This window comes from Corynebacterium sp. HMSC072A04 (assembly GCF_001809235.1).
Taxonomy (GTDB): domain Bacteria; phylum Actinomycetota; class Actinomycetes; order Mycobacteriales; family Mycobacteriaceae; genus Corynebacterium; species Corynebacterium hiratae.
Window position 1 is genome coordinate 1 of the sequence record NZ_KV796749.1, and the last position, 55,947, is coordinate 55,947.

The window sequence follows — 55,947 nt, forward strand, 5'->3', positions numbered from 1 at the left end:
CGCAAATCCACACGAAATGTCCCTTAAGCCGTTATTTTGGGACCACGGCTGGCGGCAAAAGGTTTGATATCGCGAGAGTCAGTCACGGTGATTCTCCAATTCTTCAGCGTTCAGTGCCGCCAATTTTACCCCCGAAAATTGGAAACGACGCGGTGCCCCTACAGCAGCCGCGTCGCCCCTATTCCCTATCACTCACAACGGATTGGAGAAACCGTTTGCCTACCCCCTAAGTAGGCTTTGTGAGCGATTCTCACTCTAGCACTATTTTCCCTCGCAACGGTAGATAAATCTTCAAAAACTCTGTAACGCTTCTACCGGCTCAGTCGATGCTTCACACGCAGGCCTTTGAGCTAGGCTTTTCCATTTTCTTCGTGCCTAGCGGGTGCCCCCACGAGAACGAAAGCCGCGATCGAAATTACCCCCAAAATAGCCAGCGCGGTCCACAGCTGTGGGGACTGTCCCCCATTGCCTGCCACGGTGATGGCGGAGGTTGCCCACTGCATGGGAAAGAGGTGCACGAGCGCACTCATCGCGGCGTTGAGATCGGTTCCCGTCGAGGCCGCTTTCCACGCCCATCCCACGACGCCCACCTGGGCTACGCCGAGCACGCTGCCCAGGCCCCAACCAGCGAGCCCCAGTCCGCGCACGAGTGCGTACACAATGCTTGCCGACGCCACCCCGGCCCCCGCCGCCGCGAGCCCCGCCCACGCCACGGCCGCGGCGGTTCCACCGGTAGCAAGAAGTGCCACGAGCAGGCCCACCACAACTCCGATCAGCACCGCGCCGCCCAGCAGCGCGAGGATACGACGCTCCACGCGCGTCAGCAGCGCTCCGATAACCCCGCCGCCCAAGACGGCGATAGCCGCGAGGAGCATGGCCACGATGGGGCTCAGTAGCTGGGAAGGCGCGTTATCGCCCTCTGCAGGTCCGGCTACGGTGGGCAGCGCACGCTGCGCGCCCTGCACCTTGGACCGGTTCTGCTGCGCCATGCCGTCGACCTTCTCTGCGCCGGCAACGAGCTTGTCCACACCTTGCAGGGCCTCATCGACCTTGGAGTTGAGCTCACCAATACCGGCATTGAGCTGCTTTGCGCCCTCCGTGGCTTGGTAGACGCCATCGTGGTAGGCGTAGCCGCTCACGGCCAGCTGGTTGGAGAGCTCGCGCGAGCCATCCTTCAGCTGCGTCAGTTGATCCTGAACGGACTGGTCAAATTGGAAGTTCTCCACTTGGCTGCGCAGATCACCGAGCTGCGAGCGGATGTTCTTCGCCTCCGCCGAGTTGTTTCCTTCCAAGTCCTTGAGGGTGCCGTCGATGGCCTGCAGGATCTGTCCGCGGACCACGCCTAGGCCGATGACTTGGTCGACGGCGCCGCCGACGCCGTCGGCCAGCTCGGTAGCACCGTTGCCCAGCTGGGCGGTGCCGGATTGCAACTGGACGAGACCGTCGTACAGCTCCTGCGAGCCGCCGGCCAGCTTGTCCACACCGCCACCCAGTTCGCCGGCTCCATCCTTCAGCTCACCGGTGCCGTCGGCAAGCTGCTGCGCGCCGTTCGCCAGGAATCCCGCCTGGGCATTGGCTTCGCTGAGGGCCCGGGCGACGTCGTAAAGCTCAGCGGGATCGATGGTGCCATCGCTGGGCGCACCCGCCTGCTCCTGGGACCAGGCTTCGGCTGGCTGCCACTCGGACACGGTGGCAACGACCGCGCCGATAACGAGCGGCACGATGAGCACGAGGGCGAGAAGGAGTGCGCGGGTGCCAACCTTCCGGTTAGCGTCAGCAGGAGTAGCTAGGCGTGAGGTCATGTAAAAGAAACTATCGCCCACGCTGGGCAAAAGCGGTCAGGCGCGCGGAAAAGCCCCGTCCGGAATGAACCCGGCGGGGCTTCTAAGGTGACGGATTAACTCATGTGGGTGACGGATTAACGCCCCTGCGTTAATCCCTACTTCTTCTCAGCGAAGAGCTCGCGCACGCGCTTGCCCAGTTGCGGGGAGACTGCATCCCAGTAGGCGTAGACGCGCTCCTCGGTCTCCGGGGACACGCCTGCCATGGCGTTGGTGATGTTGTCCGCCAGGCGCTCCTTGGCGCCATCGTCGTAGACATTCTCGTACAGGTCGGTGGCCTGGACGGTGTCATTGTCCTCAGCGTGGTGGATATAAGGCGCACGCACCAGGTCGATGCCTGCCGGGTCCGGGTTCACGTAGAGATCCGGAGCGGTGGTGGTCTCCTGCTCCTTGAAGCGCAGGTTCTCATCGCCATCCAGGTAGCCGCCGCCCTTGGCGTGGCAGTTCGGGGAGTAGACCGGATCCTCCGGGGCGTTGAACAGGTACTGCATCGGACCCTCGTGCTCGTAGGTGTTGACCTGGTTGAGCGGCTGGTTCACCGGCAGCTGCTTGTAGTTCGGTCCGATACGGTAGCGCTGCTGGTCGGAGTACGCGAAGACGCGTGCCTGCAGCATCTTGTCCGGAGACAGCCCAATGCCCGGGACAATGTTGGACGGATCCAGGGCAACCTGCTCAATCTGCGCGAAGAAGTTGCGCGGGTTGCGGTTGAGTACGAAGTATCCGACATCGACCAGCGGGTAATCCTTCTTGGACCAGGTCTTGGTGAGGTCGAAGGGGTTGAAGCGGTACTCTTCAGCCTCCGCCACCGGCATGATCTGAACCTTGACGTCCCAGACCGGGAAGTTGCCTTCCTCGATGGCGTTGTAGAGGTCCTCGCGGTGGTAGTCCGCGTTCTTGCCAGCCATCTCCGTGGCTTCGGCGTCGGTGAAGTTCTCCACGCCCTGGCGGGTCTTGAAGGGGTACTTCACCCAGAAGGCATCGCCGGACTCGTTGACCCACTGGAAGGTGTGGGAGCCGTAGCCGTTCTGGTGGCGGGTGGTCTTCGGGGTACCGCGATCACCCATAAGGTAGGTCACCTGGTGGGTGGTCTCCGGGTTGCGGGTCCAGAAATCCCACTGCATGTCAGCATCACGCAGGCCGTTGGCACCCAGACGCTTCTGGGAGTGGATAAAGTCCGGGAACTTAATGCCGTCACGAATGAAGAAGACCGGGGTGTTATTACCCACGATGTCGTAGTTACCGTCCTCGGTGTAGAAGCGCAGCGCGAAGCCGTGGACGTCACGCCAGGTATCCGGGGAGCCCTGCTCGCCGGCAACAGTGGAGAAACGGCCCATCATCGGGGTCACGGTGCCCTTCTGGAAGAGCTTGGCCTTGGTGTAAGCAGAGACGTCCTCGGTAACGTGCAGCTCACCAAAGGCGCCGTGGCCCTTAGCGTGCGGGGTGCGCTCCGGCACGCGCTCGCGGTTGAAGTGCGCCAGCTTCTCAATCAGGTGGATGTCATTGAGCACTACCGGGCCGTTCTGGCCAACGGTGATGCTGGTGTTTTCAGTAGCAATTGGCTGACCGGAGGGGCGGGTTGTGTTCGGGCCGCCCGGGGCGCGCTGGCCCTTGTCGAGAACCTTGTCTGCCGCGGACTCATTCGAAGCGTTAGTCATGGGGTTAATGCCTCCTAGATCGGTTGATAATTTGCTTTACATTATCAATCACGGACCTTTCATAGCCTACCCATAAAAAATGACCTGCGCAACAGTTTTTGACGTTGCCAGAGTTCACGGCCTTAAGCCCGAGACACCCAAGTCCTGCCTCCCCCGACTGGTAAGTTATGGGAGGTGAAACGACACTCCGAGCGCGACGATGCGCGCGTCACCGACCTCGCCCTCAAGGCAGGCCGTGGCGATCGCGCAGCCCTCACGGAGTTCATTAAGTCCACCCAAGATGATGTCTGGCGCCTACTCGCCCACCTCGGTGGCCCCGATATCGCGGACGATCTCACCCAGGAGACCTACCTGCGCGTCATCGGCGCACTCCCCCGCTTCGCCGCCCGCTCCTCAGCGCGCACGTGGCTACTTTCGCTTGCGCGCCGCGTGTGGGTAGATAACATCCGCCACGACATGGCCCGCCCGCGCAAGTCCGCCACCGAGTACGAGGATGCCGCCGCCCTCGCAGCAACTCCCGAAAACGCCGGCACGTGGAGCGAGTGGATCGACGCCCGCGCGCTTATCGACGCCCTCCCAGAAGACCGCCGCGAAGCCCTCATCCTGACTCAAGTGCTGGGCTATACCTACGAGGAGGCCGCGAAGATCGCCGGGGTTCGTGTTGGCACTATCCGCTCCCGCGTGGCCCGGGCCCGCAAGGACTTAATCAACCAACGCGGATAATCGTTATCGAGCCGTTACAAATCGGCTTGGCCGGCCATAGAACCTGCATCTACATGCGCCAAACGGCAAATTCTGACACCCCCGCCACTGCCTATCCTTAAGGAAACCGCAGCCCCAGCTGGAAAACACCGATAGACGGCGCCTAATCTTTTCCGAGGCACACGTGATAAATCGATAGTCGAACCGGGCCCGCGAGGCTTTCCCAATTGCCCGCACCACACCTTGGGTAGTGATGGCATTCCCCCGGCGCGTGTGAGATTGAGAGACCTCTTTACCTTATGTGGAAACGCGCAGTGACCATTTCCATGGCCTTCATCGGCGTCGTCGTCGGCGCCGGCTTTGCCTCTGGCCAGGAAGCACTCCAGTACTTCGTGGCTTTCGGAAACATGGGCCTGTGGGGCGTACTCCTCGCCTCCGCCCTCATGATTATTACTGGTGTAGCAATTCTGCAGCTTGGCTCCTACTTCCAGGCCGATGAGCACACGGCAGTGTACGACAACATTAGTGGGCCCATCGTCTCCCGGATCCTGGACTGGGGCACACTGGCCACGTTGTTCTCCATCGGCTTCGTCATGTTCGCCGGTGGTGGCTCCACCATCAGCCAGCAGTTCGAGGGTGTGCCCATCTGGGTGGGCGGCGCTATTATGCTCGTGCTCGTCCTGCTGGTAGGCCTCCTCGACGTGGATAAGGTCAGTAACGTCATCGGCGCGATTACGCCCTTCATCATTATCTTCGTGGTCCTGGCCACCGGCTACACCATCATCGTGACCGACGTGGATTGGTCCCAAGCCAATGAGTTTGCTGTCAACAACGTCGAGAGTCCGCTCAGCAACTGGTGGCTGGCTGCGCTGAACTACACCGGCCTCAACGTCATGTGCGCGGTCTCGATGTCCATCGTCATCGGCGGCAACATCCTGGATAACCGTGCCGTCGGTGTTGGCGGCCTCATCGGTGGCTTCTTCTACCTGCTTCTGCTTGCCCTCCTCGTGGTTTCCCTCTACATGGTGGCGCCGGAAGTCTACAAGCAGGACCTGCCGGTGCTGACGCTGATCAACCACGTGAACCCGGCTCTGGGTTACTTCATGACCTTCATCATCTACGGCATGGTCTTCAACACCGCTATCGGCATGTTCTACGCCATGGGCAAGCGCCTGACCCGCAAGAAGCCGAAGCTCTTCTACCCCGTCTACGCGGGCGCCTGTGTTGTCGGCTTCATCCTCTCCTTCATCGGCTTCAAGCAGCTGGTCTCCAGCGTCTACCCGATTCTGGGTTGGATTGGCCTGCTCATGATTGCCGTCATGGTCATCACCTGGATTACCCAGCGCGACAAGATCACCTCCGAGTCTGACCGCCGCGTGCGCGCCCGCACCTTGGTTAAGCGCCGCCTTGACCCGCGCGAGCACTTCACCAAGAAGAACGAGCGCGAGCTGCGCAAGCTGGCAGCGGCCTCCAACATGGAAACTGAAGAGTTCGTCTCGACCGTTGCCGATGAGATCCACGAGGAGCTCGAGGCCGACGATGAGATTGAATACGACCGCGAGGACCCGGAACCCTCTGTGACCTTCGTGGAGCACACGAAGCCCGAGGTGCCGAAGGACTAGCCCTTCCGCACACCCCCTTTCCCATTACTCACAAAAAGTCCGCCCCCAGATATCACTCTGGGGGCGGACTTTTCTTATTTATGCGGGTTCTAAAACTCGCTGCAGCTTTGCTTTAGACCAGCAGCTCCGCAATCTGAATGGTGTTGAGCGCGGCGCCCTTGCGCAGGTTATCGCCGGAGACTACGAAGACAAGGCCCTTGTTGTCCTCGACCGTCTGGTCTTGGCGGATGCGACCGACCAAGGAGAGGTCGATGCCGGCTGCCGCCAGCGGGGTCGGCACATCGACGACCTTGACGCCCGGTGCGGACGACAGCACCTCGCGGGCCTGTTCCGGGGTAATCGGCTTCTCAAACTCCGCGTGCACCACCATGGTGTGGCCGGTGAACACCGGGATGCGCACGCACGTACCGGAGACCTTGAGCTCCGGGATGCCCAGGATCTTGCGGGACTCGTTGCGCAGCTTCTGCTCCTCGTCGGTTTCTTCCGTGCCATCATCGACGAGGTTGCCTGCCAGCGGCAGCGCGTTGTACGCAATCGGGGCGACGTAGGGGCCCAGATCCTCCTCGGAGACCTCGAGCGCCGAGCCATCGTGGACGAGCTCAACGTTGCGGTCGCCGATGGACGCTACTTGCTTAACCAGGGTTTCCACGCCTGCCAGGCCTGAGCCGGAAACGGCCTGGTAGGAGGCGACGCGCATGGTGGTGAGACCGGCGGCGTCGTGAAGCGCCTTCGTGACCGGCATGATCGCCATGGTCGTGCAGTTCGGGTTCGCGATGATGCCCTTCGGGGTGTTGCTCTTCTCCTCCGGGTTTACCTCCGAGACGATGAGCGGCACGTCCGGGTCCTTGCGCCATGCAGAGGAGTTATCCACCACGATGGCGCCGGCCTCGGCGAAGAGCGGCGCATACTGCTTGGAGGTGGAACCGCCGGCGGAGAAGACGGCGACGTCGATCCCAGCGAGGCTTTCTACGGTCTGCTCTGCCAGGTCTTCCACGACGATCTTCTCCTCGCGGAAGGTGAGCTCCTGGCCCGCCGAGCGCGCGGAGGCGAAGAAACGGACCGTCTCGGCCGGGAAGTTGCGCTCCTCCAAGAGGGTGCGCATCACGCGGCCGACCTGGCCGGTGGCGCCTACTACTGCAACAGTGGTCATGACCTTTACTCCTTAAGTTTTAGCGTCCGGTACCAGCATAAACGGTGGCCTCTTCCTCGCCACCCAGCTGAAACTTCTCGTGTAAAGCAATGGCTGCCTTGTCCAGGTCGGCCTCGCGGGTCAGCACGGAAATGCGGATCTCAGAGGTGGAGATGAGCTCCATGTTGACCCCTGCGTCACGCAATGCCTCCGTGAAGTCCGCGGTGACACCGGGGTGGGACTTCATGCCGGCACCGACCAGGGAAACCTTGCCCACTTGGTCGTCGTAAAGCACGTTGCTCCAGTGGCCGTCTTCCTTGAGCTTGGCCAGAATCTCCATTGCCTTCGGCCCATCCGAGCGCGGGCAGGTGAAGGTGATGTCGGTCGTGCCGGACTCCAGGGAGGAGACGTTCTGAAGGACCATGTCGATGTTGATCTCGGCATCTGCAATAGCGCGGAACACCTTGGCGGCCTCACCCGGGCGGTCCGGGATTCCCAGGACGGTGACCTTGGCCTCGGAGCGGTCGGTTGCGATGCCGGTTAGTACTGCTTCTTCCACGGGGATATCCTCCATTGAACCGGCGATGAGCGTGCCGGGGTCGTTTGAATAAGACGAGCGAACTCGAAGGGGAACGTTGAACGCGCGGGCGTATTCGACGCTGCGCAGGACCAGAATCTTAGAGCCCACGGCGGCCAACTCGAGCATCTCCTCGAAGGAGAGCTGCTCGAGCTTCTGGGCGTTGTGAACGATGCGGGGATCAGCGGTGTAGACGCCGTCGACATCGGAGTAAATCTCACACACATCGGCCTTGAGCGCTGCCGCCAGCGCCACCGCGGTGGTGTCCGATCCGCCACGGCCGAGGGTGGTGACGTCGCGCGATTCCTTGTTGACGCCTTGGAAACCCGCGACGATGCAGATTTTGCCTGCATCCAGCGCCTCGGTCAGGCGGCCCGGGGTGACGTCGACAATGCGGGCGTTACCATGACGCTCAGTGGTGAGCACACCAGCTTGGGAGCCGGTGAAGGATTGAGCCTGCGCACCGAGGGACTCCACTGCCATGGCAACGAGCGCATTGGAGATGCGCTCGCCAGCGGTCAGCAGCATGTCCATCTCGCGCTGCGGCGGGACGGGGTTGACCTGGGCGGCGAGGTCTAGGAGCTCATCGGTGGTATCCCCCATGGCGGAGCACACGACAACCACGTCGTTGCCCTGTTTCTTCGTCGCCACAATGCGCTCCGCCACCGCGCGAATGCGCTCTGCGCTTTCGAGGGAGGATCCCCCGTATTTCTGTACGACTAGGGCCACTGACGGTCCCACCTTTCCTGTTTGTGAGGGCCATTACCTGTTCACCGCCCAATACCTATAGACCGGCAGTCAACTCCTTTAGACTACCGCCCTTTGGCTACCATCGAAACACGTGCTGGATATTAATTCCAGGTAAGGTGGAAACGATGCTTTCAAACCTGGTTGCCGTTGCTTTCGCACTGGCCTCGGCACTAGTCGTGGCCTGGGGCACTGTCATACGCCACCGCATCGTGTTGGACGCCAGCTCCAGGACCGTCATGCGGACCGCAATTCGCACTCCCCTGTGGTGGATTGGCACCGGAGCCGCCGTCGTTGCCTATGCCTTGCAGCTCATCGCACTCCACTTCGGCACGCTGCTCATCGTGCAGCCCATCCTCGTCCTGTCCCTGATGTTCACGCTGCCGCTCGCCGCGTGGTATTCCCGGCGGCCGATGCCGGCGCGGGAGGTCTTCTGGTGCCTGGCACTGACCGTCGCAGTGGGCATCATGGTGGTCTATGGGCGCCCCACCGCAGGCTTGACGACGCCCAGCTGGTCCCAGTGGTGGCCCGCCTTCGCCCTCGGCGCGCTGACACTCGCCGCACTCTTTGTGGCGGCCTATAACCGGCCGGAGGAATCTGCACTCGCGCTCGGCAGCGCCTGCGGCATCCTCTACGGCTACGTGGCGCTCGTAGCGAAAGCGGTGGTTGACGTCCTCTCCCACCAAGGCATCGCAGCATTGCTAGCGAGCTGGGAGCTGTACGTGCTCATAGGGCTGGCGGCTGCCGGCACGGTGATCCAGCAGTATTCCTTCCACGCCGGCGCTCTTGCGCATTCCCTTCCCGCGATGACCATCATGGAACCCATCGTGGCTTTCGGCCTGGGTTACTGGGTCCTGGGCGAGAAATTCCAGGTCGAGAGCATCGCGGGCTGGTGCGTGATGGGGGCTTCGCTCATCATCATGATCGCCGCCACGATCGTCCTGTCACGCATTCCGGTCAACCCGGGAAGCACGCGGCTCGCGGAACAAAGCCCGCACTAGATCGCCCACTCAAAGACCACCAGCATGTAGGCGGAGAACCACGCCGACCACAGGACCCATGCGCCACAGGCAGCCCACAGCATGCGTGGACGCCACGCTGTGGCGGCGCGCACAACCCACGGCAGCACCAGAATGATCGCGGGCAGGAGAAGTCGCGGGCGCGAGTGCATGATGCCGTCGGAAAGCAGCACATTCGCACATAACGCAGCGCTAAACCACCAGGCGACCGGGTTAACCTTCCCCCAGGCCGCGATGAGCAACACGGGGGCACCGAGGATCACCAGCACGGTGAGCAAGTAGCCCACATCGTTGTTCTCCGTCAAGGTTTCCCACACGAACCGCACGGTGGCAACTCCCCCGTCGAAGGTGGAGTTCCAGTGTTCGGTTTGGATGCCGAAGTAGCCGCCAGCCTCCGCCAGGTAGCGCTGCGTCCACAGCAAGTAGCCCGGCAGCGGGAGCGACGCCACGATCAGGCTGAGCCACGCCTGCCAGGAACGCCGCCCGTAAAGGAGCACCCACAGGCCAAAAACTGCAAGGAAGTCCACGGAGGTCAGCCGGACAAAGGACAAGGCAATACCGAAAGCCGCGGCGCTCCACCAATCGCGTTCATCCAGCGCCACGAGTCCCCACACCACAAGGGCCCCGAAGAGGGCTTCCGTATAGGGCATGGAAAACACAATGGACATCGGAGCGCTGCTGACCACGATGGCCGCGGCGCATTGCCCACGGCGCCCTGCCCCCAGGCGCTGCGCTAGGACCATGACTCCAGCAGCCATCACCGCGGTAAAAAGAGTATTCACAAGGAGGGCAGCTACCTCAAGGCTGATCCCGGTCCACCCCAGAACCCGCAACAGTATGGGGAAACCCGGAAAGAAAGCCATAGTGATTTCATGGACCGGCCCATCCGTATGGATGTCCGCATCGAAATAACCGACGCGCGCAATCTCCAGGTAGTACTTAGAGTCCCAGGCCGTGAGCTGATCCCACAGCTCCTGCTCGTTGACGGCTGCGATGCCGCTCAGCACAGCGATGCGCACTGCAGTGCCCACTACCGCGACCAGCACGGCCATGGGCAGCAGCGAAAGTACCCCTAGCACACCTTCAGGGGTCGGGGCGGCATCCGGTTCCTTGCCCGGCGCAGTCTTCTTCCCAGGTTCCGGAGCAGTCGTCATGGTGTTTTCTTCAGGCACGCAACACATCCTAGCCACCCGCGACCCCATCCCAGTATGTGAAACCAGTTGCCGCAGAGTGGGAAGCGTTGTATTGTGGCTCACATGACTTTGCGGCACACTCTTCTCCTTAGTAGCCGCGGCGGGATTTAGGTTTGTAACTCTACGGCCAGCGCCCCGTCGCGGAGCGTGGTGATGCCAACACACACCACAGCTGGCCGTCCCCACAATTCACTACATCGTTGCTCATCACAGCAACGCAGCGAAACAAACGCCTCAGGCCACACACAAGGAAGAGAACAAACACCATGTCCCCCAACGATTCTTTCATCTCCGCTCCCCGCGAAATCACCACCCCGGCCGGCCCGCGCAACGAGAACCAGCCCGCCTGGAATAAGCAGCGCGGCTCCTCGATGCCGGTCCACCGCTACCAGAGCTTCGCCCAGGAGGTCGAGCCCGTCACGCTGCCGGACCGCACGTGGCCGGATAAGAAGATTACTGTGGCCCCGCAGTGGTGTGCGGTGGATCTGCGCGATGGTAACCAGGCCCTGATTGATCCGATGTCCCCGCAGCGCAAGCACCGCATGTTCGACCTGCTGGTAGCCATGGGTTACAAGGAGATCGAAGTGGGCTTCCCCTCTGCCTCCCAAACGGACTTCGACTTTGTCCGCGAGATTATTGAGGGCAATAAGATCCCCGAAGACGTCACCATTCAGGTTTTGGTGCAGGCCCGCGAGCACCTGATTCGGCGCACCTTCGAGGCGTGCCAGGGCGCGAAGAACGTCATCGTGCACTTCTACAACTCCACCTCGAAACTGCAGCGCCGCGTGGTATTCCGCAAGGACCGCCCGGCCATCAAGAAGCTGGCCACGGATGCCGCAGAGCTCATCAAGAGCATTGCCAAGGATTACCCGGACACCAACTGGCGCTGGGAGTACTCGCCGGAATCCTTCACGGGAACCGAGCTGGACTTCGCCGTCGAGGTCTGCGATGCCGTCGTCGACATCATGGAGGCTACCCCGGATAACCCCATGATCATCAACCTGCCGTCCACGGTGGAGATGATTAGCCCGAACGTGTACGCCGACCAGATCGAGTGGATGCACCGCAACTTTGCCAAGCGCGACTCCATCATTCTGTCACTGCACCCCCATAACGATCGCGGCGAAGGCATTGCCGCCGCCGAGCTGGGTTACATGGCCGGCGCAGATCGCATCGAGGGCTGCCTGTTTGGCAACGGTGAGCGAACCGGCAACGTAGACATCGTCACGCTGGGTCTGAATATGCTCACCCAGGGCGTGGACCCGCAGATCGATTTCTCCGATCTGCCCAAGATCCGCGAGACGGTGGAGTACTGCAACCAGCTGCGCGTACCGGAGCGCCACCCCTACGGCGGCGAGCTGGTGTTCACGGCCTTCTCCGGCTCCCACCAGGATGCCATCAACAAGGGCCTGGATGCCCTGGCCCAGGAGGTACGCCCCGGCGCCAACAACACCGAGGTGTCGTGGGAGGAACTGCAGGAAACCACCTGGGAAGTTCCCTACCTGCCCATCGACCCGAAGGATGTCGGCCGCGATTACCAGGCGGTCATCCGCGTCAACTCGCAGTCCGGCAAGGGCGGCGTAGCCTACATCATGAAGACCGACCATGGCATCAACATGCCGCGCGCCATGCAGGCGGAGTTCTCCTCCGTCGTGCAGGCGGTGACCGACGCCGAAGGTGGCGAGGTCAACTCCAAGAACATGTGGGACATCTTCGCCAACGAATTCCTGGAGCGCACCTCCCCGCTAGAGCTGGTTTCCTTCCAGGTGGACAACTCCACCACAGAGGGCGAGGACGCCAAGGTAACCGCGACCATCGTCTTCAACGGTGAGAAGCGCGTTGTCTCCGGCATCGGCAATGGCCCCATCGCCGCATACGCCAATGCGCTGGAGGACGTCGGAATTGATTTCGAGGTCATCGACTACTCCCAGCAATCCCGTACTGCTGGCGACGACGCCGAGGCCGCCTGCTACATCGCCGCCGAGGTTAACGGCGCCCAGGTATGGGGCGCGGGCATCGCTGGCTCGACGACGCGCGCATCCATCAACGCGATTACGTCCGCAGTCAACCGCGCAGACTAAGCCAGGCAAAGCCAGACTTAACAACAGTGCAGCTAGGGAGGGAGGAGCACGTTCCTCCCTAGCTTCCAGCATCCGAGCTTTAAGCTATGCGCAAAAATTCCTCGTCACCATATCCCGCTGAATGCGCTTTCTTGTAGGCCAGAACTCAGAGCGATATAGTTAAGCAGCATAACTGCACTGCAATAAAGATTTTTCAAACATTTCGTGCGGCTAGTCAGCGCTTCAGTCTGGGCTTCGGCATTCCCAATGCTCACGGCAGACCCGCCCAGCCGCATGCATCCGACGTGGTCCACTCAGCGAAGGCGAGCAATATGACGGTCACTAACTATGTGGTTCCCCACCACGGGTTTGGCACACCGCGTCGCCTGACGGTTGACACCGTAAACCCGGAGATGTTCCTGCAGCTGTTATCGCTAGCTGAAAGCAGTCATCTCCCCGTCACTTTGAGTGGACACTCAAGTACTGGATTCCGCGTCCAACACGACGAAGACATCGTGGGCGTGATCCCCGCCTCCCAAGCCGCTGATTACACGGAGCTGGACTGGATCATCGGTGCGGGGCTGAACCCACAAGCCACCGCAGAGATCACACTCCGCGAGGATGCGGCGGAAGAAACCATTCCTGCTTTCGAGGTCCTACTCCCAGAGCCTGGCCTGTGCGTGCCGCTCAATATTCCCCCGGCTCAGCGGTGGGGCATGCTCAGTGGCCAGCGCGCCTTGCACATCACCGAGTTTGCAGTCCCATCCAGTTCCCTGCCGACGCACCCTGCGCACCTCCTTGTGCGCTTGACCAACAACCGACACTTTTTCCGTCGCTCCATCGAGGTCCACCTTGATGACGAACTCGTCGCCACTATTCCGCGGAAGCGGGCTCCATGGTTGAGCGACACCATCGCGGGATTCAATCACGAGGGACTCATCGCAGTCGCCCGTGCATATTTCATATCGGATGGACAACCAGCCCTCACCATCTATTCCGAGGAAGGCACACCGGAAAGCCACTTCGCCGTGGGGACCGCCGGTATCATCGCTGCCGCCGCGAGCGCAGCGGCCGTGAAGGTCGCCAACACTGGCAAGGCCCACGCAGCCAGCCTTCCAGCCGGCGGATTTGAGGCGACCGGCGCAGCGAAGACCGCCGGTACTGCTGCCACGCAGAGTGCACAAGCCCTGTCCCTCAACTCTGCCGGGGCGGTTGCCGTGACCGGAACAAAGATCGCTGCGGCTAGCACTGGGCTCAAGCTAGCTTGTGCTGCCGGCGTTGCCGTCGTAGTCGGCGGGGCTGCGAACTTCGTACCTTCCGGGAATTCTTCAGGTTCTTCCCACGATCACCGCGCTGAATCGGCTTTTGAGGAAAACCCCCTCGTTGTGTCCACTTCACACTCTGCCGATGCTGACGCCACTGAGGACAAGGCCTCCGACGTCGCGGACACTGCGGACATTGTGGCTGCAGACGCCCACCTCCCCGAGGAGCGGACTGATACAGACGTTGCGCAAGCGCTTAGCTCGACTGATTTTTCCGAGTCCACAGAGCCTACAGAACCAGCAGAACCCACGGAGCCCGCTGAACCCACGGAACGTACACCACTGCCCGCTGCCAAGGAGACTTCTACGCCACCGCACGCGGATCACCTGCCGCATACAGCACCGACATCAATACCTCGGACCACCGCTCCCACAGCGGAGGAGCTCGACGCTCCGGAGGATCGCCACACCGAGGCGTCCCCCGCTCCCAGTTCCAGCCCTAGGAGCACCGAAAACAGCACAGAATCAACCACTTCACATGAGGCCAGTCGCTCCGCAGAGCCGCCAACCACCACGCACCCGCTGAGCACTACTCCGCGGCCGCGCACGACGCCGCCGATCCACGTGCCCCGCCCCACCCCACAAACTCAGGCGACCCCGTCGCCGACTGTGGTGACGACTACGCCGAAGACACCGGCTGAACCCACGCCCTCCACGTCAAAGGCTGCTCCCACCACCACTCCGGTGGGCGCGGAGCGAACCGCGCCTCACGACGAACCAACTGGCCCGAGCACGCCGCCGGCCACCACCAAGCCGAAGCCAACTAGCAAGCCCAAGCCCACCACTCAGCCTCAGCCCACCAGAAAGCCCGAGCCGACTAAAGAGCCCGAGCCCAGCCGCGAGCCTGACCCCACTCCCGAGCAATCCGACCGCGGCGGCTGGGTCATCATCATCGACTTTGGCTAGTCCGCAGCGTGCTTACCTTCACCGCGACTCAGTGGATACAACCCCCCTCTCGTGTGCCCTTTCCAGCTTCCTCGCAGTTGGGTACTAAACTGTGAACAATGACTACGCCCCCCGGCCCCACCGAGCCTGCAGCGCAGCTCAGCGCTGCAGAGACGCCGGCCGCGGCGTCACCACACACCGGCGCCCCTAAGCCGGGCCCGCGCCCCCACCAGGCAGATAAGAAGCAGACCGATAGGGAGCACAAGGCCTCTGCCCGCGAGGAAGCTCTCGCCGCCTTTCCCTACGTGGCGCTGACCATCCAAACCACCGGAATCCACCCTTCGACCGGCCGCCTGCTCACCGTGGATGCGTTGACTCTCAACGCCGCTGGGGAGATCGGCCAGGAATTCCACGCCGTCATCAACCCAGGCGCAGACCCCGGACCGCGGCACCTCCACGGGTTAAGCGTCGAAGAAATCCAGGCTGGGCAGTCTTTCTCCATGCTGCTCAAGCCCCTGGACCGGCTCATTGATGGCCGCACGCTCATCGTCCACGACACCCCTTATACCTGGGGATTCATCGTCTCCGAAGCGCGCCGTGCGATGACCGCCGCTGCCCGCCAGAACCGCGCGCGCAATCGCAACCGGGGAAAGGGCCGACGCCGCCGCTTCAAGGTAGGACACGTCCCCACCCCAGTCGCCATCGTGGATACCCTCGCCACCGCCCGCCGCCAAAGCGTGTGGGGCACCGACATCCGCTTGGCGGCCGTCGCGCGTGACACCGGCCTTTCTGCACCCGACCCCACGGCCAGCGTCGAGCGTGCACAGAGAGCAGAAAAAGATACCTCCCGCAAAGCAACCCGCCTGCTCGTGGATCTCTACCGCGCGCAAAGCGCTGGCCCACTCAGCAGTGCAGCACCGGATGACCTGCGAGCGGATCGTTTTGGGCTCCAGCGCTCCCACGTCCGCGTCGACGCTGCTGAAGCACCCCGCCAGCATCACAACCCCGGTCCGTATGTGCCCGGCAAGGAGCTCATCCGCGGCATGGAGATCGTTGTCGCCCCGGAGATCACCGAGGATCCCGACACCATCATTGCCGCACTCGCCCGGGAAGAGCTCAACTACTCAGAAAAACTCACCCGGGAGACTTCCCTGGTGGTCTGCAATATCACCACGGACCTCGTGGGCAAGCCCATGCATGCCCACCGCAAGAACATTCCCCTGATGTCCGACACCGCTTTCCTCGCGGCCCTCGAGCGCATCGAGGAACCCACGGAACCCGAAGAGCAGTCCACATCTGGTGGGGCGGGCAACTCAGGGAGGCGCCAGGGCGAGGGACGCTCCGGTGGGCAGTCCAACCGCAACCGCTCCACGAACAAGAATCGCCGCCGCTCCCGCCGTAAATCTTCCGGTAATCATCAGCCCGCTAAACAAGGGCACAACGATAAGAAGAACCAGAACCCTTCAACCGAGGGTTCCGCAGGCGACAAGCCTGCTCACTCGGGCTCGGCTACCAACCAAGGTTCGCAGGGCTCTGGCAACAACAACCGAAACAAGGGCGGAAACCACGGGCGTCGGCGTCGCCGACGCGGTGGACGCGGCCGCCGCGGTAATGGCAACCAACAGGGCCAACAAAACTCAGGACACAACCGCTCCCGCAACACCGATAGCTAGCGTCCCCCGACTACCCTGGGGAACATGAATTTTAACTTCCGAAGCGCGTTCTCCTCCGCGCGCACTGCGGTTGCCACCACCGCTGCGACGCTGGCTACCACTGCCTCGCGCGCCACGGGCCGCGGCGCCGGCGGCATGATTGGCGGGCTCATCGCCAACGCCATCGACCCCACCATCATGCAGAACCTAGCCAAGCAGCGCCCAGCCATCCTGGTGACCGGAACCAACGGTAAATCCACCACCACGCGCATGCTTGCCGCTGCTGTGCGCACCGAGCACTCCGTGGCCACCAATGATGGCGGCGACAACATGGACGCCGGAATCATCTCCGCGCTTCTGGCAGGCAAGGACGCGAGCCATTTGGTCCTCGAGGTCGACGAGCTCCACGTGCCCCACGTCGCGGATAACCTCAATCCCACCGCGCTGGTGTTGTTGAACCTCTCACGCGACCAACTGGACCGCGTGGGCGAAATTAACAAGATCGAGCGGGCCCTGCGCGACGCAGTCGAGGCGCACCCCGACATGCTCATCATCGCCAACTGCGATGACGTGCTCATGACCTCCGTGGCCTATGACGCGAAGAACGTCATCTGGGTTTCCGCCGGTGCCGGCTGGATGGGTGAATCCGTCACTTGCCCGCGCACCGGAGGACACATCGTGCGCGAGGGCGAGGACTGGCACGCGGTCAAGCCGCTTGCCGACGGCCGCGAATTCCGCCGCCCCACACCCACCTGGGCAGTAACAAAGGAAGGACTGGTGAGCCCGAAGGGCGTCGACAAGCTCCAGCTGGCCCTGCCGGGGCAGGCCAACCGCGGCAATGCCGCCCAAGCCGTCGCCGCTGCGGTCGAAGCTTTCGGCGTGGACCGCCACAAGGCCATTGCCGCTGCCGAAGGCGTCGATGATGTGGCCGGGCGCTATTCCACCGTCACGCTAGGAAACCGCACTATCCGCCTGCTCCTGGCGAAGAACCCCGCCGGCTGGCAGGAGGCACTGTCCATGGTGGACCGCGAGGCCGATGGCCTGGTCATCGCCACCAACGGCCACGTGGCCGACGGTATTGATATGTCCTGGCTGTGGGACGTGCGCTTCGAGGACTTCGACGATCTGCCAGTCAAGGCTGCGGGTGAGCGCGGCACCGACCTCGCGGTGCGTTTGGTCTATGCGGATATCTCGCACGAGCTCATCCCGGATCCCCTCACCGCCATTCAGTCCTGCCCGGAGGGCCGCATCGAGGTGCTGGCCAACTACACCGCCTTCCGTGATCTGAAGAAGGCCCTCACCGCCGCAGCAGCAAAGGAGCATTCGAATGACTAGCCTGCAGATTGGCCTCATCCTCCCCGATATCCTGGGCACCTACGGCGATGACGGTAACGCCCTCGTGCTGCGCCAACGCGCCCGCATGCGCGGACTCGAGGCAGAGATCGTGCCCATCAAGCTGGGTGAGCCGGTGCCGGAGTCCCTCGACGTCTACACCCTGGGCGGTGGCGAGGACACCGCACAGATTCTCGCCGCGGAGCACCTCATTGCTGACGGTGGCTTGACCCGCGCGGCGGCCGCTAAGCGCCCAATTCTGGCGATTTGCGCAGGCTTGCAGGTGCTCGGCGAATCCTTCCGCGCGTCCGGCCGCGTGGTGGATGGCGTGGGGCTTATCGACGCCACCACGGCCTCCATGACCGAGCGCGCCATCGGCGAGGTAGCCACCGAGCCAACCCAGGCTGGCATTACTGCTGAGCTCACCGAGCCTCTCACCGGTTTTGAAAACCACATGGGTGCCACCATCCTGGGACCTGCCGCCCAGCCGCTGGGAACGCTCACACGCGGAACCGGCAATGCGGATACCGCTGCCATCCTGGACCTCTCCGACAGGGCCGTCCAGCGCGGCGCCGAGGGCGCGGTACAGGGCAGTGTCATCGCCACCTACATGCACGGTCCGGTCCTGGCGCGCAACCCGCAGCTGGCGGACCTGTTGCTGGCTAAGGCCATGGGAATCGCACTCAGCGAACTCGAGCCCTTAGACATTCCGGCTATTGACCAGCTACGCACCGAGCGCTTTAACGCCTCGGAGCCGCCGCGCTCGCAGCGCTAGATATCAACAGAAGTAACTAACTGAACCTATTGACCAGAATCTTCGGTACACGGTACCGTAAGCAACGGACGCACCAAGGTGCTCCACTTCCGAAGCTCGTGTGAACAACACGAGCTTTCGCGTATCCAGGGGGGAAGATGTACATCGGATATTTTGACGAATTTGGACATAACGGGGCTTATGTCTCCCGCACCGATCCGAATTATAAAACTCACCCCGTCTTTGGAATTGGTGGGTTCATTATCCCAGCCGACAATATTCGGCAGCTCTCAGGAGCATTTCGCAGAATTAAAGAACGCGGACTCAAAGCCGAAATTGACGCTAAGGTCATCGCAAAAGGTCGCCCTGTAGAACGCTGGGAAAAGAAAGGGGCCGCGCTTCTGACGACACAGAACGTAAAGAAATACCGTGAAGTCCGAAGCATGATAAACCGCGTACTCAACACACTTGAGAAACTCAACGCACAAATCATTTTCTACGGCCAAGAAAAGCCACGGGGCACCAACGAAGATACTGGCGAAGACGAACGATCACGTTATGACCACGCCATGAAACAACTTATTCAGCGTGTCAATTGGTCGCTGGCTGAAAACCAACGGTATCTCATGGTGCTCGACAAGCAGGGGCCCAAAGAACGTATGGATATCTTCGCATCAAGCGCCGCGTTTATGTTCTCCCACCAAGATGCAGACAAACTCCTTGAACCACCGCTCGAAGTAGAAAGCCATCTTTACCAAACAGTTCAGTGCGCAGATTGGATCTGCGCACTTCTTGGCAGAATTTCAGCCTACAAATATGACCCAGATTTCAAGGATTTCGATTGGGCAATCAAGTACTTCGGGAACAGACTAGCCCATGCAAGTAGCCCCCACAGCAAGATTCGTGCTGCGGGCACTGGTCGGGACGTTTATGCGAATCATCTTGGCAGCTACCGCAGTTGTTTTTCCACAACCGAAATCCCCATGAGTCCTACCGGCATGGAAGCTCTGGAGAAAAAGTTCAACGGTTAATTCTCTGTTTCCTGAAGCGTCGGTTTAAACAGTCAGGCGGCCGCTCAACGCACGCGAGAGCGTCAGCTCATCAACAAACTCAAGGTCGCCTCCCAGCGGCATGCCGGAGGCCAGGCGCGTGATCTTCAGTCCCGGGAAGTCCCGCAGCAAGCGCACGAGGTAGGCTGCAGTGGCCTCGCCCTCGGTATTGGGATCGGTGGCGAGGATGACCTCGGTGATGTCCGGAGAGTCGTCGTAAAGCGGCTCTTCCGGGGTGGAATCAGCAAGCTCTCGGTCCGGTAGCACGCCGCCGAGGCGCTGCAGCAGCTGCGAGATGTTGAGGTCCTTCGGCCCCACATTCGCCAGCGGGTCGAGCGCGCCACCCAGCACATGGTAGCGGCCGTCATATTCGCCGGTGCGCTCGATGACCTGGATGTCCTTGGGCTCTTCCACCACGCAGATGGTGGAGGCATCGCGCTGCGAATTGATGCAAATGCGGCAGACTTCTTCGCGGGAAATATTGCAGCAGATGCGGCAGAACGTCACGCCATCGCGTACTGCTCCCAGCGCCTTTTGGAGGCGGTCAATCTCCTCTGGGTCCTGATGCAACACGTGGAAGGCGATGCGTTGCGCTGACTTCGGGCCAATACCCGGCAGGCGCGAGAACTCATCGATGAGATCCTGCAATGGTCCTTCAAACACGCAATGCTCCCCTCACTCAACAACCCCTCAGACCTCGACGGCCGGGGACACAATAAAAGGCCGCGCTGCTCTCCACGAAGAGAGCAACAACGGCCTTTAAGTCTAACGCGCGGATTACTGGTTGCCGCCGAAGACATCCTGGAAGGACGGACCATCGTAGTTCTGCTGGGACTGGCCCATGCCCTGGGACAGCGGGCCAATCTTCTCCTGGGCCAGGCGGCCAGCAGCAGCGTGGGCCTCCTTGAAGGCACCAACGATGAGGTCCTGGAGGGTATCGATGTCCTCCGGGTCGACCACGGACTTATCGATGGTAACGTTCTGCAGCTCAGCGCCGCCGGTCATGGTGACCTTCACCAAGCCGTTGCCGGCGGTGCCTTCAACGGTGGAGGCCAGGATCTCTTCCTGTGCCTTCTGCAGTTCTGCCTGGACGCGGGCTGCCTGCGCCAGGATCTCGTTCATGTCATTTGCCTGCTGCATCGGGTCGTTCTCAGTCATGCTAAAAATCCTTTCACACGATTATTTTCACTACGCGCCAAGTGTACAGATGCCACGCTAGAGCCGCCGCGCTCCCAACTCCTGTGCGAGGAGCTCCATGGCCACCTCCGTGGCGTTGCGGTGGTCCATCTCGCCGGCATTCTGCGCGGCCTCCATCATCTCGCGCTCCTCATCCGCGCGGGTGTACTCCGGCTGCGGAGCGGGAGCTTGCTGAGGCACAGGCTGCTGCGGCGCGGCAGGCGCTTGGCCTGCGCTTTCCGACGCCCCACCCATCCCCGCCGGCGGACCGTACTCCTCCGGTGGGGCTTCGAATTCGCCTTCCTCCGGGCCTGGCTCCGGCGGCAGTGGAACGCCGTTGCCAAACTTGGGAACTTTGGAAAACTCTTCGTCCCGCTGGGCCGCTACTTGGCTCGCTTGCGCGATGCGTGATCGCCATTGGCTACCACGGGCCTCCCTCTTTGGGGGCACCATCGCCCCGCGCGGGGCGACGTCCGGACGTTGTGGTTCTGCCGGCGGCTGCGACTCAGCTGCCTCACGCGGCTGTTCCGTCGTCGTTTCAGACGACGGAGCCTGCTGCCCAATCTGGCGCGGCGCGCCCCACGGGTCATCGCTAGCGTTGCTGGGTTCCTTCGCCTCGGACTCGCTGGGCTTGTCTACTTCTTCAGATTCTGTTGCTGCCGCGGAAGCAGGCACAGTGTCGGAAGAGTGCGAATCAGTAGCGTTGTCCGGAGTCTCCGGACTCTCTGCCTCCTCGTCGGGCTCGGCGGCCTCGCGTGGTGGCTGGTTGGGGTTCCACTGGGTGCGCTGGGCTGGTTCAGCCACCGTGAAGCCGTGGGCCTTCGGGTCGGTGCCGATGACGCACGTGACCTTCAGGTTGCGGTTGAGCTCTTCCTTAAGGACGGTAACGATGACCTCGTTGGTGCCTGGCGAGTTGATGCGTTCCGCCAGCGCGCCGGTGGTGTGGCCAAGAACCAAGGTGTCATCACGCACGCCGAGGACACGGGCTTCGGCGAGCATGATTTCAGCGACCTTGTTCCGGCGCCCAATCGTCGCCCGCAGGTCAGACCAACGCCCGCGAATTTCCGCGGCTGGGTCTTGAGGCTGCTCGGGCTCAGGCTGCTGTTCTTGTGGCTGTCCTTGAGCCTGTTCTTGCCGTTCTTGTAGTTCCGGCTGTTCCGCTTCCTGCGGTTGTTCGTGCTGCTCCTGTTGCTGGTGCTCCGGTCGCTCTTGGTGCTGCTCAGGCTGCTCTGACTGCGGCTCAGGCTGCGCCTCCGGCTGTGCAGGGCGCTCCACCGGTGCCTGAGGCTGCGCAGCCTCAGGGGTTGGGGTCTGCTGCGTCTGCTGGGCTGCTTCTTGAGTCCTTTCGACCTGCTGTGGTTGCTGTTGCTGGGCCTCCTGCTTTGCCGCCTGTCGGCTGCGACGCTGCGCAATGATGGCCGCGGCAGCGGCCGCGGGATCCTGGGCGCTAGCGACCGCAGATTGCTGGCGTTGCGCAGGCGGAGTTCCCTGCCCAGCGGGAGCGGAAGGCTGCACGCCCGCCCCCTGCGGGGCAGCAGTGGGCATCTGACCGGAGGCTGCCGCTGCAGGCCCCGAGCCAACGATGAGGTGCGCACACAGAATTTCTAGGAGCAGCCGTGGGGACGTCGCACCACGAAGGGAGGACACGCGCTCGTTGACGGTTTCCGCCAAGTAGGCCAGCTGTGGGCCGGAGAAGCGTTGCGCCTGGGCAGTGAGGATCTCACCGCGGTCAGTCGGCGCAGAGACTAACCCCTCCTCCAACGCTGAAGGGACGGCCTGCAGGATCATCAAATCCCGCAAACGATCCAAAAGGTCAATGGCAAAGCGGCGAGGGTCGTGGCCGGCCTCAATGACATCGTCGACAAGCCGGAAGAGCCCAGCCTTATCCTGGTTCGCCAGGGATTCAACCGTGTTATCCAACAAGCCTACGTCCGTAACACCCAGAAGTGGACGGGCCACGTCGTAGGTCAGCCCATCGGGGCCTGCGCCCGCCAACAGCTGGTCCAGGATGGACAAGGTATCGCGGGGCGAACCGCCGCCGGCCTGGATGACCATGGGGTACACGGTGTCATCCACGTGGACGTTCTCCGAGGCCACGGTGCGCTCCAGCAGCCCCTTCATCGCCGGCGGAGTCAACAGGCGGAAGGGATAGTGGTGGGTACGCGAACGGATGGTGCCGATGATCTTCTCCGGCTCCGTCGTGGCAAAAATGAAGATCACGTGCTCCGGCGGCTCCTCGACAACCTTGAGCAAGGCGTTCGCACCGGAGGCGGAAATCATGTGGGCCTCATCGATGATGAAGATGCGGTAGCGCGACTCCGCCGGCGCGTAGTAGGCGCGGTCACGCAACTCACGCATGTCCTCGACACCATTGTGAGAGGCGGCGTCGAGCTCCGTGACATCCAAGTTGCCCGGCCCACCCGGGGCCAGCGAGACGCAAGAGTCACACTGCCCGCACGGCGTTGACGTTGGCCCCTGCTCACAGTTCAGCGAGCGGGCCATGATGCGCGCGGACGACGTCTTTCCGCAGCCACGCGGGCCGGAAAAGAGGTACGCATGGTTAATGCGCCCTGCGTCGAGGGCAGCGGATAAAGGCGTGGTGACCTGCTCTTGGCCTACCACTTCCGCGAAAGTTGCTGGACGATATTTCCGGTAAAGAGCCACGGTTAGTCAGTGTAGCGCCTCAACCCGACACGTCACTCCGAGCGCTGCCAATCCAGCAGATCGATGCCTTGCTCTGCCACCGCCTGCTGCAGCGCCGGCACGCCTTCCTCGACGGCGTAGGCATACTCGGCGTCGCTCAGCATGAGCAGTTGGCACACCAGCGTTAGGCGGCCCTCCTCCGCCACCTGCGGGGTCTGGCCGCCCCACAGGTACGGGGCGATGAGCATGCCATGACGCACGCTCAAGTGAGCGAAGCGCTCATCGTCTTCAGCAAAGAGCTTGGGCAAGAGCAGGCCCGGTTGCGCGGGCAACAAGCCTGCGGCTTCCGTGAGCAACGCTGCCGCAGCACTCACTGCGGCAGCCACCTCCACCTGCCCGGTGCGGGCGACGGTGAGGAGCTCACAGCGCACGTCGATGCTTTGCTCGGCGTGCGCTAGCCCGGTGTCGACGGCGGCAAACTCACACGTGACGGCGAGGGACTGATCCCCCTCCAGTGAGGCTAAGCCCAGGCGCTGCCCCTCGACGTTTTTAAACTCGAGGTCAGCCGGGATGATCTGGTCAAGCCAGTAGGCCGTCTCGTCGGAGTTGATTGCCTTATACCCCCAGCTTCTCTAGTGCGGCGAGCAGCACACAGGTGGCCACGCCATCCATGGCTGCCTCAACTTCTTCCTGCGGGGGCAGGGACGGAGCCAAGCGAATGTTGTGGTCCTTCTCGTCCTCGCCGTATGGGTACGCCGAACCAGCCTGGGTCAGGAGAATGCCGGCGTCACGGGCCAGCTCCCACACGCGGGTGGCGGTGCCCTCCATCACGTTGAGGGAGATGAAGTAGCCGCCCTTGGGGTGGGTCCAGTCCGCGATCTCATGGTGGGTGAGGTTCTTATCCAGGATGCGAAGAACCGCCTCGAACTTCGGCGCCAGCAGCGCAGCGTGGCGGCGCATAACCGCGCGCACGCCTTCGGCGGAACCGAAGAACTCGTAGTGCGCAAGCTGGTTGATCTTGTTCGGGCCAATGCCGCGGATACCGGCGTGCTCCAGGTACCACTCGAGGTTATCTTCGGAGGAACCGAAGAAGCTCACTCCGGAGCCAGCGAAGGTGATCTTCGACGACGAGGACATAGCCCAGAAGCGGTCCGGGTTTCCTTCCTGTTCCGCAATCTCCAAAATCGGCAGAACCTCCGGGAAGTCCTCGGTCAGTGTGTGCACGGCATAAGCGTTGTCCCACACGATGCGGAAGTCCGGTGCGCCGGTCTCCATCGCAGCGAGGCGGCGGGTCTTCTCTTCCGAGATGACGGCACCCGTGGGGTTGGAGAACATCGGCACAACCCACATGCCCTTAACCTGCGGGTCCTTGGCCAGCTCCTCGACTGCTTCGATGTCCGGGCCATCTTCTTCCATCGGCACCGAAATCAGCTCGAAGCCGAAGGACTCCGTGATGGCGAAGTGGCGGTCATATCCCGGGGTGGGGCAGATCCACTTGATGGTCTCTTCCTTGGACCACGGCTTCTCAGAGCTGTTGGTGCCGAAGGTGTAGGCCCACAGGATGAGGTCATACATGATGTTCAGGGAGGAAGAGTCCGCCGCAATGAGGAGCTCCGGATCCATGTTGGTGAGCTTGCCCCACAGATCGCGCAGCTCCTTGATGCCCTTCTGGTTGCCGTAGTTGCGCAGGTCATTACCCGCAGCATCGGTGTAGTGGCCGCGCCCCGGCAGAACGAGCAGATCGTTGGACAGATCAAGCTGCGCCTTGGACGGCTTACCGCGGGTCAAGTCAAGATCCAACCCCTCAGCCTTGAGGGCCTCGTAGTCCTTGCGCACCTGCGCGGCAAGCTCATCAAGCTCGGACTTTTCAAGATTAAGAAGAGACATCCGTCTTCCTTCCGGGACGTAGTGCGGACATATGGCAACCATACTAACGCCCCGTCACATCCCCCGTGTGAAAGCACACAAATAAAAAGGGGACCCCGCGCACCCGCCAGAGCCTCCTGACCCTTGCTGCATTCCTGCCCTGGGGGAGTTCAGAGGATGGACGCCACGCGGAATCCTGCGGTCTAGCCTAGCGCGCCTTGCTTGCCGACGCCAAACCGCTCCCCCACCACCCAGCTCCCCACTCCGCTTCCAAGCGCGCTTTCCGCCTCAAGCCACTACATCCTTAACTTTTTCGCCCTGACCTGGCGATTTTGCTTCATTAGGGGGCTCATGTAATGTTTTCCAGCGGAGGATTCGACTAGCGGCCTATGTCACACGCCTGGAACGCGTGCGGGAGTCACATCCCTCAGGGGTTCAAATCCCCTATCCTCCGCCACTGGGAAGTCCCCCTGGATGTCATCATCCAGGGGGACTTCTTCTTTATCCGGAGCCAAGCCCCCGTTTCACCACGTATAGAACTCCAAGATGTTTCCGTCTGGATCCGAAATGTAGGCGGAATAAGAACCCCATGGCATTTTCTTCGGTGAGGCAGAAGCCTCGCGATAGGAATCTGGAAGTTGACTCCAGTACTCGTCGACGTCCTCGACAGAAAACTGGATTACTGCTCCGCCGGGGGTCGCCGGACTAGTGTTAGTGGCTGAAGCAAAAGCTGAAGAATCGAATACGCCAATTACGCTGTCATCAAACGACACTTCAAAATATCCTTCTCCAGCAGACAATGGCTTTACCTCGGAGTTTGGAAGTTGATGGTAGAACTCCCATGAGGCTTCGATATTGCGGGTCAAGATTGTCAAATGATCGAATCGCATGATTGGAATAACCTTTCTCGCTGGGCCAAAGATTTGTTGCGATTATTCCAAATACCCTTTGCACGTGTGCGGTATTAGAAGTCGAGGCTATTGGATTCTTCATGCGGTGACTTGGAGCCTTCAAGCAAAGGAACCAAAGTAAAGGCACCATTTGCGGGGACTAGGATGGAAAACCCCAGGTGATTGCGTGCGGAGTTTCGCATAAGGTGTCAGTACTTTGGTTCCTTTGCGGCTGAGGGAGGCACCTCATCGAACGTCCATGGTCAACCGCCCCTAATCGAACTCGGGGGCCTCGAAGCCGTCTTCCTTGAGCCACTCCACGTGTGGCGGGGTATTCATGCCCCATTCCGTGCGGACGAGCAGGAAAGCCTCTTTCACCTCGTCCTCGCCATAGCCGCCATCGCGCAGGAACTGGCGGAAGCCGCGGGGGCCAGGTTCTTTGATCCACAGCCACACGTAGTCATCCAGCGTGCTATCACCCAGGATGTCCTCCATGCCCGCTGGCAGCAGCTCACGCCCGGCGCGCACGCGCTCCTCCAAGTCAGCATCGAAGAAGTCGTAGAGATAATCCAGGCCGTCTTCCAGCTGAGCGTACTCATAGGCGTCCATTGATTCGCTCCTCTCGCCACCATTCTTAGTCACGGATCAGCACTCCCCTCAACTGTGTTTCTTTGCGCCGAGGGACATCCGGTCGACGTCGGCAAGCACTTCGTCCACAATCATCGGGTTGAATTCCCTATCGCGGCGCAGGCGCAGCAACTCTTGCTGGGCGCCGGCAAGGGCTGTTCGCCGTGCCGCGAGGGCCACCTCACGGGCCTCGATGGCCATGCGCAGACGAGTTGTAGCGTCCTCACCGTCCTCGTCCTCACCGAGGCGGTCCTCAAACCATTGGGCAATATTTGCCGCAGTGTCGGGGTCCAGTTCCTCATACTTCGCGCGCATCGCAGCAATGCCGGCTTTACGCGCGCGGGAGGTAATGGTCGCGCGCATTTTATCCGTGGCTGCCTGCGAATACGTAGTGAGGTCGAGCTGACGCATAAGCCACGGCAGCAACAAGCCGGGAATCACCATGGTCATGAGCAGCACCACGAGGGCGATAACGGTCAACTCGTTATAGAAGCTCAAACCACTTGGAACAGACAGAACCAGCGCAAGAGTCACCAAACCGCGCATGCCGGACCACGTCATAAGCAGCACTTCCTGCAGGCGCTGCGGCGCCAGGCGTGGCTTCCCGCGGCGCCTATTAATGAGATAGAAGGCGTACATCCACACCAAGCGCACGAGGAAGGCAACAACGGACAGGATGACGCCGATGATGACCGCATGCCAGAGGTCCGCACCCGCGGCGTCGATGGCGCTGAACACGGTCAAGCCAATGAGGCCGAAAGCCACACCCGTGAAAAGTAGCTCGACGGTCTCCCAGAATGACTGGCCGGAGAGGCGGTCCTCCGCCTGAATCGGCGCGCGGGAGTGCAGTTCCACCGCAGCAATCACCACAGCGATGACACCGGAGGCACCGAGCTCCTCCGCGGCGATGTACACGGCAAAAGGAATCACCCACGTCAACGCGTTGCGAGCGATAACCTCGTGAACCGCGCCGACGAACCACGAAGACACGCGCCCCACGACGAGCCCGAGAATGGTGGCTACCGCCGCGGAGTAGAGGAAACTCGTCACCGCTTCCCCGGCGTGCATCTCCCCCGAGCTCGTCACGGCTTCCAGGGCGAGGTGGAAGGCCACAATAGACGCAGCATCATTGAACAGGCCCTCAATCTGCAGCACGGAAATGATGCGCCGCGGGATACCGGCTGGTTCTGCCACGGCCTCGACGGCCACCGGATCTGGCGGGGCAATCGCGGCGCCGATAAGGATGGCGGCAGCGAGCCCCAAGCCCGGCATGAAAGCACGGGCGGTGAATCCCACCGCCAGGGTCGTAGCCACCACGAGCAGCACGGACAGAGCCAGGATGGTCATCCACTGCTCACGAATGACACCCCACGATGTTCTCCTTGCCAGCGCCCACAACAATGGCGGCAAGAAGATGGGAAGAATGAGGTCAGCAGGCACGGAGAATTCAAATGTGCCATTCGAGAAAGTGGCGTACACCGAAACCGCCACCGCCGTAAGGATAGTCAAAAGCGCCGGCCAGGGAAGTCCTATTTTGTCCCCTACCGCCTTGACGATGACGGTCAACAGCATCAGGCCAATAAGGACAAACAAAACTTCCATGCTGAGCTTCTCTCTCCGTTAAATTTTTTGTTCTCAGACTACCGCTGTACAGCCGGCGAGGGGGAGGAGCTACACAGCGCCATCCCAGACGAAGGCCTCCCGCGATAGCTTCTCCGGCTGAAACTGTTGGCACAGCTCCTGTACGGAAGAGGCCTCATACCCTAAGGAGTGGGCCAAGAGCTTGACGACGTCCCCCGCATCCCTACCGTGCCCATCGAGCAGCTGACGCAGGGTCACCGCCCCATCGCGCTTGGACAAACGCACACCCTCAGCGTTGAGCACGAGCGGCACGTGGACGAACTCCGGCTCCGGATAGCCCAGCTTGTGCGCCAGGTAGGCCTGGCGCGGGGCCGAAGACAGTAGATCATCACCGCGCACGATCTGATCGACGCCTTGGAAGGCATCATCAACAACAACCGCCAGGTTATAGGCCCAGTCCATGCCCTGGTTCGGATCCGCTGGGGGCTGGCCGCCACGGCGCAGGATGAAGTCATCCACCTCCCCGGTGTACTCGCCGGCGAGGGCATCGTGGATGGTGAAGGAGGAGGCGTCGGCGCGCAGGCGTATGGCTGGCACGCGGTTTTGAGCAGCCAGCTCGGCGCGCTTGGCGGCCCGTTCATCGTCGCTAAGCGCGCGGCAGGTGCCCGGGTACTGTCCTGGGATGGCGTGTGGGGCGCGGGAGGCTTCCTGGATGTCCTTGCGCGAGCAGTAGCACTCAAAGGTGGGAAGCTGGGCGAGTGCCTTCTCATAAGCCGCGTAGCGATCCTGCTGGTAGATGACCTCCCCATCCCAGTCCAAGCCGAGCGCGGCGAGGTCCTCCAGCTGGCGCTGCGCCGACTCCCGCGAGGAGCGCTGCGTGTCAATGTCCTCCACGCGCATAAGAAAGCGGCGCCCGCTGCTCCTGGCGTAGAGCCAAGCCAGCAACGCCGTGCGGAGGTTACCCAGATGCAGATCGCCGGACGGGCTCGGGGCATAGCGCCCGGCGGGGCTGAGAGAATCCATGCCCACCAGTCTACGAGGAGGCCCGCGCGCGTCGGAGTCCTCTACTAGAATCTCCCCCATGGCTTCTGACGCGACGTATCCCCTGCTTGATTCTGCCGACGCCGAGCGTATGCTCGCTTATGCGCGTGCCCAGGCGCCGGGGCTTTCTCTTCCCACCGTTGAGTCCGCCCACATTGACAAGCAGATCGACCGCGTGCTGTCCAACGACACGTTCCAAGGCTGTGCGGAGGATGCCGTCCCTGCCGCCCACTACTTGGAGGCGCGGGAGACACTTCGCGTGGCTGCTGGCACCATCGAGAACATCGACGATTCCCTCACCATTGCCTCGATTGGAGCGCTGACCGGGCAGCCGTCTCTCGTAGCTACTGGCTATACGCGTGTGGCCCGCGCATGGTTGGATAACGACAACACCGAAGAAGCAGAGAAATTTGCGGCCAAGGCAGCAGCGGCTGGTGACGACACCGCGCTGGGCGAGATCGCCGCAGCTCGCACCGCGGCCAGCCACAAGGATTTCTCCGAGTCCGCCCCCGCTAGCGAGAATGCATCAATCAGCCCCGACAGCACGACGTCGCTCTCGGATCTGCAGGAACTTCTAGATTTCGCAAAGAACGGCGATGCAAAGGCGCATGCGGCCGACTTCGTGGCTGTCAACGACGCTGTGACCGGAGGCAAATTCGACGGAGCGGGTGCCACGATGGCCGCAATCCTTCAAGCCATCCTCGAATCGGCCGTGGGCGCACTCTGGGCATCCAACTCTGCCGCCGACTGTGAACGCGTGGCTGCGCAGTCCTTCACCATCCTCTCCAACGCACGCAGCGACGAGGATTACCAGCAGCTCCCAGCGCCCATGCTGGCCCGCTTCTACAGCGATGCCGCACAACACTCCCCTGACGATGTAGAGCAGCGCGTGGCCTGCTTTGCCGCCGCTGCCCGCGAGTACCAACGTTGCGGCGACCTCGACGGTGAGCTGCACGCCCTCCTCAAGACCGTGGCCCTCGATGTTCGCCACCGCGATCCGGAGGAGGCCTACGACATCCTGGCCTCACGCTATGTGGACTCCACGAAGCTCAAGAGCCTCCCCGTAGCCGCCAAGTGGACCGTTCTGTATTCCGAGAGCCTGCGCACGCAGGCTCAGGACATGTTTAAATCCACCCAGGTGTTGCTCGACTTCTTGGAGAAGCACCCCGCGTCCCAGGCCACCACGTCTTCGGAGCAAAACGCCATGGCGGAGGTAGCTGAGCTTCTTGGGGATCGCTACACCGCCGCCAACGCGGCAGACCGCGCGCGCAACATGTATCACTTTGCGTTTAACCTGTTTGCCGCAGCGGGCAATTCCCGCGCGCTCGAGGAACTGCGCAAGAAGGCCTAAGCCACACGCGTACAAGGCCTAACGCTGTCGTTCTTGCCCACCAAACCACTGCCGGTTCGCCGGCAACCACAGCAGAACGATGACTGCCGCGGAGACGATCGACGCGGGCATCACCGAACTCAGTGGAATGAGCAATACCACGATGGCGCTGATAGCGGTCAAGGCAATCCGCGCCGACTGCTGCGCGTGCAGCACATAGGTCGTGATGACACACACGAGAAGGACCAGCACGCCCAGCAGCACGCCGAGCTCCGTGGAGAGCTGGTCCGTGCGGCTTACCGCCGCCGGGCTGTTTTCAAAGGCCACGAGCCGGCAGATGTTGTAGACGGCGTAGCTGGTGATGAAGATCTCCAGCACCGCTGCGACCTTCAGCGGCCACGGTGCCCACTGTGCCTTCATATCGGCGGCGCGGCGGGCCTGGCGGACGGTGTCGCTGACCTGCCCATAGCGATAGTCCGGCGCGGTCCCGGCAGGCGAGCCCGGCTGCGGTGCTCCTGGGGACTGCGGGCTGCCGAAAGTCATGACACGTCCTGCACAAAAACGCCGCGGCGGCTGAGCAGCCAGCGGATGGGATCCAGCACGCGATAGGGCGCAATGCCGCTGCGCGCCAGCTGGCGGCCCGTCGGGGCCTCCCCCAAGGCGGAGACCACGAAGAAGCTGCCATCGCGCGGCGCGGCTGAATAGAGCTTGTTGATCAGATCGTTGGCGCCCAAGAAGCGCAAGAGCGATTCCGCTTCGAGGTGAACCATCCAACGGTCCGAATCGCGGAAATTCCACCCGGTGTCGCGGCGGAAGGCAGCACCGCGGTTGGCCATGAGCTTCTTCCACCGCACGTCATCCACCTGCTCTAGCTTCTGCACCGTGTCAAACTTCGAGATGGTCACCGCGAGCGGCGGCGGGGTATCCGTATCGAGCAAATCCAGCAGGTTATCCAGGACCCGCAAAGAGTCCGCGCCCAGTTCACCAATGTTGGGAATCAGGCCGTGGATAAAATCCTGAATCTGCTGCACGCGGAGCGGATCGAAAAGGAAAATCACCAAATCCGCGTGCGAGAAGAACGCCAGGTTCTCCCGGTCCGCCTCGTTTTCCGGAGGGTTCTCCAAGTCCTCGCCCGCCACGTCACGGAAGACCAGGTAATTCATGCGCTCGCGGCCCTGCTCATCCGGCCACTTACCGAGTTCAAAAATCAGCGGATCGCGCTGGTAGGCGTCGGTAGCCACCGCACTTGGTGTGGGGTCCATGGCACGCATCTCCTCAAAGAGCGGCCGCTCATAAACCTCCGCGTAACGCTCGCGCGTGGATTCATCCGCCGCTTGGACGGAGCGATTGTGCTTGTGCGCCAGCTGCTTGAGCTGCTTGATCATCACTGCGGTGTAGAGCGACTTACCGGAGTTACGCGCACCGGCCATGGCCACGCAATGCGTCACGGCGTCGGTCCATCCCTGCGGCAGCTCGCGGTTAGTGTACGGACTCACCGTCACACCATCCTCGAGCGGTTTAAAGGTCCACGGGCAACGTGCCTGGCTCATTAGTTCCTCTCTTTCAGCATGGCGGTGACGCGATCGGTCAGTTCCGAAAGCTCCGTGTTGGCGCCGGTATCGAGCTGCTTGACGACGTCCCCGTCGATCACCGCGTACGCCACATGAGCCGGGGTTCCGTTGATGTGCGCAAGCTCCAACTCCTGGCACCCGATGGCGCTCGTGATGAGCACGACGGTAGGCACCTGGGTTTCCAGCATGGAAGCCACTGGGGAATCGGTGACGTAGATAGCAAGAGAGGCTGTAGAAGCCACCGTCGGCCCACGCCACGGGCGCTGTCCGACGCGCTCCGCTCCGTTATCGATAACGCCCGCGATGAAGCGCGTGAGCTCGTCTACCTTGTGGGTCTCGATGCTGTCCTGGCCGTCGGTGGCGCGGAAGTGCCGGAAGGCATCGGAGAGCGCATCGATGTATTTGGCGGCCGCCTCAACGATCTTCGGTGTGACGTTGACCTGCATGGAGGCGGAACCATCGACGACCACGGTAACGGCATCGAGGCCAGCGACGTCCAGCTCCGCGCGGCGCATCTTGGAGCGCACCTCGCGGGCGGAGTCGGTAATTCCGGCGCCCTCGGTCGTGCCGAATGCTTCCAGACGGTAGCTGCCGGATTCCGGGGTGACCTCGGCGAGGCGCTCGGCGGAGTCCTCGGCGGCGTCGATAAGCACGCGCGGGAACGTCACCGAGTCGCCCGCGTTGCTCACCGTCAGGCGCACCTCGCTGCGCAGGCCGAAGGTCCCATTCCCCTTCGGGCGCACAACGATGGTGGCGCGCTCGGGAAGGGAGTGCACCATGAGGGAGAGATCGTGGACGCGCACGGCGTCAACGCCCTCCCCCAGGATCGCCAGCTCCATCGAGGCGCCGCCGGTTCCCATCTCGAAGGCTTCGACGCGCAGGATGCCGTCTGAGCCGATGCGGCGGGACTCGCCGTCCCGCAGTGTGTATTTAGCCATGACGCTTCTTTCCTTCTCTTACCTTCCGTGGAATCCCGTGTTTCGCCCGTGCTCATTGGGAGCTGCGCCTCGGTGCTGCCACGCTGTGTGCTGTGCAAACTGCGCTGGCCCCGGCCGTTGCTGCAGGGGAGCTGAGCGCTCCGCCAGCAACTGTGTCGTACCATCCAGCAACATGGCGACGCGCCCCGTGGCGTAGCGCTCGCAATGCTCCAGCGCGATGACTCCCGCAAAATGCGTAGCGGTGAGGTACCCAATGTGCTCGAGTTCGCGGTTCTCCCAAGGCTGCAGTGCGTCTTCTGCCAAGAGGTTGAAATCCCGCGGGAAGTAGAACACCCAGGAGGCCACTATCGCGGACATCAACACCTTGTCCAGCCCCTCCCCCAACGAAGATTTATCAAGGTAGGCCAACTGGATTGAGCGGCCGCGGTTGACATCAAGGTGCTCGATCCACCAGCGCGGATCGAATTCCCGAAGCTTGTGCCACTCCTCGGCGCTGAGCCCAGGAACGTTGGCATTGCCGCCGGCAGCTCCTTGTGGCTGCGCCTGGCCGGCGGATGCTTCTCCCCCGGGTTCTGGTGCGGCCTCCGGTGTAGTGGCGAAGGGGTTCTCCTGCGGTGTGTTCGGCGCGGGGTTATCAAGCGGATTCGGCGGAAAGCCTGCCGGGGATTCGGCCGACGCCGCAAAAGGCGAGGACTCCGTCAGTGGTGCCCCAAAGTCCGCTGGATCCTTGCCCCAGGAATCATCAAAGCTCGGTGTGGTGGCCTGCTCGGGTGTGGTGTCGGCCGCAGCGTCCTGCTTGGTCTGCTCCTCCTGTGGCTCCGGGGCCACAGCCTCAGCTTCTTCCGCAGCACGTGCTTCATAAGCGCTGACGTCTGGCAGGGCTTCATCGAGCGCAAACACGACTGGATTGCCTGGGATGGTGGTTTCCGCCAAGCGCTGCTTTTCACTCGGCGGCACCACGAGCATGGTGGATGTGCTCAGCGGGAACTCATTAATGGCAGCTGCCTTCTCAAACGTGGAGAACCCGAAACCGTCCTCTCCCACCTCGCGGGCGGTGGCGGCAATCCACAACGCAGCTTGGTTGTCGGGCGCGACGAGAATAACTAAGCCATTGCGGGAGTTCAACACCGTCGCCATGGCAGAGACCAGCGCGCGGTTGAAGGTTGGGTTCGGGTTCGGGCTCACCGCTTTGAACGGCGCGGGAAGCTTGTCTGGGTGGCGGAACTCCCCATCCAGGAATTCCTCCAGCAGCACATCCGAGTGCAGCGGGCCGCGCGCCGAGATCTCCTCCGGTATCTGCACCTTATCCACCTCATAGATGGAAAAGGGCGCTGGAACGTCGGGAGAAAACAGGACCGTCGCCGGTGCCGGCGGGGTTCCCGTGCGCGAAATCGACGTGTACGTAAAGACGTTGCCACCGCGGCCGGTCGCATCCAGCCCGGCAGGGACAGACACCATGGTGACCCACTTTTCTGCCTCAGGAGTCAACGCGAAAACCGCGGTACGGCGGACCAGCTCCGCGCGCTGCTGGGCGGAGGGAAAATCCGGGATCGTCGTGCCGTTGTTGAGTGATGTCGGTACGAAGGACACCAGCTCGGCCAACTCCTCCTGGGTGATATCGCCGGTTTTCTGCCCTACTCCCCAGCCGCCGGCGCGGCCGTTGGCGCGGGAGAATGATGCATAGCTAAATGCGCCGCCCATACCTACTGGCCCCCTTGGTAGTACTGGTCCTGGCTGTAATCTAGACCGTAATTCTGCTGGTCATAGCTCTGCTGTTCATACTGTTGCTGACCGTAGTTCTGGTCATAGTGGGGAGTCTGATTCTGCATTGGTGGGTACAGCACCAGCCTGTAGGACACATCGCCTTCCACCACCACGGCTTTATCCAGTGCGCTCAGCGTGGGGGCGGGGTCGCTGTAGCTTTCGGAGAAACTGCTGAAGGCATCCTGCCCGCCGAAGCTATCGAAAGAACTATCAACGTGGCTGTCAAAGCCCTCAACCGCAAAGAGGCGGATAAAACCCCCGCGCTGGACGTGCTCACCAATTGACACCGTGAAATCCGGATGCTGCCCACGCATCGGGCCTAAACCATGAGCAACGTGCGTGGCGCTCTGCAGGTTGGTCTCCACGATGCCGAGTGCCTCACCGTCTTCGGGGAAAAGCGGCAGACGGTCAGCACGGTAGACCACCTGGCAGGAGAACTGGCGCTTATCACCGTTACCCAAACTCCACAGGAACACCCGGACCTGGCCTTGGGAGTAATCGACCTCGAAGTCATACGTCACCGGGCGCAGACCCTCGTACTGAATCACACGTTCATCGCCCTCGGTGCGCTTACCAGCGAAGACCGCATAGGGCCGCAGCCGCACGGTATCGCCATGCTGATCCAAGTGCAGGCGGATGCCTCCCTGGAGGTCGTAGTCCTCTTCGCGAATCTGGTCGTGCTCGCGGTTGGTGGAGTACTCCACGGCGGTCGCGCCCTTCGGCCAGTCGAAGGTAACAAGCTGGCTATCCACGCGCTCAATGAGACGGAACTGATCATCTCCAATGGACTGCACGCGCTGCAAAACCTTGGATTCGCCGACCCAGGCATCAGCGTCGTTGAAGTTCACCGGGGTGATGTAAACCTCGTACCAATCCGGCGGCCACGGCACCGTCGTGGTTTGGAAGGAGCCCGGCTCAGACACGCCGCGCGTCTCACTGATAGCACTCGACAACGCACTTTCGACGTACGTCTTCGGCACCGCCGACGTACGCAGATCCGCCTGCGGGGCGGTCGGCGTGAGATAGATTTTTACCTCACCGGTCTTGGGCGAATACCAGTCCACCTCAATGGAATCTTGGCCATAATCGCTGCGCCGCTCGCAACGTGAGAGCTCCAGTTTTTCAAGCTCGCTAGCCAGCTTCACCGAACGCTGAACGGCAACCTCGTCTTGGCTCTGCTCGGTAGCGCCGTGAAACTCCGCTTGGCCCAGCAGGGAAATGACCACGGTCTGCCCGGCTTCCTGCACCGGGATGGTGGCCTTGCGCCCGCTGCTATCCACGTCTTGTTCGAAGCGCGGGGAAAGCTTTTCCTTCTCACTATCCCGGCACGCATAAACCATGGCGCTCGAGTGCCCCGGCAGCAGGTCCCAGGACACTTGGATAGCACCCTTGATAGTGGAAACCTGGACGTTGACCGGTGGGAAAACCACGCCGGTGTCTCCCATAAAGACCGGCTGGCTGTTGATGAGCTCACGAAGGTCCCGGCCCTTGTAGGCCCACACCGCGTAGTGGCGCAGACCTGCCTCGCCCGGGGTGTGGTCACGGTAGGCGGTCCCCTTGGTGTAGACGAGGGTGTCGCCCGCGTCGGGTGAGGCAACCATCTCAGAATCATCGGCTACCACTCGGTAGAAGACCACCTCATCCGGCGCGTGGTCCAGCTCAGGCCACCACAAGCGCACCGGATGGCGCTGGTCGGTGTCCTCTGGAACCGGTTCTGGTTCCACGCCATAGCCAGGCTCTTCTTGAGAATCCTGTTCCGGCTGTGCCTCAAGCGGTACCTCAACCTCGAAGTTGATGCCCGGTGGAACCCAGTCTGGTTCTTGGCGGTACTGATACTCCGCCCGGATACCGAAGCCCGGGATAGTGATGTAGTCCTCTTCGTTGACCTGAGTCTTTTGCTCCTCCTCGGCCTGCAGTGCTTCCCACTCAGCGAAGAAGTCGCGAGGACCTGCCGACACAGACTGTGCCTTCTGTGTCTGCTGTGGCTGGGGGAATGCCGGGGCTGCCTCCACTCGTGCCGCTTCTTCTCGCGCCGCCTCTTGTTGTGCAGCGCGTTCACGCGCGACTTCTTCTTGTGCCGCGCGCTCGCGCGCGGCACGTTCACGCGCGGCACGTTCTTCCTGCGTCACCGCAGCGTTGCGCGCCTGCGCACTCAGCTCCGGATGGGCCACCTCCTCGCCGTTGAACGTGGCGGCGATCTGTTCAGCGAACTGCCTAAACGGTGCTGATACAGCGTCGCGCACATCATCGGCGCTCACGCGTTTGAGCTCGTGCAGGGTGCTCAGCTCACTCAGCGGTACGTCCGCAATCGAAGGTTTCGGGTTGTGTGTCATCAACGTTCCTTAAAGAGGTTCCGTCAGAAGGTTTCGTCGAGGTCTGAGAGGTCCGGGGCTGCCGGCTGGCCAAAGAATGGACGTGCGGCTGAGCCTTCGTTGTTCTCCTGCACCGGCGACTTAAAGTCCATATGATTCGTGTCATCCAACTCATCCAAGGACAGATCCGAAGGCTGAGCAAAGGGCTGTGCGCTGGACGACGCATCCGGAATCAAGTACTTGAAATCCGTAATCTTTCCGTACTGCACCACGGTCACCGAGCGTGAAAGCTGGCTGGTCAGCGCGGTCTGGCTGTCGACCTCCACGATGCGCGTGCGGGAGCCATCAATTTCGGTATAACCTTCAGCGCCGCCAGCGCTGGTGAGTGCGTTGGGGCTAAAGGCCTGGAGGGCTCCCTTTTCCTGGTTCATTCCGGCGAGGAACTCGGAGGTGCTCTGCACGCGGCTGCCGCCCTCCTCGCGGAAGGTCACGCGGCTTAGGTAGCGCTGCAGACTGCGGGTCATCCGCGGGTCCGTGATGACCTTCTGCCATTCCTGTTGCTTCAGGTCACGGTCCTGCATGTAAGCGTGATCGAGGTTGCGCGACAGGTTATCCAAGGCGGTGCTGGACCCCAGTCCAGCCATGCCCCACATCTCATTGAGTGCCACGGCCGAGTGGCCAGTGCGGTTGCGCTCGAAGGTGTTATTCATGTCATCGAGCAGCGACTTAAGCGAACGGTGCGCCCATTCGGTCTGGAAGATGTAGGAGCGGATTTCATCCGTCATGCGCACAGCATCGTCGCGGTTGAGCACGGCCTGGGCGATGCGAGCGTTTTCTGGAAGACCCGACTGCGGTGTCCGCAGCCGGTCGCTCGACGTCTCCTTGCGGCCGAAAGGTGCGTAGATCGCACGGCCCAGCAGCGCCGACCAGCTCAGGAACTGGTTATAGGCATTAGAGATGCGCGAGATCTCCGCGGAGGAGGTTGCCAGATTCTGGGCGGCAATTTCCTGATTGCGGTTGAGCAGCTTTCGTCTCTGCACGTAGTCAAAGATTTCACGCTGGGCCTTAGTAAACACCGCCCAGGAGCAGACGAGGAAAAGCACGACCGCCAGGATGATGCCCACGACGTACCACGGCCAGTCGAACCACTGTAGGTACTCACCCAGCGGCAAGTCTGGATTGTAGCGCCCGGCCACCATGTAGGTCATGAGAGCAAGCGCCACGAAGAGCACGATCCACATCGTGCGCAGCTTCCGGGTCAGTGCTTTGTTTTCCGCGTTGAAATCACGCGCTTGGAAGTTATTGGCCAGCTCTTGCAGCTCGCGTGCTTTGGCGTGCGCGTCGCGGTACTTCTGCTGGGCATGCCCCAGCTTCTCCCATAGGCCCTGGCCCACCTTCCAGGCGAAGGTGGTGCTGTTCTTTGCTCGCCACGACGCAAACTCGTGCTTCTTGCGGCTCACCGCCTCGTTGCGGGTTTGCTGGCTGGTGTACTCGATGTCAGCGGCAAAACGCTCGGCACCTACCGGATCGAAAGGCGCGACGGTTGCTTGGGACTCGTGTGTGTAGCCCAGCGTGCTGGTCATCAGCGGGTGGAAGCCTTGGAAGGAAGCGCTGACATCCTGCACAGACTGGCCACCGTATTGCACGATGTACATGTTGCCCTGGTTATTGCGCAGCCCCTTGGTGTCGATGCTCTCGCGCCACGAGCCATCGACCAAGCCGAGTGCATAGTCGTGGTATGCCTCCCACGTGCGCGACAACTGCGGTTCTTGTCCCAGAGAAAAGTGCTGCTCCCGGGCGACCCGCATGGTGTGCTCGCTGGCTTGGCGCAGCTCTTCGACGCTCGTCGCGCCGCTGCCCTTGCCGGAGTGCCCCGCCAAGACGACCTCCACGCTGGAGTCCTCACCGTAGAGCATCTTCTGCAAGAAGGTAGCCGCGTTCTTGTTCATCGCACCGCGCTGGCCCTCAACCCAATCCTGGGGCTTGCCGACCACCGTGGACCAGTACAAACGCAGATTATCCTTCAGTGCTGCCCAGCCGCTGACCTTGTGGGACTGCAGCTCCTCATAGGCGGTCGGGGCGCTCACCAACGGAGCAATCTCCTGGTTGATGAACATCTGTGCGCACTGCTCCGTGAGCTGCTCCGGGTTGGCATAATGCACGGTGCGCGAAATGTTGTTGACCTGCGGCTGTGGCAGGCGCTGGGCGGGATCGAAGACAGCCTTTTTAACCTTGTCCTCGATGTCATTGGCATCGATGGTGCGGTGGAAAGCGCGCACGAGACGGAAACGCTGCCGGTCACCTGTTTCGATGACGCGGTGCGTCTCCGGATCCAACACCGCCGGTTCCGGCATGCCGCGCCACAGACCGAAAATGCTGGCCACGGCCGGGGCTGCGAACTGTGCCAACTCGAAGCCGTCCGCGGTGCGCTTAATGGGACGGATGCGCGACGACGCCGGGGTTCCGCCCTCCTCCGGGGAGAGCACGAGGTTGCTCCAGCCCTGTAACGGGGCGATGTCCACGCTTTCGCGCGGGAGGGCGGAAAGCAACAGGCGCACGCGCAGATTGGAGGCCTGGATGAGCCGCTGATCGACGGCGCTGACCCACTCCGTGAGCTTGTCGACGTCCTGCGGTTGTTCCGCGTCCATCGGGTCAATGGTGGCGAGGAGGACGTCCCCGCTGAAGCTGCGGAGGGCCTCGTCGAGCGTCGACAAGCGCGCCGTTCCCTCTTCCGTAAAGGAGCGCACGACGGCCCCACTGGTGGGGTGGGCATAGTCGATCCAGAGGAAGTTCTGCAGGAGACCAACCGCACGCAGATCGCTAAGGCGAGAGCGGATGTCATCCGCGGTGGCGCCGTGTCCAAAGATAATTACGTTCGTCATTAGAAGGTGTCATCCAGGTCGTTGAGGTTGAATTCCGGCGCGGTGGGCTGGGCGAAGCCTGACTCGGAGCTACGCACCTGCGGCTCCGGCTGGGCCACGGGATTCTCCGCCACCGTCTTAGCCTGATCCAGGTAGTTGCGGATGACCGGAACCATCGCGATGACGTCCAACGCCAAGTCACGGTAGTACGGCGTTATCGAGGCAACTTCGCGGGAACGGATCTCAGCGAAAGGCTTTTCTTTCCGGCCCTGGCCCGGCAGAGCATTGGAGTGCCCCGGCACGAAGTGGTCTGCGCCGCGAGCAAACTTGTCCAGCTCGTTGACGAAAGTTTCGTAGCGATCCTGAATGGAGGTTCCTACAACTCCGCGGTTCGGGACGTCACCGTTAGCCAGGAACTGTGCCAGGCGATGCACCACTGGGTGCGTCGAGGCGCCAGAGTGAGCGAAGTCGAGGCCGTCGTCGAAAAGCCCACGCAACAGTTGGTACGGGTACAGCGAGGAGGCGAAACCATAACGCCCAGTTTCCTGAACCTTGGCGTAGGCGATGAAGATGGATTCCAGCACCGAGGACATCCAGTCCGACTTCTTGATCATGCGGCGTGGTGAGATGAGCAGCGGGTTCGGGAAGTCCACCCAATCGTTGACGCCGCCATCCGTGTCATCGAAAATGTGGGCCGCAGCGTTGGCGGCATCCGGGTTCGAAATGTAGACGCGGCCGGTGATACGCCCGATGATCCAGCCAGCCACCATGGCCTGGCGTTCCGTGTTCGTCAAAGGCAGTGCTGCCGGCAACGGGCGGGTGCGGCGCTCAGACCACCAGGAGCCGTCGAAATTGTCCTGCTTCTCAATGTCCTTGGCAATGTAGTTGAACATGGAGGAGAAGACGATCGGCGAGTAGTTCGGGTAGGAACCAAAGATCTCAATGTGCTGGACGTGGTCCGACATGTTGAGCGAATTGCGCAAAGCCACGGAAGAAGGACCATCAATCTCAGGGCGGCTCAGCACTGACTCCAGCTGAGCGGCAATGCCGGTCTCCGCAGAGCCCAGCTCCGCAAACGGAATATCGGAGAAAGAGTAGGTGTACTGCACCGACTTGCCGTGGATGCGCTGGACCATCTCATCGTTGACGGCAGCCAGCGGGCGGGCATAGCTCAGGGCCAGCTGGAAGGCCTCGATGAAGCGACGCTGACGCTCCGCGTGCTCAACCTCGTTGATGTCTGGGGTGAGCGTGAGGTAGCGGCGCAGGTCCACAGAGTTGAACTTCTGGAACTCGTAGTCACGGCGGTTAATCCACTGACGCGAGCGCTCCAGCAGGTCCGTCGGGCGAATCTTCGCCCGGTAGTGCGCACGCTGTGATTCGCGGGTTTCGCCATTTTGCGGATGGCGCGAGAGGTACTTGGATACCCAGCCGGCCCGGTTGGAGTAGGCATCGTTGGTGCGCTTCTGCGGCGCCAACGTGTCATTCGGTGCCTGGGCCGCATCGAGCGATTCCCATTCGCCGCGGATGACGGCACGCACGGCAAAGGGGTAGGCCTGCTCGTAGTTAGTGACATCCGCGGTGGACTGTTGGCCCTGGATGGTGCGCAACATCTGGTCCCGGTAGTCCGAGATGAAGGAGTTGACGTCGGTCAGCATGATTTCGTTCTCCGCGCCCTTGAAGCGGGATTCCACGACCTCATCGAACTCCGTCGGCCACGAGTTGACCTCATCGGTGCGGACATCAGCCAGCTTGTTGGTTTCCGGGCGCTTCGACACGGCCTTCTCCAACACCGCGTGGGCATCCCCCAGCTCGCGCTTGAGGTGGAAGAGGTTCTCATCGGCGTAATCCTGAAGGACGTCCTTGAGCAGGTGTGCGATGGCCATGAGGGCGTAGCTGTAGAACTGGTTGAAGTACAGGCCCATGAGCGCATTGACGGTGGGAGTCGGGTCCGTCATCTGCCCCTTACCGGTCAATGGGCTGAGGATGGGATCCGCGCCTTCCGGCTTCGTCAGCACGCGGGTGTTTTGGTAGTAGCCGGAGTACTCAGCCAGGCACGGCAGGAGGCGGTCGGAGTTGGTGAGAACATCCGTGATCTTGGAGAGCATCTCGCGCACATAAGGAACGCCCACCGCGGCCAGCTCCGCCTCCACGGCAGCGAGGACGCTATCGCTGAAGAAGTTGGCGTAGCGGTAGACGATGTCATAGGCGGCATTGTTAAGAACAGATGCGATGGCCTGCTCGTTGCGCGGATCCGCCATGTTGCCCTCGAACTCTTCACGCCATTCGTTAACGTTGCGGCCCTGGCCTACGGGGATGAAGCTCTGCAGGTATTTCGTGGCGCTGTCTGCAGCCTGCTGGGCTTGACCGCCAAACACGCTGTTGAGCCAGTTCCACACGCTGCCGCTGTCGATCTGCCCGCCCTGCGCCCAAGAAGGATCGAGCGTGATGGAGCCGAAGGCATTGGGCAGGCGCTCCTCCAGCTTCTTGGCAATCTGCATCTCGCCGGCCTCGGGGTTTTGCGGGTCAAGGTGCCCGTTGAAGAGGCGCTCGAAGGCACTGCGCGCAAGGCGCTGGGAGGAATACTCGGCGAAGCGATCGCGGCCCATCGACACCTGGGCATAACCCAGCGAACCCCAAGGCAGGCGACCCCACGGGGTTCCACCCGTCGGGCTATCCCAGCCGAAGAAGCGGCGGCCGCCGTCACCGGCCGGAGTGTTAGTCATTGCATAGGACACCAAGTTATCGCTGGCCTTGGTGGAGGCCATCAGTCCTGCCAAGGCTCGTCCCAGGCCACGGTAGATGGACATGGCGGAGCCGTCACCAAAGCGGGCGCTGGTGGTACCCATCTTGGAGCCGATCGGGAAAATACGGCTGAAGATCTGGCCCTCCGGCGGAGTACCCATGTCGAAGGCCTCAAAGACGGCGCGGTCATGGTCGCTGGAGTTGCCCATCTGCGCGGCGACGACTTCACCGAACATGGCGAGCGAGTTCGGCCACGCGCCGGCCATGTCATCTGCCTTGTTATCGGAGAAGATCTCCGGGGAGTACATGAAGACGAGCGTGCCCTGCGGGTTCACGTTCGGAATGGTGGTGAGCACACGGCACACGTCGAGGAACATCGAAGCACCTGCACCGCCTGCCATGGAGGACACCACGAGGACAACCGGCTGGGAATCACCGGTATCGGAGTCCAACTTGGTCTGCTTGTAGTTGAGGCGGTTGAGCTCCTGGATCGCCTCCTGTGTGAACATCTCATCCACCGCATCCTTGAGGGCCTGGCGAATCTCCTTCAGGTGCGGAAGGGTCAGCATGCGACCGATCGCACGGTACTGGCCGGCACCGTCAGCCAGCTTCACGTCATTGGTGGCGGGGTTGCGGGTGGCCCACGTTGCGATCTCCCCGAGCTTGCCGGAGCGGCCCAGGATGCTGGATACGCCTTCATCGAAGGTGTTGTAGTTCTGGCGCGAACCAATGCCCACGTAGTGGCCACCGTTCTGCGTAACGTTCGGCAGCTTTTGCGGGCCGGCTTCCTCTTCGAGCGGCACGTCGATGTTGACGAACTGCCAAGCCTTGGGCAGCTCGGTTAAGTCCGGGTCGATGCTTCGCAGCTCGGCCTTGAGCTGGTCCATCATGAACGCCAGTGTCTTGGCGCCGGAGCCACCGCAACCGACGACGAGGAACTTCTTCATCTCTAATTACCTTTCGAAGGGGAGGTTCGCTTCTGTTCTATTTAGGGTTGGTGCGTGCTGCTCAACCGGCTTAGCCCTGGGAGCCGAATCCCGGGCTAGGGGGCCAGCCGCCATTGTTACCAGGGTTACCAGGATTGTTCGGTCGCTGCTGGCCTGGCTGGCCGAAACCGGGGCCTCCACCGAAGCTGGATCCGCCACCAACGTTGGGGCCACTGCCAAAGCCGGGGCGCCCTGGCCCGCCTGTGGGCCCTGGCTGGCCGTGATTCGGTGGACCGGATGGCTGGGACGGCCCAAAGCCTCCGTGCTGCGGCGGTTGCTGCTGCGCACCATTGCGGGGAGCACTCTGCGGGCCGCGCTGCGGCGTAGGTGGTTGGCCAGGGTGTGGTCCGCTCTGCGGGGCATTCGGCGGCTGCGGGCCAGGCTGGCCCGCCTGCGGCGGCGTCTGCGGCGGTGCCTGCGACTGTGACTTCTCGGCGGGGAATTCCACTTGGTCGAAGAGCTGCAGGGCCTGGCGGCTGATCTCCTTGGACATCTCGTCGTACGCGCTGGCCTGCGCCAACGTATCGACAGTCAGGACGATCTCTCCGGAGTTGCGGTCCTTCGCGTTGCCCACGAAGAACCACGTGTTCTGCACAGCAAGTGGCAGCACTGCGCGATATCCGGACTTCTTGCCCTTACTGGAGATAGTGCCATCGCGCTGAACCTCCACGTGGGCGGCGGTAAAGGGGCTCAGGCCCATCTTTACCTTGGCGTCGTTGCCACCCAGGCGAACAGAACGTGCAGAGGTCTCCACTGGAACGGCACCTTGGAACTCGTCCTTGGACACCGCAAATGGGCGGCCATTATCGGTGCGTATGAGGTTCGCGCCATCGCGCTTGACCGGGATGGTCTTCGCAAACATGCGCGGCTTCTCCGGAATGCGGCCGCTAATCCACTTCATCAAGTACAGAATTCCCAGGGGGATCAGCAACGCGAGCACAACCGCAAGGACGAAGGACAGACCGAACGCGGACTTGTTCAATGGCGCGCTCATGGAGCCCTGCAGCGTCAGCGGTAGCTCCAGCTGTTGGTTATCCTCAGCCGACTGCAGGTTAATCACCGGCTCCACGCGCAGCGGGCCATCCGCCATCTCCTCAACGCTCACCGTCACCGGGATGGTCGTTTTCTCATCCTTGGAAAGCTCCAGCGCGGAATCCTCAGAGTTGTGCTTGGAGCTCACGGAAACGGAAGGTACTCCTGCGGGAAGCATGCCGTCAGCGGAATCCACAGTCTGGTCTGCTACCCAGACCTTGCCGGGACCGGTCACGGGGACATCGACGGTAATTTCTTTCTCCGTCATGGTGATCGTCTGCGCCGAGCCCACCGTCGGCATATTAACCGGGGTAACGGTCAGCGGCGTTTCCGCGTTGATGGGATCCAGCTTCGAGCCTGGACGCTCATCGGTGCCCTTGGTGGTGATCTCCACGCGCGTCACCAGCTGACCGGATGCCGCGTTTTCCACTTGGTCCAGCGGAATGTCGACTGGCTGCCCATCCGTGATGGGCGCATTGTCCACGAGGGTGACCGGGGAACCATCCTCCGGTACGAACTCGGCGTGGAGGGTACCTTCGCCCTCCAGCGTGCGCGGCTCGCCCTGGCCATCGACCAACTGCCCCTTCAGGACCTGGTCCGAGTTGATGCCGCCTTCCACCTTGGAGCCGTCTTCCGTCTTGAGGTCTAGGTTGAGGCCCGGCACCATAACGACGGACGCGAGGTACTCGCCATCAGTTCCCTCAGCCACCTTGTAGCCAAAAGTCCAGGCGCCTGCCCAGGGGTCGCCGTCCTTCTCCATCGCGATATCAACCATGCCTGGAAGCTTGCTGTTCTCCGTCACGGAGACCTTCGCGCCGGCTACGTGAGTGGTATCAGGCTTGAGCTCAACGGTTTCACCATCGGGCCCAGTCAAGGTAGGGATGAGCTCTCCTTCCCCAACCGAGCTCTTCGGCACCGCCGACAATCGCACTGGGGACACGGAGTTATCGAGGACGAAATCGAATTGGTCCTTGAGGTTTCCCTCCTTGGTCACACCACCCGAGGTGGGGATGAGGTTACGGAAGGCAGCGAACAGCGCCGCTGGATCCTCACCCGCGTCGAAGAAAGCACCGTTGGGAGCGCCCTGGCCGCAGTCTTCGCCCTCCGCCATGCGGGTGAGCTGGCGGACCTGATCTTGTGCTTCCGCAGCCGGCACGAGGCCCACGTTAAAGAGGCGGATATTGGAGTTGCGGAACGCGGTGACAGAGGAATTTACCTCACAGAGCTTGTCCTGCGCTCCCTGGAGATCGTGAGCCTCGGCATCCGTGTAGTACTTGCCATCGGTAAAGAACACGATGGCGCGGCAGCTGCTGCCCTGGTGGGAAGCCAGTTCCTTGAGTGCTCCCTTGTAGGCCGCGCCATAGTTGGTCTCTAGATCCGCAACACGGTCCTCCTGTCGGAACTTGTCCAGTTCGCCTTTGAGAGCATCCCCGTTGCCGGAGACATTGGTCCACCCGCCATAGTCAGCTGGATCGCTGTAGTACTCGGAGCCGAAACCGGCGAGCTTGACGTTGATGTCTGCGCCATTGTCCTCCCCGAGGTTGGCCAGCTGCTTGACGATGTCCGCCGTGGCGTCAACGCGGAAGAAATCAGCATCCGTCGGCTTCGACCCCTCATAGCCCACCAACGAGGCTGACTGGTCAAGAACGAACAACAGGTCCGCAGATTTTTCGCTGGCGATGCAGGAGCCAAAATCAGAGAGGTTCTTTTGCGAGACTTCAGAAAGCGCGGACTCGGAGCCGATTCCCTCAACGTGCTCCTGTGGCGGCTGATTCTCCCCGCCGTGGTCTTCTGGGTTCTCCCCGTTATGTTCTTCCGGCTGGGCTTCCGGGGCCTCTGGTGCAGGAGCCTCCGGCGCGGGGGCATCTGGAGCCGGAGGCTCCTGCGCCACCGCTCCCAAACTGCCGCCGAATCCGGCGAGTGCCATCGCCGCGGACAGGGCAAGTACACGAGTGAGCTTCTTCATTAGACGCCAACCGCCTTTCCTACGTAGAAGGCGATTTCCACCGCAGCGACAATGACAAGGACAAAACTTCCGCCCATGATGAGGCGGTACAGCAAAGTTTGCGTGGTGTCCTCTACATAAAACGTCTCAGCCTGGCGCTGCGTGTTCCGCAGCGTATAGATACCCAAGAGAATAAAGGACACAATTCCAGCCAGCAGCCAACCGCCAATAGCCAGGCCAAAGAACAGGACCTGCGTCGGGGCAGCCACGAGCGGGGCGACAATCAACAGAATCAGCGCAATGACCGCAGATACGCCCGCTGCGATGAGAAGCGGCCACGGTCCCTTCGTGGGGCCTGTCGGTGTTGCCACCTGGCGGCGGTAGTCCGGCGCCGGGGAGGACTGGCCGAAGCCATCCGGCGAGCCCGGCGCGCCGAAGGAGCCACCGGCCCCCGAATCGGAGCCTTGGCCAAACCCAGAACCCGAGGAAGGCTTCTGTACGGGGTTCTGCGCAGGATTCGGTGCGCCAAAGCCACCGAAGCCGCCAGGTCCACCGGGCGCGCCAAACCCAGAGCCAGAACTGTTTCCGGACCCTGTGCCTGGCTGGGGAGCCCCCTGTGGCGGGCGCCCGCCGAACTGTGGTGACGAGCCTGGGGAACCAAACGTCATATCAATGACCTTCCCTAATGCGAAGTTATGCCGCCGACTAGCCTCTACCTGCTCCATCGAAAGGCGCAGAAGACAAAAGACCAGCCGGAGGCTTAAGGACTAAAACCAAGGTAGCCGTACCCCCTGACACAGCCTGCCCTTCAGCGGCCCCGAAATTCGAACGCGCCCGAATCTCTTCGAGCGCGCCGTGGCACAGCAGACAGGAAACGTGCAGGGAACACGAAAACACTGCAAGCAAAAGAATGCCACACTAGGAGCGTTTTTTCTGCCCACTTCACAGATCTTTATGGGCGCTCTACCGAAACCGCCTCCCGGGAAGGGCCAGCTCAACTGCTCTTTCTTAAGGAACGAGGTGGAATGGGAGCACTCCCCGCCTGACGGGAATCAATTTCCTCATTTCTGCTTCCCCCAGTTTCGTGGAAAGATGCTGTTCCATGACAACTCAATCGGCAACCGCAACCACCGCAAAGGGTGGCGAGAGCATCCGATTCATCCCGGTACATTCCACTTTGTACCCGTGGCTGGTCGCGGTGTTCGTCGTTACCTTCCTCATCTCGAACATCAACGCCACGAAGGGCGTCCAGCTCGGCCCGCTTATCACCGATGGCGCCTTCTTCCTCTTCCCCATCGCCTACATCGTGGGCGACGTTCTCTCTGAATGCTATGGCTTCAAGTCCACCCGCCGAGCCGTGTACATCGGTTTCGCCATGGCGCTTCTAGCCGCAGTTTCCTTTTATATTGCAATCTGGCTGCCCGCGGCTGATTTTTACGAAGGCCAGGAAGCCTTCGCCGCCACGCTCGGCCTGGTTCCGCAGATCCTGCTGGCTTCCCTCGTCGGCTACGTCGTGGGCCAGCTGCTCAATTCCTTCACCCTGGTGAAGATGAAGGCCCGCTCGGGCGAGAAGGGCCTCATCGCCCGCCTTGTTGCTTCCACCGTCGTCGGCGAATTCGGCGATACCCTGCTGTTCTGCGCCATCGCAGCGCCTGTCATCGGTATCGATTCCTTCAGCGGCTTCCTGAACTACGTCATCGTGGGCTTCTTGTGGAAGACCGCCTGCGAGGTCATCATGCTTCCACTGACCACGCTGGTTATCTCTTGGGTCAAGCGCCGCGAGGACTACGTGCCTATCGACGAGGCCGACACCCCTACGTCAGCGCCGTCTAAGTAGCAGCGACCCGCCCCGATCTTTCACCCCCTTAGCACGCACTGTGCTGAGGGGGACTTTTCACTCTTCCCTTCACTTGCCCCAATGAATACAATGTATTCACGATGGTTAAGGAGGAAATATGGCTACTTTGACAATTCGCATGGATGATAACGACGCGGAACTCGTTCGGAATTTAGCCGCCTTTGAAGGCCGGACGATATCTGATTTTGCCCGAGCAGCACTTTTAGAACGGGTCGAAGACTACTACGACCTTCAGGAACTGCGCGCAGCAATGGCAGAAGATTCTGGCGAACGGTTTAGCCTTGATGAGGTCCTCGAGGATCTCTAAAGATGTCGGAGGGAATCACTTCATATCACGTCGAATTCACTTCGAAAGCCCGGAAACAGCTAAAGAAGTTTGACCGATTCGATGCGCGAATCATCGTGACGTGGATCCAAAAGAACCTCGAGGGCTGCGAAGACCCTCGAGCTCTCGGAAAAGGATTGACTTCAAACCGTTCAGGTGAATGGCGCTATCGGGTCGGTTCTTACCGCATTCTGGCGTACATCCACGACCAGAAAGTAACGATTGAGGTATTCGCTATTGGCCACCGGAAGGACATCTACGATGCATAAGCATCTACGAGGTTCCCTCCTCCCCATCCTTGGCCTGGCTACAGCCTTCAACCTTGCGGCATGCTCGGGTACAGAGGAAGTCACCACGTCGTCTGAAACGACGAGCCACGCGGCACCGGAAACGACGGCGGTGAGCAGTGAGGCGTCGTCAAGCGCAGCACCCAGCACCACCCCTCCCCCGCTCAACCAAGGCCCAGCACCCGCTCTGACCGGCACGTTTGAGATGGATGGCCCAGCCACCATCACGGGCGCGACCTATGATTCGATGCCCTTCGTCGTGCCCCTCAACCCGGCCGGTCCGCAGGAGACCATGGTGCGATGGGTACAAGACTGGGGCGAGTCCCCCGCCACGGCGGAGCAGGGCACCACCTACGTGTTGGGCCATGCCTGGGGCCAGCAGAAACTGGTATTCAACCCCTTCTCCGAGGTGGTCACCGCCGACGTCGATCTGAGCAACCCCACCACCGTGGAGAGCCTCGACGGCGTCGAGGTGCAGCGCTTTACGACGCCCATCCTCAACGGCTCCCACATCCGCATGACCTCCGAGGGCGGTGCCGGGCGCGAGTGGATCGTGGATAACGCCTTCCTAGTTGATAAGGAACAACTAGGAAGCGACGCGGACCTGATGAATACCGAGGTTCCCGGGCGCATCGTACTCATCGCCTGTGCGGTAGACGGCACCACTGACTTGGAGTACAACGTCATCGTCACTGGTCACTTGGCGTAATAGCGCCCCATAAATTCATCGCGGTATGCCTCGTAATAGCCGCCGTCGATGGACTCCCGAATGTTATCCACCAGGCGGATCATGAACTCTAGGTTGTGCATGGTGCACAGCGTGCCGGCCAGGAATTCCTTGGCCTTGAGCAAGTGGTGGATGTAGGCGCGGGAGTAGTTCTCCGAGACGTAACCGCCAAACTCCTCGTCCACACCAGAAAAGTCGCGCTTGAAGCGCGCATTAGTGAGGTTCATGCGTCCGTCGAGGGTGTAGACGCCACCGCGGCGCGCCAGGCGGGTCGGCGCCACGCAGTCGAAAGTATCGGCACCAGCCTCAACGGCGGTAAAGATGTCATCCGGTTCAGAGATACCCAGCAGGTGCCGGGGCTTATCGACGGGCAATTCATCGCACACCCAGCCCACAATCGTGCCCAGATTTTCCTTTTCTAAAGCACCACCGATGCCGAAGCCACCGAAGCCGCGCCGGCCATTCGCTTCGGCGCGATCGGAGAGCTCCACGAGCCCGCGTGCAGCCTGTCGGCGCAGGTCCTCGTATTGCGCACCCTGCACCACTCCCCACAGGGACTGGCGCGGCTTCTGCGGGCCACGGGCAAGTGTCAAGCAATCGTGCTCATCCAGGCAGCGCTGCGCCCAGCGGCGCGTGCGCTCGACAGACTCCTCCTGGTAAGTGCGGGTATCAACGAGCGTGGTGAGCTCATCGAAGGCAAACATAATGTCCGCACCCAAGCCATGCTGGATCTGCATGGAGACCTCCGGGGTGAAGCGGTGCGTGGAGCCGTCGATGAAGGACTTGAAATCCACACCGTCCTCATCCACGTGCGCCATGCGCTCTTTCTTGGCCGCACGGATATCGGAGTCCGTCAGCTCCGCCACGTCCATGGCGAGGACCTTTTTGAAACCCACGCCGAGGGACATGACTTGGAATCCGCCCGAGTCGGTATAGGTCGGCCCATGCCAGTTCTCGAAGGTAGCCACGCCGCCGGCCTCGTCCACGATGTCGTGGCCCGGCTGCAGATAAAGGTGGTAGGCGTTGGACAAAATGGCTTGGGCGCCGGTCAGGCGAATCTGCTCCGGGGTCAGCGTCTTCACCGTGGCCTTGGTGGCCACCGGAATAAACGCCGGGGTTTGGATGTCACCGTGCGGGGTATGGATAACACCGGTGCGGCCGTGCTTTCCCGGTTGTGCTGGACCGCCTAAGTCCAGCTCCTTCTTCACGTCGAAGGAAAGGTCGGTCTCCAGCTGCGGCTTAGGGTGAGTCATAGGGAACTATTCTACGGGCTGCGCTGCCTTATCCTCTGCTTCACGGGATGCTGCCGCGTGTTTGCGCTCCCATTCCTCTTCCAGTGCGGTGCCCTCGATGTCCAGCTGCGGAATCAACTTGTCCAGCCATTTCGGCATCCACCAGGTGGTGTGCCCCATGAGGAACATGGTGGCGGGGACAAGCGACATGCGGACTAGGAAGGCGTCAAAAAGCACGCCCGCCGCCAGCGCGAAGCCGAAGATCTGGATGAAGGGCAGGGGCTGGCTGATAAAGGCCACGAAGACGGAAATCATGATGATGGCCGCAGCGGTGACCACGCGGGCACCGGCAGTAAAGCCGGCGATGGTGGCCTCATCATTAGCGTTGTACTTGCTGTACTTCCCGCCGCTGCCCTGCGGGAAGCGGGAGAAGTGCTCGCGCATGCGGGTGACCAGGAAGACCTGGTAATCCATGGCCAGGCCGAAGGTCACGCCGATGAGGAAGATGGGCATGAAGGAAATCAGCGGTCCGGGTGCTGGCACCAAGCCGGTGAAGCCGTCCTGCCACACAAGCACGGTCAGGCCGAAGGCGCCACCGACGGAGAGCAGGAAGCCTAAGCCCGCCACCAACGGCACCAAGATGGAGCGGAATACAGCCAGCAGCAGGAAGATGGCCAGCCCCACCACAATGGCGAGGTATGGCCCCATGGCCCCCTCAAGACGCTCGGTGATGTCGAGCTGTACGGCGGTCAGACCCGTCATTCCGATCTCGGCACCGGTGGCATCCTCCAGCTCCGCGCCGGCGGTGCGCAAGGCAGAAGCGGTACCAACCGTGGCCTCATCCGTTGGTGCAGTGGTGGGGCTGACCATGATCTGCGCGGCCTTCATATCCTGGCTCACGCCCACCAACTGGGCGTGCTTGACGCCGCCCACCTGGTTGAGGCGCTGCACGGAATAGATGAAGGAGGACAGCGCAGCCTTCTTCTGCTCATCTTCTTCACCCTCCTGGCCCTGGATATAGGGCTGCAATGCTGCGGAATCCGGGTTGGCGTTGGCGCCATCCACGATCACCAGGAAGGGACCATTGATGCCGGGGCCGAAGCCCCCGGAGAGCAGGTCCGCTGCCTTGCGCTGGGTGGTATCCGGGTTGGACGTGGTATCCGCCGGCAAAGCCAGCTCCATGTGCAGGACCGGGGCCGTCAAAGCACCCAGGCCGAGCACCACCAGCGCCATGACGATGCCCGGGGCACGCTGCACCGTGCGCACCCAACGGTTACCCATCGTTGGCTTCGTGCGGCGCGGGCGGCGCTTCGTGGGGTTGCCGGCCACGCCGGGGATACGCCCAGCAAAGGCCTTATCACCGAGCAGCCCCAGCATCGCGGGCACCAAGGTCAGCGCCACAAGCACGGCCATGAAGACCGTACCCGCAGCGGCCAGCCCCATCGCCGTCAAGAAGCTAATGCGCGCCACGAGTAGCGCAAAGAGCGCGATGAAGACCGTCGCGCCGGCAAAGACCACCGAGGAACCCGCCGTGCCAACGGCCATGCCGGCGGCATCCGGTCCGTCCATGCGGGAGCGCTCCTGCCGGTAGCGCGACATGATGAACAGCGCATAGTCGATGCCCACGGCCAGGCCAATCATGACGGCCAGCACCGGGGTGAGGTTGTTGAGCTCCATCCAGTGGGTAGCAATCATGACGCCCATCGCGCCCAGGCCCACGCCCACGACCGCGGAGATAAGCGGCATGCCCGCGGAGGCCAGCGAACCAAAAGTAATAATGAGGACGATAAACGCCACGGCTAGGCCGATGACCTCAGAAATCGAATTGACCTGGATCTCATCACCGAAGCCCGCGCCGCCAGCCTCTACTTCCAGCCCCGCCGCGCGGCCGATATCCATGGCCTCATGGACCACGTCTTTATCCGCGGGGTCCACCGAATAGGGGCTTTCCGCATCGAAGTCGAAGGTGGTGTAAGCGATGGTCTCATCAGCATTGACCATGGCCAGGTTATCGGCATCCGCCCGCGCGGTCTCCTCCGGCAAACCCATGGAGGTGAACTGCTCAATGACCTGCTGCTGAAGTGCTGGCGATACCTCAAGCGGGTTGCCCCAACGCTGCTGGCTGCCCTCCGGGATATCAAGGCCTTCAGCAATGTGGTGCACCACGTCCTCGACCGCTTCTTTATTATGCGGATCGCTGAGCTTCTGCCCTTCCGGGGCCTTGAAGACGAGGTTGACCGACGGCGCATTGGCCGGGTTACCGTTCTCCGGGAAGAGCTCCACCGCGCGGCGGGTGGCATCAATTGCTGGCGTGCCGCTGATGGAGTACTCCGTGGTCATCGGCTTCATCAAGCTCAAGGTCGCTCCGCCCGCGGCCGCTACGATGAAGATCCAGGCGATGATGACCTTCCATCGATTGATGTAAGACCAGCGGCCTAGGTGGTAGAGCAGCTTTGCCACGGAAATTCCCCTTCACATGCGCGATTATTGCTCGCGGAAGCTTTGGTGGTGGACACGAATGTGCACCAGTTTAACCAGTTGGGCTGTGAAGCCCTAACGACATCGTGCACCTAGATAAGCACCAGCTCGTGGTTGAAAGACTGCGGCAGACACCCCGTATTCACAGGCGACCTATTCCCGGCTCTTACTAAGTAGGACAACCGTATCGACACACGACGCTTGAGTTCGTCCAGGAAAGCTTTCGGCATACTCTCAAATCCATGTTGTTGAGGGGTTTCGCCGTCATCAACCATGACACCGCAGAATAATGACCTTCCGGCGCAGTTGATAAATGGACTCTAGGTGGTCAAAGTTTTCTACGAAGCGGTATATAGGCAGTCCTAGGAGAGTCCCCGAAGACCGCAGTTGGATGCACTTTCCAATCCTCTCCTTCTCGGAGAAGCTGCTGTATTCCTGCTCTACAGAACATCCCGGCCCAGATCTGTGCTGCAGCCTTTCCGACGCGTTTGGTTACTCCTAAATGCACCGCCGCCGCGAACTCGCCATTCGCTCTGTCCGGCTGGTTTAACACCGACAAAACGAAGGCACAGGGATCTGCGCTTAGGCGTTTGATCGCATCATCAAATTCATCGGTGCGCGATGCGCGTCGCCATTGTGCAATCTCACCAGGCAGTACTAGTTCTTGAGCAGAATCAAATGTGTACCGCCCAATCAGGGAGGTTAAACCAAGTGCTGGTATATCGGATAATTCTTTTTCTGAGAAAGTCCCCACCTTCTCAAGATTCAATCGAATTTCATCGACGGTCTTTGCATCGGTTAATGCCCAGGCAAATAGTTCAACTTCTAACACGTCACATCCTTGGTAGAGACAGACCCCAGATTTACATGTGTAGCGCCTACTTTGGAAACTCCACTCACCTGAAGGCCTCTGCCCGAGAGCCGTGATGTTGTAGGCAAACTGGCCAATTGCACCCTTGCGATGCGTACTTACTTCATTACAAAGGAACAGCACCCTCAGCTATATCTGCCGTACGCGGCGAACGCGCCACAGGCAGGGACGACGCAACAGCTGCAACCACCAACGCAGCTGCCAAGGCAACCGCCGCAACACCAGGCTGAGAAGAAAGCGCCGCGAAAAGAATCATTCCAAGCGGGGTACCGGCGGTAAAGACCAGCTGATCCTTTGTTGCGAACTGATGCACCAGATCATCATCTCCCAAAGACTGCCCGAGAGAATCCCACGCAATGCCTGCCGCAGTCATCAACAAGGACGCAGCAGCACCAACTGCGGCGATGAGCACGAAGACAGAGGAGAATGCCAAAGCCAGGATCTGCCCGGCCAGAAGAATCAGCATCAGAATTTGCAAGGTGCCAAAACGCACCCGATCTAATGCCTTCAGAATTGTTGCGGCTGAGCCAATCAGCGAACCGACCGCAAGCGCAGTTGCCATAAACCCCCACGACTTTTCGTCGAAAGTATTCATAATCCATGTAGGTCCAGCACTTCCCAGGAAGCCGTTGACAATTGCCGCGACCAGCCAAGTGCCGAGCCCTACCCGCACCCAGCTCGGGAGTGTTGGGGCCGCAAGAGGCTTGTTCGGGCTCGATGAACCTGCGCTGTCCGGTTCTGGTTCAGCCGCTGCGACATTAGAGCTTTCGCCTGCTGGTTCCCTGCGCACTGAGAGAAACGGAAGAACAAAGAGCATGGCCACGAGGAAAGTGGCGCCGTCGATAAGCAATACCGTGTTGAATCCCAAGGTGAGCACTGCCGCTGTACCGATGAGTGGGCCGGCGATAAACAGCACATCACCGAGCATCGACAGGGTTCCATTGACGCGGGTGCGCTGCTCATCGGAAAACAGCTGCGACAAGAGACTAAACCTTGCTGGCCCAAAGAATGACGAGGCACAACCGTACACGCAGCTTGAGAGCGCGAACGCAGCAATGGAATCGCCGCGAGCCACCACCCACGCCACGGGTCCCCACTGCGCCAACATCCGAACGACATCACTACCCAGAATCCAGGTCACCGGCCGGTGAGGTGGCGGCAGCTTTCGGACCACTAAAGAACTAAGGAAACGGCCCGCCCACAGTGCGATAAGCACCACCGTCAAGCCGCGCCCCGACGGATCTACTCGGTGTGCCTGAAGCGCAAAAGCAATCGGGATGAGGCCGTCACCTAACCCGGCCCTTCCGGTTTTAGAGTGCGTTGAT

Annotated in this window: 40 protein-coding genes, 1 tRNA gene, 1 other RNA gene and 1 pseudogene; 15 read left to right on the top strand and 28 right to left on the bottom strand. The window is 61.5% G+C overall.

Going from position 1 to position 55,947, the window contains the following annotated elements; all coding sequences use genetic code 11:
• Positions 1-350: 350 nt before the first annotated feature.
• Positions 351-1,802 (bottom strand): membrane protein, encoded by a 1,452-nt coding sequence (locus tag HMPREF2565_RS02335; RefSeq protein WP_046647895.1) that lies wholly within the window; start codon positions 1,800-1,802, stop codon positions 351-353.
• Between the two features lie 137 nt (positions 1,803-1,939).
• Positions 1,940-3,496 (bottom strand): catalase, encoded by a 1,557-nt coding sequence (locus tag HMPREF2565_RS02340; protein WP_071406820.1) that lies wholly within the window; start codon positions 3,494-3,496, stop codon positions 1,940-1,942.
• Positions 3,497-3,670: 174 nt separating this feature from the next.
• On the opposite strand from HMPREF2565_RS02340, the gene HMPREF2565_RS02345 reads away from it, so the two are divergent.
• Together HMPREF2565_RS02345 and HMPREF2565_RS02350 are read left to right on the top strand one after the other, a co-directional pair.
• A complete protein-coding gene (locus HMPREF2565_RS02345) occupies positions 3,671-4,219 on the top strand; it encodes an RNA polymerase sigma factor (protein ID WP_046647897.1) in 549 nt (182 codons plus the stop codon).
• Between the two features lie 278 nt (positions 4,220-4,497).
• On the top strand, positions 4,498-5,820 hold the full coding sequence (locus HMPREF2565_RS02350) for a YkvI family membrane protein (RefSeq protein WP_070821056.1): 1,323 nt from the start codon (positions 4,498-4,500) through the stop codon (positions 5,818-5,820).
• A 112-nt stretch (positions 5,821-5,932) separates the two neighbouring features.
• On the opposite strand, the gene HMPREF2565_RS02355 is transcribed toward HMPREF2565_RS02350, so the two are convergent.
• Positions 5,933-6,970 (bottom strand): aspartate-semialdehyde dehydrogenase, encoded by a 1,038-nt coding sequence (locus HMPREF2565_RS02355; RefSeq protein WP_070821057.1) that lies wholly within the window; start codon positions 6,968-6,970, stop codon positions 5,933-5,935.
• A gap of 19 nt (positions 6,971-6,989) precedes the next feature.
• Positions 6,990-8,255, bottom strand: a complete 1,266-nt coding sequence (locus HMPREF2565_RS02360) for an aspartate kinase (protein WP_046648822.1) — start codon at positions 8,253-8,255, stop codon at positions 6,990-6,992.
• Between the two features lie 146 nt (positions 8,256-8,401).
• Between HMPREF2565_RS02360 and HMPREF2565_RS02365 the strand changes: the two genes are divergently transcribed.
• Positions 8,402-9,274, top strand: a complete 873-nt coding sequence (locus HMPREF2565_RS02365; protein ID WP_046648824.1) for a DMT family transporter — start codon at positions 8,402-8,404, stop codon at positions 9,272-9,274.
• On the opposite strand, the gene HMPREF2565_RS02370 is transcribed toward HMPREF2565_RS02365, so the two are convergent.
• The gene (locus tag HMPREF2565_RS02370; RefSeq protein WP_070547177.1) at positions 9,271-10,473 is read right to left on the bottom strand and encodes a mannosyltransferase family protein; all 1,203 of its coding nucleotides are present in this window, start codon (positions 10,471-10,473) and stop codon (positions 9,271-9,273) included. The genes HMPREF2565_RS02365 and HMPREF2565_RS02370 overlap by 4 nt on opposite strands.
• A gap of 278 nt (positions 10,474-10,751) precedes the next feature.
• Between HMPREF2565_RS02370 and leuA the strand changes: the two genes are divergently transcribed.
• The 6 genes and pseudogenes from leuA (at position 10,752) to HMPREF2565_RS02400 (ending at position 19,521) form a co-directional block, all read left to right on the top strand.
• Entirely contained in the window at positions 10,752-12,566 is a 1,815-nt protein-coding gene (gene leuA / locus HMPREF2565_RS02375; RefSeq protein ID WP_049157825.1) for a 2-isopropylmalate synthase, read from the top strand.
• Positions 12,567-12,877: 311 nt separating this feature from the next.
• Complete coding sequence (locus HMPREF2565_RS02380) at positions 12,878-14,773, top strand: hypothetical protein (protein WP_141745878.1); 1,896 nt, start codon at positions 12,878-12,880, stop codon at positions 14,771-14,773.
• A gap of 98 nt (positions 14,774-14,871) precedes the next feature.
• A pseudogene (locus HMPREF2565_RS02385) lies at positions 14,872-16,038 on the top strand (DNA polymerase III subunit epsilon); the annotation flags it as partial.
• 411 nt (positions 16,039-16,449) lie between these two features.
• Positions 16,450-17,739: a Mur ligase family protein gene (locus HMPREF2565_RS02390; protein WP_070821061.1), complete on the top strand. Its 1,290-nt coding sequence runs from the start codon at positions 16,450-16,452 to the stop codon at positions 17,737-17,739.
• Positions 17,732-18,511: a type 1 glutamine amidotransferase gene (locus tag HMPREF2565_RS02395; RefSeq protein ID WP_070821062.1), complete on the top strand. Its 780-nt coding sequence runs from the start codon at positions 17,732-17,734 to the stop codon at positions 18,509-18,511. The genes HMPREF2565_RS02390 and HMPREF2565_RS02395 overlap by 8 nt, the downstream gene beginning before the upstream one ends.
• Positions 18,512-18,648: 137 nt before the next feature.
• Positions 18,649-19,521 carry a DUF3800 domain-containing protein gene (locus HMPREF2565_RS02400; protein WP_070509687.1) on the top strand — a complete coding sequence of 291 codons (873 nt, stop codon included), beginning with the start codon at positions 18,649-18,651 and terminating at the stop codon, positions 19,519-19,521.
• A 24-nt stretch (positions 19,522-19,545) separates the two neighbouring features.
• On the opposite strand, the gene recR is transcribed toward HMPREF2565_RS02400, so the two are convergent.
• The 6 genes from recR to ffs all read right to left on the bottom strand — a co-directional run bounded on the left by recR (position 19,546) and on the right by ffs (position 25,425).
• Positions 19,546-20,202, bottom strand: a complete 657-nt coding sequence (gene recR, locus HMPREF2565_RS02405) for a recombination mediator RecR (protein WP_010190001.1) — start codon at positions 20,200-20,202, stop codon at positions 19,546-19,548.
• Positions 20,203-20,316: 114 nt separating this feature from the next.
• On the bottom strand, positions 20,317-20,697 hold the full coding sequence (locus tag HMPREF2565_RS02410; protein ID WP_046648833.1) for a YbaB/EbfC family nucleoid-associated protein: 381 nt from the start codon (positions 20,695-20,697) through the stop codon (positions 20,317-20,319).
• A gap of 57 nt (positions 20,698-20,754) precedes the next feature.
• Positions 20,755-23,379: a DNA polymerase III subunit gamma and tau gene (locus HMPREF2565_RS02415; RefSeq protein WP_070509684.1), complete on the bottom strand. Its 2,625-nt coding sequence runs from the start codon at positions 23,377-23,379 to the stop codon at positions 20,755-20,757.
• Positions 23,380-23,411: 32 nt separating this feature from the next.
• Positions 23,412-23,789, bottom strand: a complete 378-nt coding sequence (locus HMPREF2565_RS02420) for a suppressor of fused domain protein (protein WP_232751585.1) — start codon at positions 23,787-23,789, stop codon at positions 23,412-23,414.
• A gap of 184 nt (positions 23,790-23,973) precedes the next feature.
• Positions 23,974-25,245, bottom strand: a complete 1,272-nt coding sequence (locus HMPREF2565_RS02425; protein WP_046648836.1) for an aspartate aminotransferase type Ic — start codon at positions 25,243-25,245, stop codon at positions 23,974-23,976.
• Between the two features lie 81 nt (positions 25,246-25,326).
• Positions 25,327-25,425, bottom strand: an RNA gene (ffs, locus tag HMPREF2565_RS02430) — signal recognition particle sRNA small type.
• 167 nt (positions 25,426-25,592) lie between these two features.
• Here ffs and HMPREF2565_RS02435 point away from each other — a divergent pair.
• Positions 25,593-25,681, top strand: a tRNA-Ser gene (locus HMPREF2565_RS02435).
• 67 nt (positions 25,682-25,748) lie between these two features.
• Here HMPREF2565_RS02435 and HMPREF2565_RS13305 read toward each other — a convergent pair.
• The 4 genes from HMPREF2565_RS13305 to gluQRS form a co-directional block, all read right to left on the bottom strand.
• Positions 25,749-26,114, bottom strand: coding sequence for a VOC family protein (locus tag HMPREF2565_RS13305; RefSeq protein WP_083306500.1), 366 nt, complete (start codon positions 26,112-26,114; stop codon positions 25,749-25,751).
• 273 nt (positions 26,115-26,387) lie between these two features.
• Positions 26,388-26,723, bottom strand: a complete 336-nt coding sequence (locus tag HMPREF2565_RS02440) for a hypothetical protein (protein ID WP_070509682.1) — start codon at positions 26,721-26,723, stop codon at positions 26,388-26,390.
• A gap of 48 nt (positions 26,724-26,771) precedes the next feature.
• Entirely contained in the window at positions 26,772-28,343 is a 1,572-nt protein-coding gene (locus tag HMPREF2565_RS02445) for a cation:proton antiporter (RefSeq protein ID WP_070509680.1), read from the bottom strand.
• A gap of 69 nt (positions 28,344-28,412) precedes the next feature.
• The gene (gene gluQRS, locus HMPREF2565_RS02450; protein WP_070509699.1) at positions 28,413-29,345 is read right to left on the bottom strand and encodes a tRNA glutamyl-Q(34) synthetase GluQRS; all 933 of its coding nucleotides are present in this window, start codon (positions 29,343-29,345) and stop codon (positions 28,413-28,415) included.
• A 58-nt stretch (positions 29,346-29,403) separates the two neighbouring features.
• On the opposite strand from gluQRS, the gene HMPREF2565_RS02455 reads away from it, so the two are divergent.
• Entirely contained in the window at positions 29,404-30,714 is a 1,311-nt protein-coding gene (locus HMPREF2565_RS02455; RefSeq protein ID WP_049157807.1) for a hypothetical protein, read from the top strand.
• 18 nt (positions 30,715-30,732) lie between these two features.
• Here HMPREF2565_RS02455 and HMPREF2565_RS02460 read toward each other — a convergent pair whose 3' ends face one another.
• The 9 genes from HMPREF2565_RS02460 to HMPREF2565_RS14145 all read right to left on the bottom strand — a co-directional run bounded on the left by HMPREF2565_RS02460 (position 30,733) and on the right by HMPREF2565_RS14145 (position 47,512).
• On the bottom strand, positions 30,733-31,236 hold the full coding sequence (locus tag HMPREF2565_RS02460; protein WP_070509678.1) for a hypothetical protein: 504 nt from the start codon (positions 31,234-31,236) through the stop codon (positions 30,733-30,735).
• Positions 31,233-32,243, bottom strand: a complete 1,011-nt coding sequence (locus HMPREF2565_RS02465) for a TRAFAC clade GTPase domain-containing protein (protein WP_046648844.1) — start codon at positions 32,241-32,243, stop codon at positions 31,233-31,235. Before HMPREF2565_RS02465 ends, HMPREF2565_RS02460 begins: the two co-directional genes overlap by 4 nt.
• A complete protein-coding gene (locus HMPREF2565_RS02470) occupies positions 32,243-33,202 on the bottom strand; it encodes a hypothetical protein (RefSeq protein WP_071406822.1) in 960 nt (319 codons plus the stop codon). The genes HMPREF2565_RS02465 and HMPREF2565_RS02470 overlap by 1 nt, the downstream gene beginning before the upstream one ends.
• An 18-nt stretch (positions 33,203-33,220) precedes the next feature.
• Positions 33,221-34,903 (bottom strand): GAP1-N2 domain-containing protein, encoded by a 1,683-nt coding sequence (locus tag HMPREF2565_RS02475; RefSeq protein WP_070509672.1) that lies wholly within the window; start codon positions 34,901-34,903, stop codon positions 33,221-33,223.
• A 2-nt stretch (positions 34,904-34,905) separates the two neighbouring features.
• Positions 34,906-37,299 (bottom strand): SaeA-related protein, encoded by a 2,394-nt coding sequence (locus HMPREF2565_RS02480; protein WP_070821466.1) that lies wholly within the window; start codon positions 37,297-37,299, stop codon positions 34,906-34,908.
• A gap of 23 nt (positions 37,300-37,322) precedes the next feature.
• Positions 37,323-40,160: a hypothetical protein gene (locus tag HMPREF2565_RS02485; RefSeq protein WP_070821467.1), complete on the bottom strand. Its 2,838-nt coding sequence runs from the start codon at positions 40,158-40,160 to the stop codon at positions 37,323-37,325.
• Positions 40,160-43,828, bottom strand: a complete 3,669-nt coding sequence (locus HMPREF2565_RS02490) for a tubulin-like doman-containing protein (RefSeq protein WP_070821468.1) — start codon at positions 43,826-43,828, stop codon at positions 40,160-40,162. Before HMPREF2565_RS02490 ends, HMPREF2565_RS02485 begins: the two co-directional genes overlap by 1 nt.
• A gap of 70 nt (positions 43,829-43,898) precedes the next feature.
• Complete coding sequence (locus tag HMPREF2565_RS02495) at positions 43,899-46,865, bottom strand: VWA domain-containing protein (RefSeq protein WP_070546930.1); 2,967 nt, start codon at positions 46,863-46,865, stop codon at positions 43,899-43,901.
• Complete coding sequence (locus tag HMPREF2565_RS14145) at positions 46,865-47,512, bottom strand: hypothetical protein (protein WP_232745250.1); 648 nt, start codon at positions 47,510-47,512, stop codon at positions 46,865-46,867. The genes HMPREF2565_RS02495 and HMPREF2565_RS14145 overlap by 1 nt, the downstream gene beginning before the upstream one ends.
• Positions 47,513-47,946: 434 nt before the next feature.
• Here HMPREF2565_RS14145 and HMPREF2565_RS02505 point away from each other — a divergent pair, with 434 nt between their 5' ends.
• The 4 genes from HMPREF2565_RS02505 (at position 47,947) to HMPREF2565_RS02520 (ending at position 50,023) form a co-directional block, all read left to right on the top strand.
• Complete coding sequence (locus HMPREF2565_RS02505) at positions 47,947-48,681, top strand: queuosine precursor transporter (protein ID WP_070546933.1); 735 nt, start codon at positions 47,947-47,949, stop codon at positions 48,679-48,681.
• A 118-nt stretch (positions 48,682-48,799) separates the two neighbouring features.
• Complete coding sequence (relB, locus tag HMPREF2565_RS02510) at positions 48,800-49,009, top strand: type II toxin-antitoxin system RelB family antitoxin (protein WP_042528872.1); 210 nt, start codon at positions 48,800-48,802, stop codon at positions 49,007-49,009.
• 2 nt (positions 49,010-49,011) lie between these two features.
• Positions 49,012-49,296, top strand: coding sequence for a type II toxin-antitoxin system RelE family toxin (locus HMPREF2565_RS02515; protein ID WP_046648850.1), 285 nt, complete (start codon positions 49,012-49,014; stop codon positions 49,294-49,296).
• A complete protein-coding gene (locus tag HMPREF2565_RS02520; RefSeq protein ID WP_070821469.1) occupies positions 49,289-50,023 on the top strand; it encodes a sortase family protein in 735 nt (244 codons plus the stop codon). Before HMPREF2565_RS02515 ends, HMPREF2565_RS02520 begins: the two co-directional genes overlap by 8 nt.
• Here the strand turns inward: HMPREF2565_RS02520 and tgt are convergent.
• The 4 genes from tgt to HMPREF2565_RS02535 form a co-directional block, all read right to left on the bottom strand.
• A complete protein-coding gene (gene tgt, locus HMPREF2565_RS02525; RefSeq protein WP_071406823.1) occupies positions 50,011-51,294 on the bottom strand; it encodes a tRNA guanosine(34) transglycosylase Tgt in 1,284 nt (427 codons plus the stop codon). The two genes, HMPREF2565_RS02520 and tgt, sit on opposite strands and share 13 nt — an antisense overlap.
• Positions 51,295-51,300: 6 nt before the next feature.
• Entirely contained in the window at positions 51,301-53,733 is a 2,433-nt protein-coding gene (locus HMPREF2565_RS02530) for an MMPL family transporter (RefSeq protein WP_071406824.1), read from the bottom strand.
• A 346-nt stretch (positions 53,734-54,079) separates the two neighbouring features.
• Positions 54,080-54,583 carry a hypothetical protein gene (locus tag HMPREF2565_RS13645; protein WP_141745879.1) on the bottom strand — a complete coding sequence of 168 codons (504 nt, stop codon included), beginning with the start codon at positions 54,581-54,583 and terminating at the stop codon, positions 54,080-54,082.
• Between the two features lie 145 nt (positions 54,584-54,728).
• On the bottom strand, positions 54,729-55,947 hold a 1,219-nt coding region (locus HMPREF2565_RS02535), incomplete at its 5' end, for an MFS transporter (RefSeq protein WP_071406825.1).

Excerpts from the sequence above, each read along its gene's own strand:
- HMPREF2565_RS02335 (WP_046647895.1), bottom strand. The coding sequence starts at position 1,802 with ATGACCTCACGCCTAGCTACTCCTGCTGACGCTAACCGGAAGGTTGGC.
- HMPREF2565_RS02340 (WP_071406820.1), bottom strand. The coding sequence starts at position 3,496 with ATGACTAACGCTTCGAATGAGTCCGCGGCAGACAAGGTTCTCGACAAG.
- HMPREF2565_RS02350 (WP_070821056.1), top strand. The coding sequence starts at position 4,498 with ATGTGGAAACGCGCAGTGACCATTTCCATGGCCTTCATCGGCGTCGTC.
- HMPREF2565_RS02355 (WP_070821057.1), bottom strand. The coding sequence starts at position 6,970 with ATGACCACTGTTGCAGTAGTAGGCGCCACCGGCCAGGTCGGCCGCGTG.
- HMPREF2565_RS02365 (WP_046648824.1), top strand. The coding sequence starts at position 8,402 with ATGCTTTCAAACCTGGTTGCCGTTGCTTTCGCACTGGCCTCGGCACTA.
- HMPREF2565_RS02370 (WP_070547177.1), bottom strand. The coding sequence starts at position 10,473 with ATGTGTTGCGTGCCTGAAGAAAACACCATGACGACTGCTCCGGAACCT.
- leuA (WP_049157825.1), top strand. The coding sequence starts at position 10,752 with ATGTCCCCCAACGATTCTTTCATCTCCGCTCCCCGCGAAATCACCACC.
- HMPREF2565_RS02380 (WP_141745878.1), top strand. The coding sequence starts at position 12,878 with ATGACGGTCACTAACTATGTGGTTCCCCACCACGGGTTTGGCACACCG.
- HMPREF2565_RS02390 (WP_070821061.1), top strand. The coding sequence starts at position 16,450 with ATGAATTTTAACTTCCGAAGCGCGTTCTCCTCCGCGCGCACTGCGGTT.
- HMPREF2565_RS02395 (WP_070821062.1), top strand. The coding sequence starts at position 17,732 with ATGACTAGCCTGCAGATTGGCCTCATCCTCCCCGATATCCTGGGCACC.
- HMPREF2565_RS02400 (WP_070509687.1), top strand. The coding sequence starts at position 18,649 with ATGTACATCGGATATTTTGACGAATTTGGACATAACGGGGCTTATGTC.
- HMPREF2565_RS02410 (WP_046648833.1), bottom strand. The coding sequence starts at position 20,697 with ATGACTGAGAACGACCCGATGCAGCAGGCAAATGACATGAACGAGATC.
- HMPREF2565_RS02425 (WP_046648836.1), bottom strand. The coding sequence starts at position 25,245 with ATGTCTCTTCTTAATCTTGAAAAGTCCGAGCTTGATGAGCTTGCCGCG.
- HMPREF2565_RS13305 (WP_083306500.1), bottom strand. The coding sequence starts at position 26,114 with ATGCGATTCGATCATTTGACAATCTTGACCCGCAATATCGAAGCCTCA.
- HMPREF2565_RS02440 (WP_070509682.1), bottom strand. The coding sequence starts at position 26,723 with ATGGACGCCTATGAGTACGCTCAGCTGGAAGACGGCCTGGATTATCTC.
- HMPREF2565_RS02445 (WP_070509680.1), bottom strand. The coding sequence starts at position 28,343 with ATGGAAGTTTTGTTTGTCCTTATTGGCCTGATGCTGTTGACCGTCATC.
- gluQRS (WP_070509699.1), bottom strand. The coding sequence starts at position 29,345 with ATGGATTCTCTCAGCCCCGCCGGGCGCTATGCCCCGAGCCCGTCCGGC.
- HMPREF2565_RS02455 (WP_049157807.1), top strand. The coding sequence starts at position 29,404 with ATGGCTTCTGACGCGACGTATCCCCTGCTTGATTCTGCCGACGCCGAG.
- HMPREF2565_RS02460 (WP_070509678.1), bottom strand. The coding sequence starts at position 31,236 with ATGACTTTCGGCAGCCCGCAGTCCCCAGGAGCACCGCAGCCGGGCTCG.
- HMPREF2565_RS02465 (WP_046648844.1), bottom strand. The coding sequence starts at position 32,243 with ATGAGCCAGGCACGTTGCCCGTGGACCTTTAAACCGCTCGAGGATGGT.
- HMPREF2565_RS02470 (WP_071406822.1), bottom strand. The coding sequence starts at position 33,202 with ATGGCTAAATACACACTGCGGGACGGCGAGTCCCGCCGCATCGGCTCA.
- HMPREF2565_RS02475 (WP_070509672.1), bottom strand. The coding sequence starts at position 34,903 with ATGGGCGGCGCATTTAGCTATGCATCATTCTCCCGCGCCAACGGCCGC.
- HMPREF2565_RS02480 (WP_070821466.1), bottom strand. The coding sequence starts at position 37,299 with ATGACACACAACCCGAAACCTTCGATTGCGGACGTACCGCTGAGTGAG.
- HMPREF2565_RS02485 (WP_070821467.1), bottom strand. The coding sequence starts at position 40,160 with ATGACGAACGTAATTATCTTTGGACACGGCGCCACCGCGGATGACATC.
- HMPREF2565_RS02490 (WP_070821468.1), bottom strand. The coding sequence starts at position 43,828 with ATGAAGAAGTTCCTCGTCGTCGGTTGCGGTGGCTCCGGCGCCAAGACA.
- HMPREF2565_RS02495 (WP_070546930.1), bottom strand. The coding sequence starts at position 46,865 with ATGAAGAAGCTCACTCGTGTACTTGCCCTGTCCGCGGCGATGGCACTC.
- HMPREF2565_RS14145 (WP_232745250.1), bottom strand. The coding sequence starts at position 47,512 with ATGACGTTTGGTTCCCCAGGCTCGTCACCACAGTTCGGCGGGCGCCCG.
- HMPREF2565_RS02505 (WP_070546933.1), top strand. The coding sequence starts at position 47,947 with ATGACAACTCAATCGGCAACCGCAACCACCGCAAAGGGTGGCGAGAGC.
- relB (WP_042528872.1), top strand. The coding sequence starts at position 48,800 with ATGGCTACTTTGACAATTCGCATGGATGATAACGACGCGGAACTCGTT.
- HMPREF2565_RS02515 (WP_046648850.1), top strand. The coding sequence starts at position 49,012 with ATGTCGGAGGGAATCACTTCATATCACGTCGAATTCACTTCGAAAGCC.
- HMPREF2565_RS02520 (WP_070821469.1), top strand. The coding sequence starts at position 49,289 with ATGCATAAGCATCTACGAGGTTCCCTCCTCCCCATCCTTGGCCTGGCT.
- tgt (WP_071406823.1), bottom strand. The coding sequence starts at position 51,294 with ATGACTCACCCTAAGCCGCAGCTGGAGACCGACCTTTCCTTCGACGTG.